General features: G+C 66.6%; 53 protein-coding genes and 1 pseudogene (1 of these 54 running past the window's edge). 17 read left to right on the forward strand and 37 right to left on the reverse strand.

All coding sequences use genetic code 11. The features are described from left to right. Nucleotides 1-297: 297 nt before the first annotated feature. Together tyrS and AC3A6P_RS27015 are read right to left on the reverse strand one after the other, a co-directional pair. Complete coding sequence (tyrS, locus tag AC3A6P_RS27010; RefSeq protein ID WP_487695194.1) at nt 298-1,572, reverse strand: tyrosine--tRNA ligase; 1,275 nt, start codon at nt 1,570-1,572, stop codon at nt 298-300. Between the two features lie 29 nt (nt 1,573-1,601). Next, nucleotides 1,602-2,213, reverse strand: coding sequence for a DNA-3-methyladenine glycosylase (locus AC3A6P_RS27015; protein WP_487695196.1), 612 nt, complete (start codon nt 2,211-2,213; stop codon nt 1,602-1,604). Between the two features lie 57 nt (nt 2,214-2,270). Between AC3A6P_RS27015 and AC3A6P_RS27020 the strand changes: the two genes are divergently transcribed. The 3 genes from AC3A6P_RS27020 to AC3A6P_RS27030 are packed head-to-tail and all read left to right on the forward strand — an operon-like array spanning nt 2,271 to nt 4,403. After that, nucleotides 2,271-3,026, forward strand: a complete 756-nt coding sequence (locus AC3A6P_RS27020) for an ABC transporter ATP-binding protein (protein ID WP_487695197.1) — start codon at nt 2,271-2,273, stop codon at nt 3,024-3,026. Continuing rightward, a complete protein-coding gene (locus AC3A6P_RS27025; RefSeq protein ID WP_487695199.1) occupies nt 2,969-3,784 on the forward strand; it encodes an ABC transporter permease in 816 nt (271 codons plus the stop codon). The genes AC3A6P_RS27020 and AC3A6P_RS27025 overlap by 58 nt, the downstream gene beginning before the upstream one ends. 1 nt (nt 3,785) lies before the next feature. Then, the gene (locus AC3A6P_RS27030) at nt 3,786-4,403 is read left to right on the forward strand and encodes a TetR/AcrR family transcriptional regulator (protein ID WP_487695382.1); all 618 of its coding nucleotides are present in this window, start codon (nt 3,786-3,788) and stop codon (nt 4,401-4,403) included. On the opposite strand, the gene AC3A6P_RS27035 is transcribed toward AC3A6P_RS27030, so the two are convergent. The 3 genes from AC3A6P_RS27035 to AC3A6P_RS27045 all read right to left on the reverse strand — a co-directional run bounded on the left by AC3A6P_RS27035 (nt 4,397) and on the right by AC3A6P_RS27045 (nt 8,147). Then, on the reverse strand, nt 4,397-4,588 hold the full coding sequence (locus AC3A6P_RS27035) for a Trm112 family protein (protein WP_487695201.1): 192 nt from the start codon (nt 4,586-4,588) through the stop codon (nt 4,397-4,399). The two genes, AC3A6P_RS27030 and AC3A6P_RS27035, sit on opposite strands and share 7 nt — an antisense overlap. Next, on the reverse strand, nt 4,589-5,056 hold the full coding sequence (locus tag AC3A6P_RS27040) for a hypothetical protein (protein ID WP_487695203.1): 468 nt from the start codon (nt 5,054-5,056) through the stop codon (nt 4,589-4,591). It lies immediately after the preceding gene. A 121-nt stretch (nt 5,057-5,177) separates the two neighbouring features. After that, nucleotides 5,178-8,147, reverse strand: coding sequence for an acyl-CoA synthetase (locus AC3A6P_RS27045; protein ID WP_487695204.1), 2,970 nt, complete (start codon nt 8,145-8,147; stop codon nt 5,178-5,180). Nucleotides 8,148-8,291: 144 nt separating this feature from the next. Between AC3A6P_RS27045 and AC3A6P_RS27050 the strand changes: the two genes are divergently transcribed. Next, nucleotides 8,292-10,058, forward strand: coding sequence for an ABC-F family ATP-binding cassette domain-containing protein (locus AC3A6P_RS27050; RefSeq protein ID WP_487695206.1), 1,767 nt, complete (start codon nt 8,292-8,294; stop codon nt 10,056-10,058). Between the two features lie 19 nt (nt 10,059-10,077). Further along, nucleotides 10,078-11,388 (forward strand): hypothetical protein, encoded by a 1,311-nt coding sequence (locus AC3A6P_RS27055; RefSeq protein ID WP_487695207.1) that lies wholly within the window; start codon nt 10,078-10,080, stop codon nt 11,386-11,388. Here the strand turns inward: AC3A6P_RS27055 and AC3A6P_RS27060 are convergent. The 18 genes from AC3A6P_RS27060 to AC3A6P_RS27145 all read right to left on the reverse strand — a co-directional run bounded on the left by AC3A6P_RS27060 (nt 11,345) and on the right by AC3A6P_RS27145 (nt 29,748). Then, on the reverse strand, nt 11,345-11,839 hold the full coding sequence (locus tag AC3A6P_RS27060; RefSeq protein ID WP_487695209.1) for a hypothetical protein: 495 nt from the start codon (nt 11,837-11,839) through the stop codon (nt 11,345-11,347). The genes AC3A6P_RS27055 and AC3A6P_RS27060 overlap by 44 nt on opposite strands. After that, nucleotides 11,836-12,393, reverse strand: coding sequence for a hypothetical protein (locus AC3A6P_RS27065; RefSeq protein ID WP_487695211.1), 558 nt, complete (start codon nt 12,391-12,393; stop codon nt 11,836-11,838). Before AC3A6P_RS27065 ends, AC3A6P_RS27060 begins: the two co-directional genes overlap by 4 nt. An 11-nt stretch (nt 12,394-12,404) precedes the next feature. Further along, the gene (locus tag AC3A6P_RS27070; protein ID WP_487695212.1) at nt 12,405-13,007 is read right to left on the reverse strand and encodes a hypothetical protein; all 603 of its coding nucleotides are present in this window, start codon (nt 13,005-13,007) and stop codon (nt 12,405-12,407) included. A gap of 9 nt (nt 13,008-13,016) precedes the next feature. Then, nucleotides 13,017-13,703, reverse strand: coding sequence for an SDR family oxidoreductase (locus tag AC3A6P_RS27075; protein ID WP_487695214.1), 687 nt, complete (start codon nt 13,701-13,703; stop codon nt 13,017-13,019). Nucleotides 13,704-13,719: 16 nt separating this feature from the next. Further along, complete coding sequence (gene argH / locus AC3A6P_RS27080) at nt 13,720-15,132, reverse strand: argininosuccinate lyase (protein ID WP_487695215.1); 1,413 nt, start codon at nt 15,130-15,132, stop codon at nt 13,720-13,722. 87 nt (nt 15,133-15,219) lie between these two features. Beyond that, nucleotides 15,220-16,419 (reverse strand): argininosuccinate synthase, encoded by a 1,200-nt coding sequence (locus AC3A6P_RS27085; RefSeq protein ID WP_487695217.1) that lies wholly within the window; start codon nt 16,417-16,419, stop codon nt 15,220-15,222. A gap of 24 nt (nt 16,420-16,443) precedes the next feature. Beyond that, entirely contained in the window at nt 16,444-16,923 is a 480-nt protein-coding gene (locus AC3A6P_RS27090) for an arginine repressor (protein ID WP_487695218.1), read from the reverse strand. Then, complete coding sequence (argF, locus tag AC3A6P_RS27095) at nt 16,920-17,858, reverse strand: ornithine carbamoyltransferase (RefSeq protein ID WP_487695219.1); 939 nt, start codon at nt 17,856-17,858, stop codon at nt 16,920-16,922. The genes AC3A6P_RS27090 and argF overlap by 4 nt, the downstream gene beginning before the upstream one ends. Continuing rightward, a complete protein-coding gene (locus tag AC3A6P_RS27100; RefSeq protein WP_487695221.1) occupies nt 17,858-19,039 on the reverse strand; it encodes an acetylornithine transaminase in 1,182 nt (393 codons plus the stop codon). The genes argF and AC3A6P_RS27100 overlap by 1 nt, the downstream gene beginning before the upstream one ends. Next, entirely contained in the window at nt 19,036-19,977 is a 942-nt protein-coding gene (gene argB, locus AC3A6P_RS27105) for an acetylglutamate kinase (RefSeq protein ID WP_487695222.1), read from the reverse strand. The genes AC3A6P_RS27100 and argB overlap by 4 nt, the downstream gene beginning before the upstream one ends. Further along, nucleotides 19,974-21,206 (reverse strand): bifunctional glutamate N-acetyltransferase/amino-acid acetyltransferase ArgJ, encoded by a 1,233-nt coding sequence (argJ, locus tag AC3A6P_RS27110; RefSeq protein ID WP_487695224.1) that lies wholly within the window; start codon nt 21,204-21,206, stop codon nt 19,974-19,976. The genes argB and argJ overlap by 4 nt, the downstream gene beginning before the upstream one ends. Further along, on the reverse strand, nt 21,203-22,240 hold the full coding sequence (gene argC / locus AC3A6P_RS27115; RefSeq protein ID WP_487695226.1) for an N-acetyl-gamma-glutamyl-phosphate reductase: 1,038 nt from the start codon (nt 22,238-22,240) through the stop codon (nt 21,203-21,205). Before argC ends, argJ begins: the two co-directional genes overlap by 4 nt. Nucleotides 22,241-22,296: 56 nt before the next feature. Continuing rightward, entirely contained in the window at nt 22,297-24,786 is a 2,490-nt protein-coding gene (gene pheT, locus AC3A6P_RS27120) for a phenylalanine--tRNA ligase subunit beta (RefSeq protein WP_487695227.1), read from the reverse strand. Next, a complete protein-coding gene (gene pheS, locus AC3A6P_RS27125; protein ID WP_487695384.1) occupies nt 24,786-25,826 on the reverse strand; it encodes a phenylalanine--tRNA ligase subunit alpha in 1,041 nt (346 codons plus the stop codon). The genes pheT and pheS overlap by 1 nt, the downstream gene beginning before the upstream one ends. 187 nt (nt 25,827-26,013) lie before the next feature. Next, nucleotides 26,014-26,157 (reverse strand): hypothetical protein, encoded by a 144-nt coding sequence (locus tag AC3A6P_RS27130; RefSeq protein ID WP_487695229.1) that lies wholly within the window; start codon nt 26,155-26,157, stop codon nt 26,014-26,016. A 206-nt stretch (nt 26,158-26,363) separates the two neighbouring features. After that, on the reverse strand, nt 26,364-27,212 hold the full coding sequence (locus tag AC3A6P_RS27135; protein WP_487695231.1) for an adenylate/guanylate cyclase domain-containing protein: 849 nt from the start codon (nt 27,210-27,212) through the stop codon (nt 26,364-26,366). 68 nt (nt 27,213-27,280) lie between these two features. After that, nucleotides 27,281-28,657, reverse strand: coding sequence for an MFS transporter (locus AC3A6P_RS27140; RefSeq protein ID WP_487695232.1), 1,377 nt, complete (start codon nt 28,655-28,657; stop codon nt 27,281-27,283). Then, entirely contained in the window at nt 28,654-29,748 is a 1,095-nt protein-coding gene (locus AC3A6P_RS27145) for an FAD-dependent monooxygenase (RefSeq protein WP_487695234.1), read from the reverse strand. Before AC3A6P_RS27145 ends, AC3A6P_RS27140 begins: the two co-directional genes overlap by 4 nt. A 131-nt stretch (nt 29,749-29,879) precedes the next feature. Here AC3A6P_RS27145 and AC3A6P_RS27150 point away from each other — a divergent pair, with 131 nt between their 5' ends. Next, nucleotides 29,880-30,476 carry a TetR/AcrR family transcriptional regulator gene (locus AC3A6P_RS27150; protein WP_487695235.1) on the forward strand — a complete coding sequence of 199 codons (597 nt, stop codon included), beginning with the start codon at nt 29,880-29,882 and terminating at the stop codon, nt 30,474-30,476. Nucleotides 30,477-30,486: 10 nt separating this feature from the next. Here the strand turns inward: AC3A6P_RS27150 and AC3A6P_RS27155 are convergent, their stop codons facing one another. Continuing rightward, the gene (locus AC3A6P_RS27155) at nt 30,487-31,587 is read right to left on the reverse strand and encodes an MFS transporter (RefSeq protein WP_487695236.1); all 1,101 of its coding nucleotides are present in this window, start codon (nt 31,585-31,587) and stop codon (nt 30,487-30,489) included. A gap of 246 nt (nt 31,588-31,833) precedes the next feature. Here AC3A6P_RS27155 and AC3A6P_RS27160 point away from each other — a divergent pair, with 246 nt between their 5' ends. Together AC3A6P_RS27160 and AC3A6P_RS27165 are read left to right on the forward strand one after the other, a co-directional pair. Next, on the forward strand, nt 31,834-32,211 hold the full coding sequence (locus tag AC3A6P_RS27160; protein WP_487695237.1) for a TetR/AcrR family transcriptional regulator: 378 nt from the start codon (nt 31,834-31,836) through the stop codon (nt 32,209-32,211). After that, complete coding sequence (locus AC3A6P_RS27165) at nt 32,208-32,507, forward strand: hypothetical protein (protein ID WP_487695238.1); 300 nt, start codon at nt 32,208-32,210, stop codon at nt 32,505-32,507. Before AC3A6P_RS27160 ends, AC3A6P_RS27165 begins: the two co-directional genes overlap by 4 nt. Before the next feature lie 176 nt (nt 32,508-32,683). On the opposite strand, the gene AC3A6P_RS27170 is transcribed toward AC3A6P_RS27165, so the two are convergent. Continuing rightward, complete coding sequence (locus AC3A6P_RS27170) at nt 32,684-32,872, reverse strand: hypothetical protein (RefSeq protein ID WP_487695239.1); 189 nt, start codon at nt 32,870-32,872, stop codon at nt 32,684-32,686. Nucleotides 32,873-33,003: 131 nt separating this feature from the next. Between AC3A6P_RS27170 and AC3A6P_RS27175 the strand changes: the two are divergent. Beyond that, nucleotides 33,004-33,756 (forward strand): annotated as a pseudogene (locus AC3A6P_RS27175) (amidohydrolase family protein); the annotation flags it as partial. A gap of 26 nt (nt 33,757-33,782) precedes the next feature. On the opposite strand, the gene AC3A6P_RS27180 reads toward AC3A6P_RS27175, so the two are convergent. The 3 genes from AC3A6P_RS27180 to AC3A6P_RS27190 form a co-directional block, all read right to left on the reverse strand. After that, nucleotides 33,783-34,325 carry an ATP-binding protein gene (locus AC3A6P_RS27180; RefSeq protein WP_487695240.1) on the reverse strand — a complete coding sequence of 181 codons (543 nt, stop codon included), beginning with the start codon at nt 34,323-34,325 and terminating at the stop codon, nt 33,783-33,785. 186 nt (nt 34,326-34,511) lie between these two features. Next, the gene (locus AC3A6P_RS27185; protein ID WP_487695242.1) at nt 34,512-34,886 is read right to left on the reverse strand and encodes an STAS domain-containing protein; all 375 of its coding nucleotides are present in this window, start codon (nt 34,884-34,886) and stop codon (nt 34,512-34,514) included. A gap of 405 nt (nt 34,887-35,291) precedes the next feature. Then, nucleotides 35,292-35,906: a dihydrofolate reductase family protein gene (locus AC3A6P_RS27190; protein WP_487695243.1), complete on the reverse strand. Its 615-nt coding sequence runs from the start codon at nt 35,904-35,906 to the stop codon at nt 35,292-35,294. A gap of 196 nt (nt 35,907-36,102) precedes the next feature. On the opposite strand from AC3A6P_RS27190, the gene AC3A6P_RS27195 reads away from it, so the two are divergent. After that, a complete protein-coding gene (locus AC3A6P_RS27195) occupies nt 36,103-36,669 on the forward strand; it encodes a dihydrofolate reductase family protein (RefSeq protein WP_487695244.1) in 567 nt (188 codons plus the stop codon). A gap of 74 nt (nt 36,670-36,743) precedes the next feature. On the opposite strand, the gene AC3A6P_RS27200 is transcribed toward AC3A6P_RS27195, so the two are convergent. The 3 genes from AC3A6P_RS27200 to AC3A6P_RS27210 all read right to left on the reverse strand — a co-directional run bounded on the left by AC3A6P_RS27200 (nt 36,744) and on the right by AC3A6P_RS27210 (nt 39,747). Then, the gene (locus tag AC3A6P_RS27200; protein ID WP_487695245.1) at nt 36,744-37,553 is read right to left on the reverse strand and encodes a helix-turn-helix transcriptional regulator; all 810 of its coding nucleotides are present in this window, start codon (nt 37,551-37,553) and stop codon (nt 36,744-36,746) included. Nucleotides 37,554-37,825: 272 nt separating this feature from the next. Further along, nucleotides 37,826-38,239 carry an ANTAR domain-containing protein gene (locus tag AC3A6P_RS27205; RefSeq protein WP_487695247.1) on the reverse strand — a complete coding sequence of 138 codons (414 nt, stop codon included), beginning with the start codon at nt 38,237-38,239 and terminating at the stop codon, nt 37,826-37,828. A gap of 485 nt (nt 38,240-38,724) precedes the next feature. Beyond that, nucleotides 38,725-39,747 (reverse strand): helix-turn-helix transcriptional regulator, encoded by a 1,023-nt coding sequence (locus AC3A6P_RS27210; protein WP_487695248.1) that lies wholly within the window; start codon nt 39,745-39,747, stop codon nt 38,725-38,727. Nucleotides 39,748-40,490: 743 nt separating this feature from the next. On the opposite strand from AC3A6P_RS27210, the gene AC3A6P_RS27215 reads away from it, so the two are divergent. From AC3A6P_RS27215 to AC3A6P_RS27245, 7 genes are all read left to right on the forward strand, one after another. Continuing rightward, nucleotides 40,491-42,524 (forward strand): toprim domain-containing protein, encoded by a 2,034-nt coding sequence (locus AC3A6P_RS27215; protein ID WP_487695249.1) that lies wholly within the window; start codon nt 40,491-40,493, stop codon nt 42,522-42,524. 11 nt (nt 42,525-42,535) lie between these two features. After that, nucleotides 42,536-44,674, forward strand: a complete 2,139-nt coding sequence (locus AC3A6P_RS27220; protein ID WP_487695251.1) for a DNA gyrase subunit A — start codon at nt 42,536-42,538, stop codon at nt 44,672-44,674. A 97-nt stretch (nt 44,675-44,771) separates the two neighbouring features. Next, nucleotides 44,772-45,875, forward strand: a complete 1,104-nt coding sequence (locus AC3A6P_RS27225) for an epoxide hydrolase family protein (protein WP_487695253.1) — start codon at nt 44,772-44,774, stop codon at nt 45,873-45,875. Nucleotides 45,876-46,048: 173 nt separating this feature from the next. Continuing rightward, entirely contained in the window at nt 46,049-47,053 is a 1,005-nt protein-coding gene (locus AC3A6P_RS27230) for a 1-phosphofructokinase family hexose kinase (protein WP_487695254.1), read from the forward strand. A 46-nt stretch (nt 47,054-47,099) separates the two neighbouring features. Next, nucleotides 47,100-47,888 carry a 5'/3'-nucleotidase SurE gene (gene surE / locus AC3A6P_RS27235; RefSeq protein ID WP_487695256.1) on the forward strand — a complete coding sequence of 263 codons (789 nt, stop codon included), beginning with the start codon at nt 47,100-47,102 and terminating at the stop codon, nt 47,886-47,888. A gap of 563 nt (nt 47,889-48,451) precedes the next feature. Continuing rightward, nucleotides 48,452-49,840, forward strand: coding sequence for an SLC13 family permease (locus AC3A6P_RS27240; protein ID WP_487695257.1), 1,389 nt, complete (start codon nt 48,452-48,454; stop codon nt 49,838-49,840). Between the two features lie 152 nt (nt 49,841-49,992). After that, nucleotides 49,993-51,129 carry a PrpF domain-containing protein gene (locus AC3A6P_RS27245; RefSeq protein WP_487695258.1) on the forward strand — a complete coding sequence of 379 codons (1,137 nt, stop codon included), beginning with the start codon at nt 49,993-49,995 and terminating at the stop codon, nt 51,127-51,129. On the opposite strand, the gene AC3A6P_RS27250 is transcribed toward AC3A6P_RS27245, so the two are convergent. The 6 genes from AC3A6P_RS27250 to AC3A6P_RS27275 all read right to left on the reverse strand — a co-directional run. Further along, nucleotides 51,130-52,047, reverse strand: coding sequence for a LysR family transcriptional regulator (locus AC3A6P_RS27250; protein ID WP_487695260.1), 918 nt, complete (start codon nt 52,045-52,047; stop codon nt 51,130-51,132). 63 nt (nt 52,048-52,110) lie between these two features. Next, entirely contained in the window at nt 52,111-53,277 is a 1,167-nt protein-coding gene (locus AC3A6P_RS27255) for a hypothetical protein (RefSeq protein WP_487695262.1), read from the reverse strand. 4 nt (nt 53,278-53,281) lie between these two features. Next, complete coding sequence (locus tag AC3A6P_RS27260; RefSeq protein ID WP_487695263.1) at nt 53,282-54,697, reverse strand: glutamine synthetase family protein; 1,416 nt, start codon at nt 54,695-54,697, stop codon at nt 53,282-53,284. A 110-nt stretch (nt 54,698-54,807) separates the two neighbouring features. Then, entirely contained in the window at nt 54,808-56,286 is a 1,479-nt protein-coding gene (locus AC3A6P_RS27265; RefSeq protein WP_487695264.1) for a flavin-containing monooxygenase, read from the reverse strand. Between the two features lie 20 nt (nt 56,287-56,306). Next, nucleotides 56,307-57,047 (reverse strand): SDR family NAD(P)-dependent oxidoreductase, encoded by a 741-nt coding sequence (locus tag AC3A6P_RS27270; protein ID WP_487695266.1) that lies wholly within the window; start codon nt 57,045-57,047, stop codon nt 56,307-56,309. Beyond that, nucleotides 57,047-57,671 carry the 3' portion of an alpha/beta hydrolase gene (locus AC3A6P_RS27275; protein ID WP_487695268.1) on the reverse strand. The gene runs 317 nt beyond the window's last position, so 625 of the gene's 942 nt are visible here — the last part of the coding sequence; its start codon lies beyond the right edge, outside the window — the gene reads right to left on this strand; its stop codon occupies nt 57,047-57,049. The genes AC3A6P_RS27270 and AC3A6P_RS27275 overlap by 1 nt, the downstream gene beginning before the upstream one ends.

A 57,671-nucleotide genomic window follows, 5' to 3' on the forward strand; every position in this document is an offset into this window, starting at 1 on the left:
GTCCCCCACAGGATGTGGCAAAAACAAACAAAAACCACCAAACACACTATTGAGTTCTCAAACAACAGACCTGCAGTTGTCTCCGTCAGACCGCGCAACAAATACTCGGCCTAATTGGCCGCCATTCTCGAGCGGGCTGTTCGGAAGCGCCTTGTTACCAGGGCGATTCCCGGAGGTCTTCGCGCTTTCCGGTCTGGCCGGGTCGCTCTGACCTGGAATAAGTTACGGCTCTGGAAACTCAGAGTCAAATCGCCTGGTAGATGGCCTGTTTGAGGGCGAAACCCCAGCACCGGCCGTTCACGAAACCCGGCGCACCCCGGCCACGTTCCGCTTCCCGCGCCGAACGACGAGCCAGCGGCCGAAAAGAAAGTCGGTTTCCTGGGGGATCCATTCCTCATTCGTGATCCGGACGTTGTTCACCGACACCCCACCCTCGGCGATCGTGCGCTTGGCCGCGCCTCTACTGGCAGACAGTCCGGTGGCCACCAGGAGGTCGGTGATCGCATCGGGTCCGCCGGGGACGAGGTCGGCCACGGAGGTCTCTTCCAGTGCCGCCGTCAGCGTCACCTCGTCGAGAACGGTCAGCTCGCCACGACCGAACAGCGCTTGGCTCGCGTGTTCCACCGCCGCGGTCGCGGCTTCGCCGTGCACCAGTGTGGTCAGCTCTCGAGCCAGCCGGCGCTGCGCCGAACGCTCGTGCGGACGCGCGGTCGTCGCCTCTTCCAGCTCGGCGATCTCGTCCGCGGTCAGGAATGTGAACCACCGCAGGTACGGGATCACATCCGCGTCGGCGGTGTTGACGAAGTACTGGTACCAGGCATAGGGGCTGGTCATCTCGGGATCGAGCCACAAGCTGCCACCGCCCGTCGACTTCCCGAACTTGGCTCCGGTGGAATCGGTCACCAGCGGCGTGGTCAGCGCGTGCACGCCGGCGCCGAGCTTCTGGCGGACCAGCCGGACCCCGGCGATGATGTTGCCCCACTGGTCGGAGCCACCGATCTGCAATGCGCAGCCATACCGGCTGTGTAACTCCACATAGTCGTTGGCCTGCAACAACATGTAGCTGAACTCGGTGTACGAGATGCCGTCGCCCTCGAGTCGGCGCCGCACGGTATCGCGGTCCAGCATCACATTCACCGAGAAGTACTTGCCCACATCACGCAGGAACTCGATGGTCGACAGCTCGCCTGTCCAGTTCAGATTGTTCTCCACGATCGCACCGGTCGGTGTGTCATCGAACTCCACAAAACGTTCCAGTTGGCCGCGGATGCGAGTGGCCCAGTCGGCAACCACGTCCGCGGTGTGAAGCGTGCGCTCGCCGGCGTCTCGGGGATCGCCGATCATGCCCGTCGCTCCCCCGGCCAGCACGATCGGCCGGTGACCCGCCTGCTGGATACGCCGCAACGTGAGCAAGGGCACCAGATGTCCCGCGTGCAGGCTCGGCGCGGTGGGATCGAAACCGGAATAGACGGTGACAGGGCCTGACGCCAGCTGTTCGGCCAATGTATCGAGATCGGTGGACTGCGCAATCAGCCCACGCCAGGTCAGCTCGTCGAGGATCGTCGTGCCCATGCATGAATCTTCCCGCACCCGCGTCGGGGTCAGTCAGACAGCCCCGGCGCCGGCGCCCGGGGACTGCGCCGAAAGGCCGAGACCTCGGGGTGATCCGCGAGCCAGAACCGCCACGGCCGGTCAGCCGCCTTGCTCACGCCGACGCGGGGCCCCGCGGTGGATGCGTGCGCGTCGCCGAGTTCGAGGGTGACCGGGGAATCTGCGGCAAACAGGTCGGTTCCGTTGTCCGACATCAGGATTCCCATCGCCGAACACAAGTTGCCCGGCCCTCGCGCGAGAGCACGGTCGGCGACGGCCACACCACGGCGCTCGCGCGCGATCTCGACACCATCGATCACCACCGCGGCACGGAGTAACACTGCCGCGGCGGCATCGGCCGGGCCACACACGACGTTGGCGCAGACGTGGATGCCATGGCTGCGATAGGTGTAGAGCAGACCGGCTCGGCCGAACATCACCGCGTTGCGCATTCCGGGACCTCGGTAGGAGTGCGCCGCCGCATCCGGCCAAGGACCGTCGGGCGGCCCGCCATAGGCCTCGACCTCCACCACCTTGGCCTCGACACCGCGCGACCACAAGGTGGCGCCCAGGAGTCGACGGGCCGCAGTCACGGGATCGGTGTCCAAAGCGGAAGCCGTCATGGGCCCGATTCTGCCCAGACCCTTGACTGCCGCGAGATCCGGGCGCATATTCATCGTATGATGAGTTCATCGGTCGGTGAATTTGTGAGCAGTGACTATGCCGTCGTCGTGCGAAATCTCCGGGTCATCCGGGGTAAAGCCACGGTGTTGCACGATCTCGACCTGACCATTGCCCACGGCACCGTCACCGGGCTGCTGGGCCCGTCCGGGTGCGGCAAGACAACGTTGATGCGCTGCATCGTCGGCACTCAGAAACTCACCGGCGGATCCGGGTCCGTCGACGTGCTGGGCCACCCGGCCGGCTCCCCCGCCTTGCGCCATCGGGTTGGTTACGTCACCCAGAACCCGACGGTCTACGGCGATCTGAGGGTCATCGACAACGCGCGTTACTTCGCCGCCCTGTACGGAGCCCCGGCCGCCAGTGCGCGGGAGGCCGTTACCGCGGTCGGACTCGACGCCCAGCGCGACACCCTCTGCGCCGACCTGTCCGGCGGGCAACTCAGCCGAGTGTCCCTGGCCTGTGCACTCGTCGGCGCACCCGAACTGCTGGTACTCGACGAACCGACCGTGGGCCTCGACCCGGTGCTCCGGGTGGACCTCTGGGATCGGTTCAACGAGCTCGCGCGGCGCGGCACCACCTTGTTGATCTCCAGTCACGTCATGGACGAAGCCGACCGTTGCGCCGAGCTGTTGCTGATGCGCGACGGACGGCTGCTCGCCCACACCACCCCGGCCCGACTCCGAGAGGACACCCGATGCAACTCGCTGGAGGACGCATTCCTGTCCATCATCGAACACAGCACCGCAGCCTGACGACGTCCCGCCCGGTGCCGCTGCGACCGTATCTGGCGACAACCGCCCGGATTCTGCGGCAGTTGGCCGCCGACCACCGCAGCGTGGCGATGATCCTGGTGGTGCCCAGTTTCGTGATCGTGCTGATGTACTTCATGTTCCAGAACGCGCCCACCTCAGCGTCGTTCAACCAGGCCTGCCTGATCCTGCTGGGACTGCTGCCACTGGTGGTGATGTTCCTCATCACGTCGATCTCCATGCAGCGTGAACGCGTGTCCGGCACGCTCGAACGGATTCTGACCACGCCTTTGCGCAGGTTCGACCTGCTTGCCGCTTATGGCACCGCCTTCTCACTCGCCGCTGCGGCCCAGGCGAGCATCGCCTGCGTGGTCGCGTTCTGGGTACTGGGGTTCGACACTGCATCCAGCCCTGCCTGGGTGTTCGTCATCGCGATCATCAATGCGGTTCTCGGCGTGGGTCTGGGATTGTTGTGCAGCGCGTTCGCCCGTACGGAGTTCCAGGCGGTTCAGTTCATGCCGGTGGTGGTGGTTCCGCAGCTGTTGTTGTGCGGGATCATCGTGCCGCGGGCGCTGATGCCCGAATGGCTGCAGTGGATCAGCAACGCCCTGCCCGCCAGTTATGCGCTCGAGGCGCTCCGCGAAGTCGGCGCCCACCCCGAGCTGACCGGCGTGGCCATCCGTGACATCGTGGTGGTCGTGGTATTCGCGGTCACAGCATTGGGGTTGGCAGCGGCGACATTGCGGCGACGGACACCCTGAGCTGGTGACCACCGAAAGCCGACGGCGTCCGGGGCGGCCGGCCGGCGCCTCCGACACCCGCGAGAAGATCCTCGCCAGCGCACGGGAACTGTTCGCGCGCAACGGGATCGGCAACACCTCGATTCGCGCCATCGCCTCCGGGGCCGGCGTCGACGCGGCCCTGGTACATCACTACTTCGGCACCAAGGAGAAGCTGTTCACCGCGGCCATCAACGTCGCGTTCGACCCTGCCGAGATCCTGACGCCACTACGCACCGCGCCGGTCGAGGAGTTGGGCCGCATCCTGCCCTCCCTGATCCTGCCGCTGTGGGACTCCGAGGTCGGCGCAGGCATGGTGGCCACCCTGCGCTCGGCGCTCAGCGGCGACGAGATCACCATTTTCCGGTCGTTCCTGCGCGATGTTGTCGTCGCAGAGTTGAGCGTCCGGTTGGACGATCCGCCGGGCACCGGGATCCTGCGCGCCGAATTCGCGGCCACTCAGATCCTCGGTGTGGTGATGGCACGCCACATCCTCGAATTGGACCCGATGGCCTCGTTACCCGTCGAGCAGATCGTCGACACCATCGCGCCGAATCTGCAGCGCTACTTCACCGGCGAATTGCCAGTGGCGGATCACTGACCGGTCAGGCGAGCGTGTTCGGCCTCGTCGACGTCGCGTGCCTCGTCCACGAGCAACACCGGAATTCCGTCGTCGATCCGGTACGCACGCCGCAAGCGCGGGTTGTACAGCAGATCTTCGGTGTACATCAACGGGCCCCGGTCAGCGGGGCAGACGATGATGCTCAGCAGCTTTTCGTCGATCACTTACCGGCCGGGCATCGGAAAGATCGGGTTGTCGTCCCGAATCATGGGGTTGCCGTTCATGTTCGGCTGCCAGGGACCCTGGTTGATGGAGAAGCCGATGCCGCCGGGGCCTGACGGTGCGCCCATCTGCGCCAGCACCTTCTGCTGGTTGGCGACGACCTGCTGCAGCGCGCCGACCAACGGAGCCTGGTTGGGCCCGCGGTTGGCGGCGGCGGCCTGCACCACCTGCAGATCGGCCGGCTTGGGGCGGACACCCTGGGCGCGCATCATCAGCGCGTCGTTGAGCAGATTGGCCACCTGACCGCCGCCACTGCCGGTGCCGTACTGCGCCTCGAGTTCGTCGAGGATGTCGGCATTGGCGGTTGCCGAGAAACCAACCAGCATCGACGCGGCAAGACCGGCACTGGCCAGGCCGGTCACCATCGCACGCCGCCAGCGGGAGGTCGTCGGGTCGGACTGTGATGTCATTGCGAATCCTCCAGCGGCGCGATGCTTGTGAGCATTGAGTCAGAGGCGCCCCGCGATAGAACCACGCCTCGAGCTGTCTCGGGGAGCCTAACAGCGCTATCGGTCGGCAGCACCATCTCTGTTACTTCGCCCCCGCGAGCTGGGCCCGTACGGCTGTGGTCAGTCGCTTGTACTGGCCGGAGCCGGGATCGAGGAACCAGGTGGTGCGGCTCGGTTTGGGCACCCCGGCGGCGCGCAGAGCGCTGATCGTGGGCCGATACGTCGCCGCCAGCGGGAGCTCGGGCACCACCTGCACGATGTCCGGCGGCAGGCCCACCACCAACGAGGACACCGCCTCGGACAGATCAGCCGCGGTGACGGTGGCTCCAGGGCGCAGGGTGAGGGCCGTGATGGCCAGCTGCCCGTGGGCGGTCTGCACACCGTAGGTGACGGCCAGGTCGACGGCGGGAATCATGCTGATGGCATTGGTGATGGGCTCGGCGTACACCACACCTCGCTGGGTGTGCAGGGCCCCGGGGCGACTGTCCACCAGCCAGTAGTCACCGTCGCTGTCACGGCGGAACAGGTATTCGGTGGAGATCCAGGTGTCGGCGGGTGCGAAGACACCGCGCTTCACCGAGGCCGTCGGGTCGATCGGTCCGCGCGGGCGGGCCAGCATGACCCCTACCTGGTCGGTGTCGGCGATCTGGACGAAACCGCGCTCGTCCTCCAGGATCAGGTCGGATTCGGCGTCGTAGGCGGCCAGTTCCACCTGCCCGCTGCCCGGCAGCGGCCGGCCCTTGCTGCCGATCTTGGCGCCGGAGACATTGGCCAGTACCGCCTGCCCGTCCGTCGTCGCGAAGAACTCGACCACCTGAGCCGGCGCGAATGCGTCCGTGACCCGCTGCCACAGACCGGTCGGCATGCCGGAGCCGATGAACAAGCGGACCGGGTGGTTGCCGTGCAGCGCGAAGCCGGGATCGTCGATGACGTCCCGCAACATCGCCCAGGTGTAGGACACGACCGTGACCCCGTAACGGCGCACCTCTTGAACAAAGGTGTCGGGCTTGAGCCCGCGGGACAACGCGATGCGGGCGCCGCCGACGACGGCGCCGCCGAGTGCCACCAGCAGCCCGGATTGGTGGTGCAACGGTGTCAGGCAGTAGACGGTGTCGGTGCGATCCAGCGCCGCGGTCGAGGCGGTGCCGAACGCCGACAACGCCCACCGGTAGTTGGAGATCTGCTTGGCCACCAGTTCGCCGCCGACCGTGCTGAACGCGACAAACGCACGGTCGCGTGCCAGCCCCGGGTTGGGTCGGTACCAACCGGGTAGCTCGACGGCATCGGGGTCGATCTGTTCCATGTCGGTGACGTCGGCGCCCTCGGGCAGGTTCAGAGCACGCAGGTCACCGCCGCCGAGCACCAACACCTGCAACGACAGTTGTAAGGCCGCCTCGAGATTGGGCGGATCGGTCAGGATCTCGGCGACACCCCCCACCCGGGCGGCGGCGGCCAGGTCGCCGTCCGGCGGCATCAACACCGCGACGGCCCCGAGCCGGGACAGCGCAGCAATGGCGACCAGGGCACTGGGCCGGGTCTCCATCAGGACGCCGACGTGATCGCCTTGCCGGACGCCGACCTTGATCAGACCGCGGACGACGTTGTTGATCCGGCGGTCCACGGCTTCATAGGTGTGCACGCGGCCGTCGAACAGCAGGAACTCACCCTCCGGCGCACCCCGGGCCTGCTCGGACAGGATGCGGCCCAGCGAGATCCGGGTGTGATCGTTGATCTGGCCCAGGCGAGTGAGCCGCGGCAGGGTGCGCACCGTCTCCACCGCCAGGGTGCGCACCGATCTGTTGGCGGCGACCACCGCGCCTGCGGCCCCGCGGGCCAGCGACAGCGCCACCTCCGAGGCCTCCCCCACCCCGTGGACCACCCGGGAGGCCAGCGGCACACCGCTGTCGCTGTGTTCGCTCGGCTGGTCGGGCATCGGCTCGACATTGGCGGGTTTGGGGCCCAGACCGGTGAGCCACAGCACCCAGTCGGCCACCGTCGGCCAGGTGATCTCGGCCGCCTTCGATCCCACGACCAATCCGAAATGTCCTGCACGCAAGGTGGTTTCGTAGACATCGGCGGTCGGGGCGGCACGTTTGATACCGCGCACCGAGGCCGGCTGGCCGATGTCGTCGACCTCACCGACGAAAGCCAGCACCGGACAGGTGATATCGGTCAGCGTCACCAGTTGACCGTTGATGGCGAAACCACCGGTCATCATCCGGTTGTGGGAGATGAACTGTTTCAACAGTTCCTGCACCGCTGGGCCCGACCATGCGATCCAGCCTTCGGAATCCAGGAAGCGACGCTGCTGCTCGCGCGGCAACAGCGCCTCACGATCGTGGAGCTGGCGCAGGAAGTCCACGCGGGCCTTGGCCGTCTTCAACGGGTCGAGCATCTGGAAACCCGTGCGGGCCATCCAGCCCGAGATGTCGAGACGGCTGAAGACATGGTCGGCCATGAAATCTGCGGCCAGCACACCGAGATTCGGTGGGATGCCCAGCGGAAGCGCGGCGAGGGTGTCGACCGGTGAGCCGAAGGTGACGATGCTGGCCAGGTCTTTCGAATGCCGCAGTGCCGCGACTTGATAGCAGAACATCCCGCCCTGCGAATAGCCGGCGAGGTGGACGTCGTGGCCGGTGGTCTTCTTGATGGTGTCGATGGCGTTGTCGAGCGCGACGATGTGATCGGCCAGCGTGCGCAGCATGCCGCCTTCGACCTTGTCGGGTTCACCGAAATCGATGACCCAGGGATCCAGACCGGCGAAATGCAGGATGCCGACCGCGCCGTCTTCGCGGGTGACGTCGAACATGTTGGCCGACATCATCATCGGGTGCACCATGAGCACCGGCGGGCCCACTTTGGCCTTACCGGGCCTACTGTCCGGTGGGAAGTACCGCCGGAGTTTGTACATGGGGACGCTCTCGACGATCTGGTACGGCGAGGGCACCGAACCCGTCTCCAGGCCGCCCAGTCGCAGGACCTCCAGCCCGTTCTGCGCCGTGGCCACCAACCGCTCCACCGGCCTGGTGACTGCGGAACGAGTCAGTCCCATGTCGAATCCATCTGAGTGCTCCCCTGCTGAACGCCCTGATCATGTCGCCCCGACAGCCAGCACATCATTCCACACCGCCTCATCGTCTCCGTCATGTTTGGTCACGTGGGCGACCAGACCGGAGAGCACGATAGGGTCGGCCCAGTGGCACACCTGCTCGGCGCCGAATCGTTGCGCCTCGAGTACCCGACCCGAGTGGTCTTCAATTCGGTGACCGTCGGCGTCAGCGACGGTGACCGGATCGGCATCGTCGGACGCAACGGCGACGGCAAGTCCAGCTTGATGGGCATGCTCACCGGTCAGATCACCCCCGACGCCGGCCGGGTGACCCGAGTCGGCGGTCTCCGGGTCGGCGCCCTGGACCAGTCGGACATCCTCGACGAGCACGCCACGGTGGGGTTCAGCCTCGTCGGTGACATGCCCGAACACGAGTGGGCCGGCGACGCCCGCGTCCGCGACGTGGTGGGCGGCCTGGTCACCGACCTCGACTGGGATGCGCGCGTGGGCACCCTGTCCGGTGGCCAGCGGCGCCGGGTCCAGTTGGCGGCCCTGCTGATGGGTGACTGGGACGTGGTCGCGCTGGACGAGCCCACCAACCATCTCGACGTCGAGGGCATCACCTGGCTCGCCGAACACCTGAAGACGCGGTGGGCCCGCAACAGCGGCGGCCTGCTGCTGGTCACCCACGACCGGTGGTTCCTCGACGAGGTCGCGACCACCACCTGGGAGGTGCACGACGGGATCGTCGAGCCGTTCGAAGGCGGGTACGCGGCCTACGTCCTGCAGCGCGTCGAGCGGGACCGCATGGCCGCGGCCTCGGAGGCCAAGCGCCAGAACCTGATGCGCAAGGAACTGGCCTGGCTGCGCCGCGGTGCGCCGGCCCGCACGTCCAAACCGAAGTTCCGGATCGACGCCGCGAACGCGCTGATTTCCGATGTGCCGCCGATCCGCAACAACCTCGAGCTGGCCAAGCTGGCCACCGCGCGGCTGGGCAAAGATGTCATCGATCTGCTCGACGTCTCGGTGGAATTCGGGGAACGACAGATCCTGCACGACATCGAGTGGCGTATCGGGCCGGGCGAGCGCACCGGGATCCTGGGCGCCAACGGCGCAGGGAAGTCGACCCTGCTCGGATTGATCGCCGGAACGGTGACACCGAGCGCCGGCCGGGTCAAGCGCGGCAAGACGGTGCAGCTGGCGATGCTGGATCAGCAGGCCGGGATCCTGGCCGAGGTCGAAGGCGACCTGGTCCGTGAGGTGATCGGCCGGCTGCGCGAAGGATATGAGGTCGACGGCCGCGAGCTCACGCCCACCCAGCTGCTCGAGCGGCTGGGATTCGCCCGCGACCAGCTGTCGACGCGGGTGTCCGAACTGTCCGGTGGGCAGCGGCGCCGGTTGCAGTTGATGCTGACTCTGCTCAGCGAACCCAATGTGCTGGTGCTCGACGAGCCGACCAATGATGTCGACACCGAGATGCTCACCGCCACCGAGGATCTGCTGGACTCGTGGCCAGGCACCCTGATCGTCGTCTCGCATGACCGTTACCTGTTGGAGCGAGTCACCGATCAGCAGTACGCCGTCATCGGCGGCACCCTGCGGCACCTGCCCGGCGGGGTGGACCAGTATCTGCAGTTGGCGCAGCGGGTGGAGACGCCCGCCGCGGCCCCGGCGCCGAGTTCGGCATCGAGCACCGGCGCCGCCCAGTACAACGCGCGCAAGGAACTCGGCGCCATCGAACGCAAGCTGGCCAAACTGTCCGAACAGATCGCCGGCGTGCACACCACGATGGCCGCTCACGACCAGAGTGACTACACGGGTCTGGCCGGGCTGACCGCCCGACTGCGGGCACTCGAATCGGAGAACGACGAACTCGAGGAGCGTTGGCTGGAGTTGTCCGAAGCGTCCGAGTGACCCTTCGTAGACTGTCGCCGTGCGCTACCTACTGCGACCCGTGCTCCTGTGGGTGCAGTACTTCCCGCAGCTGGCTGCCTGCTTCCTGCTGGGGTACCTGGGCCGTCTCGGAGCCATCGAGCTGGCCGCATGGGCCGGCTACGACAACAAGTGGTGGGCGTCGGTGATCATGCCGCTGGCCGGTCTGGCACGGTTGGCGGCCTTCGTCGGGATGTTCCTGGTGCTGAAACCGGCATTTCCCGTACTGGCGAACTTCTCGTCGCGTCGGCTGCGCGAGATCGACGTGTTCTCCACGATCATCCTGCCGTTCTTCGCCATCTACATGGCCTGGCAGATGTTCCGCGAGGACTGGCTGGCATTCGAGGCACGTGCGCTGACCTACCGGGTGGGCGAAGCGATGATGTCGCCGGAACCGACTGATCTGCACCCGGAATCGCTGCCAGTGGGCGCCAGCACGCTGGTGCTGATCATCTCGGCGCTGGCGCTGCGTTATGTGCTGGGCTTCTTCAAGGACCGGATGCCGAAATGGGTGATCGCCATCCGGGTGTATGTGGACACGCTCTGGGTGTTCCTGGCGCTCAGCTTCTCGGTGAACCAGGGCCTGACCCTGCTGGTCAATCCCGCGGGCTGGATCGCCGAACGGCGGATCATCGTGTGGTTCACCGAGACTCGCGAACAGCTCTTCTCTCACTTCGCGCCGTTGAACGCCATCTGGGACGCCTGTGCGTTTGCGCTGCGCACGGTCTTCGGCGGGGCGGCGGTACCGCTGATCTGGCTGGCGGTGGCAGGCATCGTCTACGGCGTGACGTCGACGGTCAACTGGCGCGAGACGGCGCGACGGTTCGGCGGCGCCAGGGCGGACTCGCTGTTCGAGCGGGCCGCACCGGCGCACAAACGCGTCAGCTCCAAGTGGACTGCGATCCCGAAGTCCTTGCGGGACAAGGCGCATGAGCACGCGGTGGGACAGCTGGGCAAGTTCCGGCCGATCGTCGACTCGGCCAACCTGATCCTGCACGGTGGGGTGCTGGCGTTGGCCCTCTACGTGCTGGGCTATCTGGGGCTGGCCTGGCTGGACATGGCGGGCAGCTTCTACCGCGCGCAGATCGGCGACGGCAACCTCTTTCGTGGGGTGGCCTGGCTGCTGGGCCCGCAACCGTGGGTGTTCTGGTCGAATTTCACCGCCACCCTGAGTCTGGCGTTTCATCTGCTGATCGAGCCGCTGCGGCTCTGCTTGATCGCGAGCACGTTCGCCTACTGCGTGGAGCGGGTCGCGCGGCCGGAGCCGGCTACAGCATCACTCGAACCAGGATCCGTCCCGACCAATCCGTGACGTCGACGGCGGTGGGCGTCGCGTCGTCCGGGAGCAGGAAACTGAACTGCACCGGGCCCGGCTCGGAGCAATTGGAGCTGGTGCCCTCCGGCGGAAGCGGGCCGTGGGTACCGACGGACTCGGCGCTCCACCGCCGCTGCCCATCGGTGATGACGCCGGAACACCCGGGCAGGCCGGGACCTGCACTCTCGAGCGTCACCACATGGACCAGCGTTCCCTCGGGCAGCTCGGGCGTCAGCCGGTTGGATGACGTGTTGAGGTAACGGACCGTGTCCAGCCGCCAGATCTGGCCTGCGGCCTCACCGGACTCGCCCTTGGCCACCACGCGTTCGGGGTTCGTCGACTCCCGGTAGGCCGTCCAGTCCGGCCACAGGGTGGTTGCGGTGATGACCGCCAGCGCCGCCACGGACACCGCCGCACCGATCAGGTTTCGTTGCCACAGCCGGATCATGACGCACTCATCGTCGGAGGGGTCAGCCGCACTCGTTCGAGCCGACTGATCTGCGGGCCGTCCATCGGAATCCGGATCACCACGCGCGAATCCAATCTGGCGTCGCCGATCCACAGCCGCAGTCTCACCTCGTCGACCTCGTCGAGCACCTGCGGCGCGACGTCGAACACCCAGTTGGCCCGGTAGTCGATCGCAGGCTGCATGGTGCCGCCGGCGGTCGCCGTCGGCGACAGCCGATCGGTCGGACGGTAGGTGTCCGGGCCGACCTCGAGCTCCGTACGCAACAGGCCGGGTTCCTCGACCGCGGCGACCGTCGCGTTCACCACCACCCACACCCCGGCGGCCTCGAGTCTCGGCGGCCGACCGTTCGCCGGTTGCACCACCGGAGTGATCTGAGTGCCAAGCACACTGGCGGTGATGTTGCGTCCGGTGGCCGGCTGCCCCGCGCCGGCGGTCACGTCGAACGGTGCGTAGATCTTGCTGTTCACCGGCAGGTCGTGCCAGATAACTGCGGCCGCCACGATGGCCACGACCGCCGCAGCTGCCGTAAGCACGCTGCGCCACTTCATGATCGGTTCGCGACGGGCACCGTGACCTGACCGTAGTCGGTCACGCTGTCCAGCCACGCCTCACCGTAGGTGACCATCAGCTCGGAGAGTTTCTTCTTCCAGACACGCAGCGTCACGGAGCCACCGGGCTCCACGGCACCGTCGGGCACTTCCCAGAAGAACGCCATCTCCTGCTGCAGACCAGGGCCCAGGTTCGTGTTGTAAGTGCTGTCGGCCAGTCGGTACGCGCCGACCAGACGCTGCTCGGGGTGGCCGGTCAGGTCGATGGCCCTGAGCAGATTGCCAGGGGTGTGGCCGTCGTTGCGGATTTCCACCACCACCCCCAGATACCGGGATCCCGGCTGGTCGTAGAGGACGCCCTCGATCTCGTCGACCAGCCTGGCCCGATCGACGGTCAGTGTGTACTGACCGTCGCTGAACTCCTCGCCTGGCTCGAACACCGTCACCGTGGTGTTGGCGTCGTCCAGGCCGCCGAAGAGGGCGGTCGCCGCGAGCACCAGCACGATCACCAGTTGCCACATCTGTTTGAAGCCAAGGCCGGCGAACCATCGCCGCACGTGTGCGGCCACCTGCTCAGCGACCCCGGTACCAGCCCCCATGCGGCGACTCTACGGCGCGGTCGGGGGCTCCGACAGCCGGCTCTTGACGTAACGGCTGGTGTCGTCGGCCAGGACTTCGAGGTTGCCGGCTTCCAGTCCGTCGAGTCCGGCGGCGACGACATCGGCGGGGTCGGCTTTGGGCACGTCCAGGCCGGCGGTCATGTCGGTGTCGACGGTGGCGACGTGCAGTCCGGTCACCTGGGTGCCTTGCCCGGCGAGCTCGATCCGGACTCCGTTGGTCAGGGCCCACTCCGCGGCTTTGGCCGCCGAGTAGGACGTGGATCCGTCGAGCGACAGCCACGACAGGACCGACAGCATGTTGAGGATGGCTCCCCCGCCGTTGGCGCCGAGCACCGGGGCGAACGCTCGGATCACGGTGAGGGTGCCGAAGAAGTTGGTGTCCATCTCGCGGTGGATCTCGCCGAGGTCGCCGGTGATCAGGTTCTGGCCGGCGGACACCCCTGCATTGTTGATCAGCAGGGTGACATCACCTGCCGCCGTGGCCGCGGCGGCGACGGATTCGGGGTCGGTGATGTCGAGCGCCAGCGGTGTCACGCCGTCGAGGTCGATCTGTCCGGGGTCACGGGCGGCGGCGTACACCTTGGCGGCACCGCGGGCCAGCAGGGCCTCGGCGTAGACGCGGCCCATCCCGCGGTTGGCTCCGGTGACCAGCGCCACCGATCCGGCGATTTTCATGCAGTCATCCTGACATTCAGCGATGCAACCGCAGCCGTAGGCCGTCGATGGTGTCGCGGACGCCGCCGAGCTGCCGGGCGACCTGCACGGGCGAGGTCCCGCCGCGCGCATCACGAGCCGCCACCGAACCGTCGACGGTGAGTACCTCCCGCACCTGCGGGGTGAGGTCGGGGCTGATGGCCGTCAGTTCGTCGTCGGTGAGCTCCTCGAGGCCCACGCCGCGACTCTCGGCGGTTTTGACGGCCGCCCCGGCGGCTTCGTGGGCGACCCGGAACGGCACCCCTTGGCGCACCAGCCATTCGGCGATATCGGTGGCCAGGGTGTAACCGGCGGGCGCCAGTTCGGCCATCCGGTCGGTGTCGAACGTCAGTGTGCCGACAAGACCGGCCATCGCGGGCAGCAGCAGTTCCAGCTGGGCCACCGAATCGAAAACCGGCTCCTTGTCTTCCTGCAGATCCCGGTTGTAGGCCAGCGGCTGGGCTTTGAGGGTGGCCAGCAGCCCGGCGAGATTGCCGATCAGGCGCCCCGACTTACCGCGGGCCAGTTCGGCGATGTCCGGGTTTTTCTTCTGCGGCATGATCGAACTTCCCGTCGACCAGGAGTCGTGCAGGGTGACGTAGCCGAATTCCGTTGAGCTCCACAGGATGATGTCCTCGGCGAGGCGGGACAGATCGACGGCGATCATCGCCAGGATGAAGGCGGCCTCGGCCGCGAAGTCACGGGCCGCGGTGGCGTCGATGGAGTTGTCGGCGGCTCTGGCGAAACCGAGGTCGGCAGCGATCGCGTCCGGATCCAGGCCCAACGACGATCCGGCCAGTGCGCCCGAACCGTAGGGCGACACCGCAGTCCGGTCGTCGAAGTCGGCAATACGGTCCACATCACGCAACAACGGGTGGGCGTGCGCCAGCAGGTGATGCGCCAGCAGTACGGGTTGCGCGGACTGCAGGTGCGTCTTGCCCGGCATGATCGCTGTCGGATGCGCCGCGGCCTGGGTGGACAGCGCTTGCACCACCTCGATGGCCCCGTCGGCGATGCGGCGCAACGCGTCACGCAGCCACATCCGAAACAGCGTGGCCACCTGATCGTTTCGTGACCGCCCGGCGCGCAGCCGGCCGCCGAGGTCGGGGCCCACCCGGTCGATCAGGCCGCGCTCCAGCGCGCCGTGCACGTCCTCGTCGGTGACGATCGGACCGAAACTCCCGTCGGCGACGTCCTCGCCGAGCGAGTCCAGCCCGGCAAGTAGTCCGTCGCGTTGTTCCTCGGTGAGCAGGCCGGCGTTGTAGAGCACCCGGGTGTGGGCTTTCGACGCGGTGACGTCATAGGGCGCGAGCACCCAGTCGAAGTGGGTCGATTTGCTCAGTGCGGCCAGGGCGGCCGACGGCCCGTCGGCGAAACGACCGCCCCACAGCGCGCCTTCATTGGTGCTCATTCGCATGCCCCTTTCAGCGCGAGCGCGCGTGTTCGTACGTCAAAAGCGGCGTGTCGCTGTACGAACACGCGCGCTCGGCCAGTTTGTTTACAGGCCGAGGTCGCGCTTGGCCGAGATCTTGGACGACAGGCCGTGCACATGGACGAAGCCTTTGGCGCTGGACTGGTCGAAGCTGTCGCCCTCGTCGTAGGTGGCCAGGTTGAAGTCGTACAGGCTGGTGGGGCTGCGACGGCCGTTGACCGCGATGTGCCCGCCGTGCAGTACCAGCCGGATCTCGCCGGTGACGTGCTCCTGGGTGTGCGCGACGAACGACTCCAGCGCCCGCTTCAGCGGCGAGTACCACAGGCCGTCGTACACCAGCTCGCCCCACTTCTGGTCGGTACCACGCTTGTAGCGTCCGAGCTCGCGTTCGAGGGTGACATGCTCGAGTTCGGTGTGCGCGGTGATGAGCACCATCGCGCCGGGGGCCTCGTAGATCTCGCGGCTCTTGATACCGACCAGCCGGTCCTCCACCACATCGAGACGACCCACACCCTGGGCGCCGGCGCGGCGGTTCAGCTCGACGATGGCTTCCAGCACGCTGACCGGACGACCGTCGATGGAGACCGGGACACCCTTGTCGAAGCCGACGATCACCTCATCGGGGCTGCTCCAGTTGACCGTGGGGTCTTCGGTGTAGTCGTAGACGTCCTTGGTCGGCGCGTTCCACAGGTGTTCGAGGAAGCCGGTTTCCACTGCGCGGCCCCACACGTTCTGGTCGATCGAGAACGGTGAACGTTTGGTGACGTTGATCGGGATGGCGTTCTCCTCGGCGAAGGCGATGGCCTTCTCCCGGGTCCAGGCGTAGTCGCGGACCGGCGCGAGCACCTCGAGATCGGGTGCCAGCGAGGCGAATCCGACCTCGAAGCGCACCTGGTCGTTGCCCTTGCCGGTGCAGCCGTGGGCGACGATGCCGCCGTTGTGCTCGCGAGCGGCGGCCACCAGGTGCTTGACGATCAGCGGTCGGCTGATCGCCGACACCAGCGGATAGCGGTCCATGTAGAGCGCGTTGGACTGGATGGTGGGCAGGCAGTACTCGTCGGCGAACTCGTCGCGGGCATCGACCACGACGGCCTCGACGGCGCCGCAATCCAGTGCGCGCTGCCGCACGACCTCCATGTCCTCACCGCCCTGGCCCAGGTCGATGGCCACGGCGACGACCTCACGGCCGGTCTCCTTGCCGATCCAGCTGATGGCCACCGAAGTGTCCAGACCGCCGGAGTACGCCAAGATGACGCGATCGGACATGTGTTGTTCCTTCTCTCTCTTCTCTTACTGCAGGTTTTCGAAGGTGGCGGCCAGTTCGGCGCCGGTCATGGGTTCCCGGGCCATCACGAAGATGGTGTCATCACCGGCGATGGTGCCGACGACATACGGTAGCGACGCGCGGTCGATGGCACTGGCCAGGTAGTGGGCGGCGCCGGGTGGGGTACGCAGCACCGCGAGATTCCCGCTGGCGTCGGTGGACACCAGCAGGTCACTGAGCAACCGGGTGACGCGTTCGGTGCCGCCGCTGACGCCGCGCACGGGGCTGCCGTCTTCGGGGACGACGTACGCACCGACGCCGCCATCGGCGCCGCGCAGCTTCACCGCGCCCAGCTCCTCCAGGTCACGCGACAGCGTGGCCTGGGTGACCTCGATGCCCTCGGCGGCCAGCAGCCCGGCCAGCTCGCTCTGACTGCGCACCGACCGTGACGACAGCAACGTCACGATCCGCGCCTGCCTGCCGGCCCGGGTGGTCGCAGACGTCATCGCGCAGTCCCGCGGTACTCCAGCAGCCAGACCAGCAGCGCCTTCTGCGCGTGCAGTCGGTTCTCCGCCTCGTCCCACACCGCACTCTGCGGACCGTCGAGCACGTCGTCGGTGACCTCGTGCCCGCGATGCGCCGGAAGGCAGTGCAGCACAACGGCTTCGGGGTCGGCGTGGCCCAGCAGTTCGGAGTTCACCTGGAACGGCCGGAATGGACGTACCCGGTCCAGGCCGTCGTTCTCCTGCCCCATCGATGTCCAGGTGTCGGTGACCAGCACGTCGGCGCCGGTGGCGGCGGCCACCGGGTCAGACGTGAGGGTGACCGCGGCGCCGGTCTGCTCGGACCGCTGGCGTGCCGCGGCGACGAACGCGGCGTGCGGCTCGAAGCCCCGCGGCGCGGCGATCGTCACGTCGATGCCCGCCGTGACACCGCCCAGCATCAGCGAGTGCGCCATGTTGTTGGCCCCGTCACCGAAGTACGTCATCCGCAGGCCCTTCAGGGAGCCCTTCCGTTCCACCAGGGTCTGCAGATCGGCCAGCACCTGGCAGGGGTGGAACTCATCGGAGAGCGCGTTGATGATCGGCACCGTCGACCCGGCCGCCATCGACGTCAGCCGTTCCTGGGCGAAGGTGCGCCACACGATGGCGTCGACGTAGCGCGAGAGCACCTGTCCGGTGTCCTCGAGGGTCTCCTCGCGACCCAGCTGCGTGCTGCGGCCATCGACGACGACGGCGTGCCCGCCGAGTTGGGCGATGCCCATCTCGAAGGAGAACCGGGTGCGGGTGGAGTTCTTCTCGAAGATCACCGCCACCCCCCGCGGCCCTTCCAGCGGGCGGCGGCTCATCGGCGAGTGTTTGAGATCGGCGGCCAGCGCCAGGACTTCCGCCTGCTCCTGCGGCGTCAGGTCGTCGTCCCGCAGGAAGTGCCGGATGGTCATCAAGAGTCCTTTGCGGTGTCGAGCACGGTGGGCAGCGCGGTGAGGAAGTGGTCGGCCTGCGCATCGGTGAGGATCAGCGGCGGCGCCAACCGGACCACGTTCGGGGCCGCGGCGTTGACCAGGAACCCGGCCTCACGCGCGGCCGTCTCGGCGGCTTTGGCCTTCTCCTCGGTCAGCACGATACCGATCAACAGACCTCTACCCCGAACATGGTCCACCAGTGGGTGATTCAGTGCTTCCACACCGTGGCTCAGCGTCTTGCCCAGCGCACCGGCCCGGGCGATCAGGTCGTCATCGGCCAGGGCGCGCAGCACCGCCAGCGCCGCCGCCGTGCACACCGGGTTGCCGCCGAACGTGCTGCCGTGCAGGCCCGGGGTCAGCAGATCGGCGGTGGGTCCGATGGCCAGGCAGGCACCGATCGGCAGTCCGCCGCCCAGCCCCTTGGCCAGGGTCACCACATCGGGGGTGACGCCGTCGTGGTGATGCGCGAAGAACGCCCCGGTGCGGCCGACCCCGGTCTGCACCTCGTCGAGGACCAGCAGAGCTCCTGCGGCGGTGGTGATCTCGCGTGCCGCGGACAGATAGCCGGGGGGTGGCACGACGACGCCGCCCTCCCCCATGATGGGTTCCAGGAACACCGCGGCGGTGTCGGTGTCGACGGCGTTGCGCAGCGCCTCGACGTCGCCGTAGGGCACGTGGGTGACATCGCCGGGTAGCGGTTCGAACGGCGCCCGCTTGGCCGGCTGGCCGGTCAGCGCCAACGATCCCATGGTGCGTCCGTGGAAAGCCCCTTCGGCGGCAACCACTTTCGTGCGTCCGGTGAGCCGGGTGATCTTGAACGCCACCTCGTTGGCCTCGGCGCCGGAATTGCAGAAGAACGCGCGCGCCGGCGCACCGAGGTGCGCTACCAGTTGTTCTGCCAGCGCGATACCGGGTTCGGTGGCATACAGATTGGAGACGTGCCCCAGCGTGTTGAGCTGGGTGGTGACGGCTTCGATCACCGCGGGGTGCCGGTGGCCCAGGAGGTTCACCGCGATTCCGCCGAGCAGGTCGAGGTAGGTCCTGCCGTCGGGGTCTGTGACGACGGCGCCGTCACCACTGGCCAGTGCCAGCGGCGGGGTGCCGTAGTTGTTCATCATCACGCTCTGCCAACGGTCCTGCAGCGCTTGTGTTTCACTCATGCGGGCACCACGCCTTCCTCGTCCGACTCCTCACCGGAGCTCGTCCCTCGCTCCGGCTTCGGCGTCGGCACCACCTTGGTTCCGGTTCCTTCATCGGTGAACAGCTCCGCGATGACACAGTGCTCCACCCGACCGTCGATCACATGCGCGCTCGGCACGCCGCCGTTGACGGCGCGCAGGCACGCCTCGATCTTGGGCACCATGCCGGATTCCAGGCTCGGTAGCAGGGTTGTGAGCGTGTCGGTGTCGATCTCGGTGACCAGCGACGTGCGGTCCGGCCAGTCGGTGTAGAGACCTTCGACGTCGGTGAGCATCAACAGCTTCTCGGCCCCCAACGCTTCGGCCAGGGCCGCGGCGGCGGTGTCGGCGTTGATGTTGTGCACGATGCCGACGACGTCGGGGGCGATGGTGGACACCACCGGAATCCGGCCCGCGCCGATGAGGTCGACTACCGCGGCGGTGTCGACCGTCTGCACGTCGCCCACCAGCCCGATGTCGGTGGCGACGCCGTCGACGTTGACGCTGCGGCGAACGGCGGTGAAGAGCTGTGCGTCTTCACCGGTGATTCCGACGGCATAGGGGCCGTGGGAGTTGATCAGCCCTACCAGTTCACGGCCCACCTGACCGAACAGCACCATGCGGGCGACGTCGAGCACCTCGGGCGTGGTGACCCGGAAGCCGCCCTTGAAATCTCCGGCAATGCCAAGGCGTTTCAGCATCGCCGAGATCTGCGGACCGCCACCGTGTACCACCACGGGGTGGATTCCGCAGTTGCGCAAAAACACCATGTCGTCGGCGAACGCCCGTTTGAGGTTGTCATCGGTCATGGCGTTGCCGCCGTATTTCACGACGACGATCTTGCCGTGCAGCTGCTTGAGCCACGGCAGCGCGCCGGCGAGGACCTGCGCCTTGGCCCGGGTGGGGACTACCTCGGTCATGAACTGTAGGCCGAGTTCTCTTCGACGTAAGCGTGCGACAGGTCGGTGGTCCGGATCGAAGCCTCGGCATCGCCGGCACCGAGGTCCACCCGCACGGTGATCTCGTCGCCGGACAGGTCGACCTCGCGCGCGCCTGGCGCGCCCGCACCGTCGACGCACACGTCGGAGCCGTTGAAGGACACCGAGATCCGGTTGGGGTCCAGCGTCACCGGTGCCATGCCCACGGCGGCAAGCACTCGGCCCCAGTTCGGATCGGAGCCGAACAGCGCAGTCTTGACCAGGCTGTCGCGGGCGATCACCCGGGCGGCCACCAGCGCGTCGTCTTCGCTGGCGGCACCGGACACGGTGATGGTGATCCGCTTGGTGACGCCTTCGGCGTCGGACTGCAACTGTGCGCACAGATCGTCACAGACGGCCAGGACGGCGGCGTCGAGTTGCTCCTGGGACGGGGTGATCTCGCTGGCGCCGGAGGCCAGCAGCAGCACGGTGTCGTTGGTGGAGCAACTGCCGTCGATGTCGAGGCGGTCGAACGTCCTGGCGGCGGCACGCGTGAGCGCGGTGTTCAAGGCCTCGGCGTCGGCCACCGCGTCGGTGGTGATGACGCACAGCATGGTGGCCAGCGACGGCGCCAGCATGCCAGCGCCCTTGGCCATTCCGCCCACGGTCCAGTTGTCGGCATGGTGCAGCGCAACCTGTTTGGGCACGGTGTCGGTGGTCATGATGGCGCGCGCGGCTTCGTCACCGCCGGAGAGCCCACCGGCCATCTCGTGGACGATCTCCTGCACACCGGCCAGCACCTTGTCCATGGGCAGCCGGTCACCGATGAGGCCTGTGGAACACACCGCGACCTCGATGGCGCCGGTCTCGGTACCCCATGCCGACAGTGCGGCCGCGACGGCCTCGGCAGTGGTGTGGGTGTCCTGGAACCCGCCCGGCCCGGTGCAGGCGTTGGCGCCGCCGGAGTTCAGGATGACGGCCCGCAGCCGTCCGGTGGTGAGCACCTGCCGGCTCCACTGCACCGGAGCGGCCTTGACCTGGTTGCGGGTGAACACACCCGCTGCGGCGTGGTCGGGGCCTTCGTTGAACACCAGGGCCAGGTCCAGCTTGCCCGAGGCTTTGATCCCCGCGGCGATTCCGGCGCCGCGGAAGCCCGCGGGCGCGGTGACCCCCTGTGTCCGCACGAGCCGCGTTGTGTCGACAGATCCCCGTCCTTTGAGAATCTCGGTCATGGTGCCACCCCCACAGTTGACAGTCCTTCGGTTTCCGGCCAGCCCAGCGCCAGGTTCATCGACTGCACCGCCGCGCCACCGGTGCCTTTCGTCAGGTTGTCGATGGCGCACACCGCGACCAGTGTCCTCGCATCTTCATCGACGGCGACCGCGATCTGCGCGGCGTTGCTGCCGATCACCGAACCGGTCTTCGGCAGCTGCCCCTCCGGCAGCAGGTGCACGAACGGCTCTGTCCCATAAGCCTTCTCGTAGGCGGCGCGCAGTTCCGACACCGGTGCGGCAGTTCGCGCGGTGCAGGTGGCCAGGATTCCGCGCGAGGTGGGGATGAGCACCGGCGTGAACGACACGGTGACGGGTTTGTCGGTGACGGCTCGCAGCCCCTGCGCGATCTCGGGGGTGTGCCGGTGAACGCCGCCGATGTTGTAGGCGCGCGCCGAGCCGATCACCTCCGAGCCCAGCAGATCCACCTTGGCGGCGCGACCGGCGCCGGAGGTGCCACTGACGGCGACGACGGTGACCGCGGGTTCCACGAGGTCTGCGGCCACGGCGGGCAGCAGTGCCAGCAGCGCGGCGGTCGGGTAGCAGCCGGGCACCGCGATGCGGGATGCGCCGCGCAGCGCATCCCGGGCGCCAGGCAGCTCGGGCAGTCCGTACGGCCAGCTGCCGGCGTGGTCGGAGCCGTAGAACCGCTTCCAGGCCGCCGCGTCGGTGAGCCGGAAGTCGGCACCGCAGTCGATGACCACGGTGTCGGGGCCGAGTTGTTCGGCAATGGCACCGGAGTGGCCGTGCGGAAGGGCCAGGAACACGATGTCGTGTCCGGTCAGCACGTCGAGTTCGGTGGGCTGCAGCACGCGGTCGGCCAGCGGCAACAGGTGCGGGTGGTGCTCACCGAGGGTGGTTCCCGCGGAGGCGGCTGCCGTCAGTGCACCGATGCTCAGCCGGCCGTCGGCGACGGCCGGGTGTCCCAGCAGGAGTCGAAGGATCTCACCACCGGCATATCCGCTGGCACCCGCCAACGCCAATGTCTTGGGCATACACGGATCTTTGCATCTTTATGCACCGATATGCAAATGAATTAACCCAAGTGGATCTAGGCGCGCATGGTGGCGCCGACACTCGCCGCCGCTGCGGCCACGGCGGCGTCGCGGGCAGCACTTGCTTCGTCTTCGGTGAGCGTGCGGTCGGGGGCACGGAATCGCAGCGCCAAGGCCAGCGACTTGCGCTGCTCGCCGACCTGCGGCCCGGTGTAGACGTCGAACAGCTGCACCGCTTCCAGCAGCTCGCCGGCACCGTCGCGGACGGCGTCGATCACCGTCTGGGCGGCGACATCGGCATCGACCACCAAGCTGATGTCCTGGAACACCGCCGGGAACGGCGACACCCGCGGGGCGGGCAGCGCCTCGGCGATCGGGATCGCGCTGAGATTCAACTCGGCCGCGCAGGTGCCCTTCGGCAGGCCGGCCCGTTCGATCACCGCCGGATGCAGCTGCCCGGCATGGCCGACGCTCACGTCGCCGACGAACACCTCGGCGCAGCGGCCCGGATGCCACGGCAGCAGCGCAGCCGGCCGAAGCGTGACCTCGACACCGGCCGCGCGCGCGATCACGCGTACCGCCTCGAAGGCATCGGCCGCCTCGACGGGGCGCCCGGCACCCCAGGGACCGCGAGGTTCCCGCAGCCCCGACAAGACGACCCCCACGTGCTGCGGCTGCAGCGGCAGCGACGCGTCCAGACCGGCGATCTCCTCGTCGGTGGGCCGACGGTCGGTCGGGATCAACTCGACGGCGCGCGTCTGCTCGGTCGGATGCACCACTTGGGCGATCGCGAACAGTGCGGTGTCGACGGCACCACGGGAAACGTTGCGGGACAACGCTTCCAGCAGACCCGGCAACAACGTGGTGGCCAGGTGCGGCCGGTCGGCTTCCAGCGGGTTGAGCACCCGGGTGGTGGAGCGCCGCGGATCATCGGCCGGCAACCCCCAGGTGTCGAACACCCCGGCCGGCAGGAACGGCGTCGGCAGGATCTCCACGTACCCCGACAGGGCCAGCGATTTCCCGACGGCACGGCGACGCTTCTGCCCGGCGGTCAGACCGCGGCCGGCGGGCGCGGTGGGCAGCACCGACGGGATGACGTCCAGTCCTTCGAGCCGCAGCACCTCCTCCACCAGGTCGGCGGGCTGCACCAGGTCGGGCCGCCAGCTCGGCGGTGTCACCGTCAAGACGTTGCGTTCGTCGACGGTCACTTTCGCGCCGATCTGTGTCAGCCGGTGGACGGTGGCACCCTCGGGGTAGTCCACCCCGGCGGTACGGTCCGGCAGGTCGGCGGCCATCCGCACCGGGGTGGGCGACCAGTCCTCCCGCGGCGGATCACCCCGCCAGTCGGTGAGCGTGGGTTCGATTGTGCCGCCTGCAATTTCGGCGAGCAGGCGCGAGCAGCGGTCGATCGCGGCGACGGAGATCGCCGGGTCGACGGCCCGCTCGTAGCGACGGCCCGCCTCGCTGACCAGGTGTAGCCGGCGCTGCGTGCGCGACACGGTGGCCGGATCCCACACCGCTGCTTCCAGCAGGATGTCGGTGGAGTCGTCGTTGATCTCGGTGGTGCCCGCGCCCATGATGCCGCCGATGGCAGCCGTGGCCACGTCGTCGACGATCAACACGTCACCCGGGTCGAGCTTGCGTTCGATGTCGTCGAGGGTGACCACCGTCTCCCCCGGCCGCGCGAAGCGGACTTCGAAGCCGCCGTTGATGCGTTTGCGGTCGTGGGCGTGCATGGGGTGCCCGAGTTCGATCATGACGTAGTTGGTGACGTCGACGGCGGGCGAGATGGGCCGGATACCGGACAGCAGCAGGCGTCGTCGCATCCACCACGGCGACAGCGCGTGCTGGTCGATCCCGGTGACCGGGCGCAGCGCGAAGCGGCTCACGCCGGTGCCGGGCTGGACGGTCAGCGGCCACGCCTCACCTTCGACGGGCAGCGGTTCCACGTCGGCCGGGTCGACGAACTCCAGGTCGAACGCGCAGGCGATTTCGCGGGCAATGCCGCGCACCGACAGTCCGTAGCCGCGGTCCGGGGTGATTGCCAGATCGAACACCACGTCGTCGAGCCCGAGCAGGTCGTAGGCCGACTCCCCCGGCTCGGCGGTACCCGGAGGCAGCACCAGGATGCCGGAATGGTCGGCCCCCATACCCAGTTCGGCTGCGGAGCAGATCATGCCGTCGGAGACACGGCCGTAGGTCTTGCGCTTGGCGATCTGGAAGTCGCCGGGCAGCGTCGTCCCGGGCAGCGCCACCACCACGGTGTCGCCGACCACGAAATTGCGTGCGCCGCATACGATGTCGCGTAACTCGGGTTCACCGACATCGACCTTGCAGGCCCTTATCGGTTTCTTGAATTCGGTGAGTTCCTCGATCTCGGCGACCCGGCCGACGGTCAGCGGACCGGTCACGGGCCCCAGGGTGAGGACGCCCTCGACCTCATGACCGATGCGGATCAGCGCCTGTTCGAGTTCCTCGGCAGAGACGTCCCAGCCAGGTGCCCCGGCAGAGACCACTTCACGCAACCAGCTGTACGGCAGTTTCATCAGGCACCGACCCCGAACGGCAGGGAGAACCGCACGTCACCTTCGACCATGTCTCGCATATCGGGGATGCCGTTGCGGAATTGCAGGGTGCGCTCCAGGCCCATACCGAAGGCGAAGCCGCTGTACACCTCGGGGTTGATCCCGGCGGCGCGCAGAACGTTGGGGTTCACCATGCCGCAGCCGCCCCATTCCACCCAGCCGGGGCCTCCTTTTTTACCCGCAAACCAGACGTCCACTTCCGCGGACGGTTCGGTGAAGGGGAAGAAGTGTGGCCGGATCCGGGTGCGCGCCTCGGGCCCGAACTCGGAGCGGGCAAACGCGTCCAGCGTGCCTTTGAGGTTGGCCATCGTCAGGCCGCGGTCCACGGCCAGCCCCTCGACCTGGTGAAAGACCGGGGTGTGGGTGGAATCGAGCTCGTCGGTCCGGAACGTCCGGCCGATCGAGATGATGTACACCGGCAGCTCACGCTCCAGCAGCGCCCGAACCTGCACCGGCGAGGTGTGGGTGCGCAGCAGCTGGCGGGAGCCCTCCGGCGCGATGTGGAAGGTGTCGGACTCGCTGCGCGCCGGGTGGTCGGGCGGGAAGTTCAGCGCGTCGAAGTTGAATTGTTCGGTCTCCACCTCGGGCCCCTCGGCCAGTTCCCAGCCCATCGCAACGAACGTGTCGGCGATGTGCTCGGCCAGGATCGTGATGGGGTGACGTGCGCCGGTGGGTTGCCGAGTCGACGGCAGCGTCACGTCGATGCGCTCGGCCACCAGGACAGCGGCATCGCGCTCGGCACGCAGGGCAGCCAACCGGTCGTCGTAGAGCTGCTGGGCCGCCGCGCGCGCGACGTTGACCCGCTTGCCGGCGTCGGCGCGGTCGGCCTTGGGCAGCGCACCCAAGGCTTGACGGGCCAGCGCCAACGGCGACTTGTCGCCCAGATGCTCGGTCTTGGCGCGGGCCAGGCCGTCCAGGTCAGTGGCCAGACTGAAGGCGTGGCCAGCCGCGCTGACCGCCTTGGTCAGGGTCTCCTCAGTGAGATCGGGGACCTGGGCCAGGTCTCCGACCTGGGGTTCTTCACCCACGCGACGCGGCTCCTCAGAGTTGGTTTCCAGCACAAACGCAAGTGCCGATCATAGGCGATGCACCCGCGCCACCCTCGCACCGTGCTCGAGGCGTCCCGGGAAGCAGCAGAGCCGGCGACCCCATGGGTCACCGGCTCTTCGTATGGCGACGCTTTCGGCGTCAGCGATCTCCGAATTCGTGCCGTTGGGCGATCGCGAGCAGCTCTTCGCGGACGGTGGAGTCCGGGAGGTCGTTGATCCGCGCGTAGAGACGACGGACTTCCTTGGCGCGCCGGCGCGACGCGCGGTACTGAGTGATGGACATGCGGTTCTTCTCCTCGATCGGTCCCGGATCAGCGGGACCTTGATGACGCTCGGTGTTGGACTACGGGATACCGCTTGTTCCAACGCCACCATCGTCTCTGTTAATTCTGCGTAAAACAACTTTCGCGGTGTGAGTTTGCGTACACCCCAACACATTTGAGCCAGCACACATCTGCGCAGGACTGTGACCGAGCCGACTACTTCCGGCTAGCGCTCGTCCTCGTCGTCGCCGTCGCGTTTGGACCGCAATTGGTACATCGCCAGGTCGGCGGGCACCCCGCTGGGCTTGGCGGCGAACATCTGCCTGCGGGCCCGGCGAGCGGTGACCCCCAGTGCCTCGAACTCGGCCGGGTCTATCAGGTCCAGCGTGGAACCGGAGACCATCACCCCGCCGCGGACGGCGCGTTCCATCACCCGGGCGGCGATGTTGACGTCGACGCCCAGCCAGTCGGCGCCGAGCCGCTGCGGCCTGCCGGTGTGCAGCCCGACCCGGATGCGGGGCGTATAACCGTCCACCTCAACGGTTTTCACGGCGTCACGGGCGGCCAGCACCGCGGTGACCGCAACGACGGGATCACGGAAGACGGCCATCAGCCCGTCGCCCATCCGTTTGACGATGTGCCCACCGCGATCCAGCAGCGGCGGTTCCACCGCGGCCGACACCAGCCGCAGCATCCGCAAGGTCAGATCGTCACCGGCTTGCAGAGACCACTCCGAGAAACCCACGAGATCGGTGAAGACGATGGTCACCTCGGGGTTGGCCGGTTTGCGGGACACCCGCTCGGTCAGCGCCTGCCACACCTGCAAACCGGCCAGGCTGACCTCCCGGGTGGCGGCATCGCGCGCACCGAGCAGCCGGTCGGCGGCCCGGGCGGCGGCGCGCGGACCACCGTCGCCGGCCATGGACAGCGGGTCACCGAAGTCCGGGTCGCCCGGCAGGGCGCGGCGTGCCCGGCGGATGAAGCCCACCACACCTGGGTTGGAGTTGGTGTCCTTGAACCATGCGGCGACGCGCTGGGCCGGCTCCTGCCGGTCCTGACCGCCCTCGGGCTCCATGTGGGAAACAGTATGTGTGACCGCCGGAACCGGGCAACGAGGGTAGCCGCGGCGTTTGCCGCCGGGCATCAAAAGGCCAGTTCACGTCCGCGCTGCAACCGAAGTACGGGAATGGCCGCAAAGACGAACAGTAGCCCGGCCATCAGGACATAGCTGTGAATTCCCGTGGCCGTGCTCACCGCAGTACCGGGAATCTGGGTGGCCTTGAGTATCTCGCCTCCGGCGACGTTGACGATCACGGAACCGAGCGCGAGTACGACGGAAACCAGTCCGGCGATCATGCCCTGCCGTTCTGGCGCTTCCAGGCTGGTCGCCAAGCTGTAGCCGGAGGCGCCGATCGCGCCGGCGGCCACACCCATCAGGGTGCCGCAGGCGATCGCCAACGGCAGCACCGTTGTTCCCACCACCATTGCGAACGTCGCCACCGCCCCAATGGCGATGCCGCCGAGCAGCGGGGCTCGCGGCCCCATCCGGCCCGCGATCCATCCGGCGCAGGTGCCGCCGACGGCGATGCCGAGGTTGGGTGCGGCAAGCAGCAGCGCGACCGCGCCACCGTCGCCCAGCCCGTAGCCGAGCCCCAGGTGGGGCGATACCTGGGCGACAATGCTGGTCAGTTGAAGCATGCTCCTGAACGCGCCCGCGGCCAGCACCAGAGCCAGCAGCGTCAACAGGATCGGTCGAGTCAAGCCCCGTAGGTCGATGATCGGTTGGTCGACGCGAAGCGCAACGAGCACCCAACCGGCCAGCGCGCTCACACCGGCCGCCAGCAGCGCGATCATCCCCGTATCCAGCCAGCCGACATCACTGCCGAGGCTGACGTAAGCGAGCACAGAACCGAGACCGCCACCGAGCAGGACCGCCCCCGCGATGTCGATGCGGCCGTCACCACGGACGGGCGACTCCGGGATGAAGGCGCGCACGCAGATCGCCGCGGCCGCAGCCAGCAGCGCCGCCACCAGGAACACGCTGCGGTAGCCGAATGCATCGATGGCAGGCTTCATCAGGAATGGCTCGAAGATGCCGACCACCGACGAACCCGAGGTCACGATCCCCACCATGGTCATCGCCACCGGCGGCGTGCAGATCTGCAGGACGAGGGCCACCGTGATGAAGATCGCGGCGAATGCGGCACCTTGCAGGAGCCGGCCCATCAGGAATACCCAGATGTTCGGGGCGACGAGACACAGCAGTGCACCTGCGCATGCGAGAACCAGTGTGCTGAGCAGGATCCGGCGCTTTCCGCAGAGGTCGGCCGCTCTTGCGAGCAGCGGTGACCAGAGCGCCCCCGCCAGCATCGCGCTGGCATTGAGCCAGGCGGCCTGATCGGTGTCGAAATGCTCCATCAGTTGCGGCAGGACCATCATCGGCGACCCGATGGCGACGTCGGCCAGCACGTTGGCAAGGGTGAGAACAGCGGCCCACACGATGAGGCGCGAATCCTTCACAGTGCCTGCAGCGCCTTGTTACGCGCGCTGATGGCAGCCCACGTGGTGGGCAGCATGCGGGCACGCCCGCTCTCGACACGACCCTGCGCGTGGGCCACGTACGGGCGCTGCCGAGACTCGTAGCGCGCGGGTTCGTCGCCGAGTTCTCCCGCGGAGAGCTGGCCGAGTTCTTCGGCGAGCAGACGGGCGCCGGTGAGGGCAAGAGAGGTGCCTCGCCCGGACAGGAATGAGGCGCAGTATCCCGCGTCACCGACGAGGACCACACGGCCGCGGTGCCAGGACGGTAGGCGCACCTGACTCGCGCCGGCGAGGTAGAAATTCGGATCCGTGCACGCCGCTTCGAGCAACTCGGGAATGCGCCACGAGCGGTGACCGGCGAAGGCGTCGACGAGAATCTGTCTCTGGGAGTCGATGTCGTGATGATCGTAATCGATTGGTGCCGAAAGAAACTGGAACACAGCGACGGTCTTGCCACCGTATCGGAAGACTCCGGCCATCTTTCCTGGCACGTTGTGGATCCTGTTGACGCCATCGGTGTCCGCCTGGGCGGGAAGATCGGCGAGGGCGAAGTACACCCCGAGATGGCGGAGGCAATGGTGGTCAGGTCCGAATACCAGCCTGCGCACCACCGAGTGTTGCCCGTCGGCCCCGATCACCAGGTGATATCGCCGGGCTCGGCCGGAGGCGAAACGCGCATCACCGTCTTCGGCCAGCGCCACGATCGAGTCGCCGAAGCGGATCTGCACGCTGTCCGGGACCGCGTCGGCCAGGATGCGTACAAGGTCCTCGCGGAGCAACTCGATGTCATCCTCGGAGTCGCTGACTTCGGCGAGCGGCAGCGGCGCCACGGGCTCGCCGCGGCCGTCGACGAAGTAGGTGCGCTCGGACATCCGGACCCGTCGATCCCGGATTTCGGCAAGCAGCCCCATGGTGTCCACCACCGCGATCGCATCGCCTCGGATATCGATGGGCGTACCGGAGAGCCGGAGGTGGTGGGCGCGTTCGACAACGGTGACGTGGTGGCCGCGGGTGCCGAATTCGAGTGCACACGCCAGCCCCGCGATACCCGCGCCCGACACGAGAATTTCCATGGAACCGCCCGAGTTTCTCCCTAAAGCGACTATCTGTCGCTTTAATGGCACGGTACACCATTGGTTTGCACCGCGACGCCGGACGTGACGACAATCGGCACCGGGGCAGAACACAGGAGGCAAGCGGGGCCATGGCCGAGGACCAGTCCGCCACCCGACGTCCAGGTGGTCGCACTGCGCGGGTCCGATCCCAGATCCTGGCTGCGACAGCCGAACTCGTCGCACGCGACGGTATCGCTGGATTCCGTTACGAGGAGGTCGCCGGACGTGCCGGCGTCCACAAGGCCAGCGTCTACCGCAACTGGCCCGACCGCGAAGAATTGGTGGTCGAAGCCCTGCTTACCTACGCCCGTGACCTCGCGTCCGTCGCCGACACCGGCGACATCCAGTCGGATCTGGTCGACTTTCTGGTCGCCCTCGCCGACGGCTTGCAGACACCTTTCGGGCAGACACTCGAACGAGCCCTTCAAGCGGCCGATCAGCCCTCGGCCGTCCAGGCGCTGAGCAAGGTGCTGGACCAGCGGGTGGCCGCCATGCAGCAACGGGTGGATGCGGCCGTCGACCGAGGTGAGCTCCCGCCCGTCGACAGCGCCTTTCTCGGCGAAATGATCTCCGGGCCAGTACATCTGATCGTCAATCGCGGAGTCCGCGCCTTCACCCGTGCCGATGCGGAGCGTATCGTCACCGTGGTGCTCGCCGGGCTTCGGGCCACCGCATCAAAGGGCTGAGCGCGCTGGGTCAGCCGGACGATTCCCGGGCCGGCGCGACGGCCAGTGCCACGGCACCCACCGCAGCAGAAATGACGAAGGCGGCGGCGTCGGAGGTGGCGCCGGCGAAGAACCCGACCGCCGGGGCGCCGAGGGCCTGCCCGACAGCAATCGCAAGGAATGCCATCCCCACCCCGAATGCCGTGCTGTCGGGATAGACACGGACCGCCCACAGCAGTACCAGACCGGTGAGGGCGATGTAGGCCGACCCGAATGTCGCGGCCGCGGCCACCACAGCAATGCCATTGGTGGCGAACGCTGCGTACGCCAGAGTCGCACCGACCATCATGGTGAGGGCGATGCGCCAGGCGACAGTGAGGCCGACCCGCCGGGCGACATCACCGCTGAAGGCACCCGCGATCCCGGCAGCGCCGAGCACCGCCCACGCCAGGACGGACAACGTGGACCCCAGGCCGGCGGTCATCTCACGTCCGAATGTCCAGACGGCCACACTCCCGATACCGACCAGCACCGAAGCTGCGACCAAACCCAGCGCACCGGGTCGCCAACCGGGGCGCGGCGCTGCGCGCTCGGTGCTGTCTGCCGATGGCGGGATCGCCCGAAACACAAGCATCGTCACGGCGGCCGAGATCACAGCCATGACGGCCCAGGCCAAACGCCAGTGGCCGAACAACAACAACGCAATCGGCGCGGAGAGGATGACCCCCACTCCGGTGCCGGCATTGACCACGGTCTGAGTTCGATCCCTGCGGCTCGAGTCGACCCAGCGGTTCACCGCGGCCGCAAGCGGCGGTGACGCAAGGCCCGTGCTGCTCCCGGCGACCACCACACCGACGAAGAGCACAAAGGTGGAGGGCGCCGTCGCGACGACGGAAAGCCCGCACGTGGCAACGACTCCCGCTGTCACCGCGGTATACCTCGCCCCTTTCCGTCTGGTGAGGACGGTGCTCACCACAATGGCGATGCAGTACCCGATGTAACTGCCGGATCCGATCGCCCCGACCAGTGCCGGCGTCAATGCGAACTCGTCGATCAACGTCGGCGTGAACAACCCGTAGGCGAACCGGGCGAATCCGTAGCAGCACGCGATCAGCATCGTTCCCGCTGACACGAGTGTGTTGTACGAGTGCCGCATTTGCCTCCGATGGCATCGATGCCGCGGCGCGCGTCCAGGCCGCCGCCGCGGCGACAGCGAATGGACCTCGAGTATGGCTGCCGCCGACTACGCCGTGCGCGCGGCCCGACGCGGCGTCATGGCCGACCGAGAGTCCGCGCGCTGTTTCCTTCGACAGTTGCCAAGGCACGTGGGTACGCAATAGTTTTTGACCAATCGTTCTTGAATGACTATTCTCAAACCATGGGCCGCCCACGTCAGTTCGATGAGACGAGCGCCCTGAACGCCGCAGCGGCGGCGTTTCGCCAGCGCGGATACGCCGCTACGTCCATCGATCACCTTGTCGAGGCAACTGGTGTGCATCGAGGCAGCCTCTACGGGGCATTCGGGAGTAAACACGGCCTGTTCCTGCGCGTTCTGGAAGCCGTCGCGCCCCCGAGTACGGATCCGGCCGATCGGCTCGACGTCGTCCTGATCGCACTGCTCGAACTCGCCCCCGACGACCCGCGTGTTCGTGAACGGGTGGTGGCGCTCCTCGAGGAAGCCGGCGTCACCGAAGAACAACTGGGCCGCCGATTACTGGTCCGCGCAGGAATACGCAACGATAGGAGATCGGTATGAGCATCAACCGAGTAACCGTCACCGGAGAGCATCTCGTGATCGAGCCGGTGGGACTGAACAAGCTCTGGTCTTTCACGCGCCGCGTGCAGGTCCCGCTCCACAACGTGCGGGGAGCAACCCACGATCCGGGCATGAGGGATGAGCCCAAAGGGTGGCGCGGGCCCGGTCTAGGGCTTCCCGGCAAACTGTCGGGCACCTTCCATGCGGATGGAAAGAGGCAATTCTGGAACATCTCGGGCTACGACCGCGCAATCGTGATCACGCTGAACGCCGCAGAACGCTCGATCGCCTCGTGATCACCGTCGAGGATCCGCATGAGGTGGTCCGAGTGATCAACAACGCCGTCGGCGCAGGCTGATCAGACCCGAGAATCAGAAGGGTGGCCAGTGCCGAAGTGCGCCGTCGGCCACAGCCTGTAATTCCTTACGGCTCACGCCCCCTGCCGCCTGAACGGCGATGCCGTTTCCGACGGTCAGCAGATATCGGGCCAACAACCCGGGATCTGTGCCCTGTGCCAGGTCGCCGTTTTACCCGAACCGGATTGTCCGACGAGCGCCACGGTCTTGCCGGCGGCGACGGACAACGTCGCGTCGAGCACCACCGTGCTGATCTCGCGGGCGCGACGATGTCTGGAGCCGACGCCCAAGGCGTCGGTGCTCAACAAGACTTGTGCCCCATCAGGAGGCTTTACAGAAACCAATCAGCCGACCCTCCTGCGGACGAACTGACTGATCCGGGTGATCGCCAGCACCGAGAAGACGATTGCTGCCGCCGTACAGATCAACAGTCCGGGGGTTCTTCGCCACGGTGCCGATGCCCCACATCGCTGACGCGGTCACCGAAACTGTCCGCGCACTGGACACCTTGAGGGCCGACGGCGTGGTGTTGCTTGCCAACAACAACGGCGTGTATATCGGCCAAGATGGCCAAGACGATCTGTGGGCCGCTCTGGACGCGCGGGCGGCGGTGGTGTTCATCCACCCGGCCGACCTACCCGGACCGGAGGTCCCCGGCGTCTTGCCGTTCGCGGCCGACTTCCTGCTGGACACCACGCGTGCGGCGTACCTGCTGGTGCGCAACGGTATTCGACGTAAGTACCCGAACATCAGCTTCATCCTGAGTCACGCCGGCGGATTCGTGCCCTACGCCAGCCACCGCATGGCCGTGGCGATCCTGGGCGACACCGGACGCAACCCGGCCGACAGCCTCGACGATTTCGCCAGCTTCTATTTCGACACCGCTCTGTCCTCGAGCCCGGCGGCGCTGCCGACGCTGCTGGCCTTCGCCAAACCTGGCCACATCACCTTCGGCTCCGATTGGCCTTTCGCCCTTCTGGCTGCCTCGAAACTCTTCGCCGCCGGCCTCGAGGATTACCGAATGGACGAAACCACCAGAGCAGCAATCGAACACAACACCGCGCTGCGCCTCTTCCCACGGTTGGGGTCAGCGCCGGCATCACCGGAACGCGGTGTGGTGGATGCATTTCGTCATGCGGTGAGCCGCACGGCAATGCGCGGTCTCGCGAAATTGATTGCCTCGCAATGAGACACCCGACCGAACGGGGAGCCCCGCTACCTCGCGTCTGCGGGCGCCAGAGCTGCGGGCGGGTCGAATGTCATCGACACCGATGTTCCTGAAGGCCCGGTATCCAAGTGAAAGCGGGCGCTCATGACGCGCATCAGGTGCAGTCCACGTCCGCGGAACCGGCTTGGAGTTTTCGAGGCCTTCCAACGGCCTGAGTCATCGACATCGATGCGAATGGCGCCGGTGTCCATCTGCGCCGAAACCCGCACCAGACCCTCGCCACGGTTGCTGTAGCCGTGCTCCATGCTGTTGGCGCAGGCCTCTACAACAGCCAAGATGACGTCCGCGGCGAGTTCGGCGGACACACCGGCGCCGTCCAACCAGCGTGCCAGTACGCGGCGCACAGCGCCTAAACGGCGTGGCTCAGCACTGAACTCCAGATGTAACGGTACCGCCGGTCGGCGAGTGCTTGGAGTGGGCGCGATGTCGTGCTGCCCCGAAGCTGACGACGACTGGTCGAATGAGCCCGGGGCGGCATCGAGGCACTGTGCTGCATCCTCGAGGGAAACGAAACGCGCGGCCGTCCTCAACGGGAATTCGCAAGATTGAGTGTGGACACGGCACGCACAACAGGGAAGAGCACATGGTGTCTATAGCCAGTCTCACTTGGAGTATGCAGCCCGGCGGGTCACAGTTCCCCACCATCGCGAGCCCTGGAGCACGCCGTTACCCCACTGTTCGTCACCGACCGGGTCGTTGCGGGACAGCGAGGTGGCTCAGACCTTGATCGCCTCTAACGCCACTGCCAACGTCGGATGTAAGTCCAGCACCTCATCGAGGCCGATCAATGACATGGGCCGCCGGGTCACATGCCCGTCGGCGACGACCGCGAACCGCACCTCGGATGCCGTGGATTGCTGGAACGCGACGAGCACTCCCATCCCATGTGAGGCCAGGAACGTCACCTCGGTCAGATCGATCACCACCGCCAGGGGTCCCCTGGCCAACGCTGAGGTGATCTCGCGTTCCAGGTCCGGCGCCGACAGCATGTCAACTTCACCCATGCAGTGAATTACTACGGTCGTGTCGCGCCAGTGTTGATTGAATACGCCGTTGGGCGCAGTTGGAGCATTGGTAATGGACTGCGTCATGAAGCTTCCTCGCTATGTGAGGTCAGGTGACGCGCGGTGTCTGGCAGGCTGAAGCTGAACCGGGCAAGCAAAGCGCTTTATAGAGTCACTGTACTCGACAATCTCCGATCTGGAGTCATCAGCTGCGGTCACCTCGGGAGTGCAGTTCTCGCGGGTAGGCAGAACCGCGCTGGCGCCGAACGGCGGCACCGGCCTTACTCGAGCCCCGCTGATCCGCGCCGAAATCGTGTGGATCACGGGCCGTTCATCGAAGAAAGCACTCCCCTCACCTGGTTGACCGGCGCCACCGCTGACGTCGACGCGGCGCGAGCCCACAACAGGTCGCCGCACACCACGACGGAGGTGCGAAACCTCCTGCCATGGAGCGCAATTCCGTAAATGGTGGCACACCGCCTCGGCCTGAGATCAGCGGATCACGCGGTATCGCAGGTGAACAACGCCGGGCGCCTCCAGCACCCGAACGAGGTCGAGCTTCGGTACGCCGCGCTCGAGGCCGTCGAACAGGCGCTCACCCGAGCCCAAGATGTCGGAGTTGACCTGTAGGTCGATCTCGTCGACGATCCCTGCCACAAGTGCTTGCCGGGCACACGAAGCTCCACCTGCAATGGAGATGTCGCCGCCGTCTGCAATCGCCGTGGCCTGCCGGTAGGCGGATTCGATTCCGTCGGTGACGAAGAAGAAGGTGGTCCCGCCCTTCAGCTCGATCGGGGCGTGTTCGTAGTGGGTCAGCACAAACACCGGGCAGTGGTACGGCGGCTCATCGCCCCACCATCCTTGCCACCCCGAATCGCCCCACTCACCCCGAATGGGCCCGAACATGTTGCGGCCCATGATCGTTGCTTTCATACCGTCTAGCATTTCGGAGGCGACCTGCCGATTGACAGGGTGGTCCTTGGCGGGTCCGATATGCCATTCGTGCAGTGCTTCTCCGCCGACCCCCAGCGGGTTCTCGCTGCTCTGATGAGGTCCAGCGACGTATCCGTCCGCTGAGACGGACATCGAGAGATTCGTTTTGCTCATATCGCCTCCGTTTCGTCGGGTGCCGATCAGCCCGTCGTCACTCTTACAGACTCGGATGCACCCCCGGATTCATCGCGCACCCGGCGGGAGACCCCTCGGGGCGCCGTCGCGCTGGGTGCACCGTGTTCACAACGATTCGACAAGGCTCGCGTGTGGCGTTGCGATGAGTTCTGACCTCCGGTGCAGTCTGATCTGCATGGGCAAACTCATCTATGGCTTCAACGTGTCGGTGGACGGGTACATCGCCGATGCGCAAGGCAACATCGACTGGTCCGATCCGAGCGAAGAACTACACCAGTACTGGAACGATTTCGAGAGGGAAACCGCCCTGTCGTTCTACGGGCGTCGGCTCTACGAACTGATGTCCGCCTATTGGCCGACTGCTGACAAGGCCCCAGACGCCACCCCGCTGATCGTCGACTTTGCGCACATCTGGCGCGACATGCCCAAGGTCGTGTTCTCGCGCACCCTGGAGTCCGTCGACTGGAACTCCCGCCTGGAACGCGGCGACCCGGTTGAGGTGGTGAGGAAGCTGAAAGCCGAAACCGACGGCACGCTGGAGGTGGCCGGCGCGACGCTGGCCGCGCCGATCGTGCGGGCCGGGCTGGTGGATGAGTACCGGATCGTGGTCGCGCCCACCGCCCTGGGCGGCGGCACCCCGTTCTTCCCGACCCTGCCGTCATGGATCTCGCTGCGACTGCTGGAGAACCGCACCTTCCCGGGTGGCACGGTCCTGCTGCGCTACGCGGCTGAACACGACTGATCGGACGCACAGCCAGATGATGTGCCGATGACTATGACGACTCCGACCTGTGAGTTTTGGGGTTCGTTCAGCGTTCACACGCCGGACCGTAGGGTGACGTGAGGGCTGCGGCCGTGGGTACGGCGGTAGAGGCCGGCGAAGCGGCCGGTGTGCGCGAAACCCCATTTTGCGGCGATCACCGCGACGGTCGTGCGGGTGGGGTCGGAGGCCAGCAGCTCGTGATGGGCGTGGTTCAGGCGTACGCGGCGCAGATACTCCATCGGCGTGCAGTCCAAGTGCCTACGGAACATGTATTGCACAGAACGGGGGCTCATGTACACGGCACCGGCGATGTCGTCGATGGTGATATCCCGGTGCGCGTTCTCGTCGATGAACGCGGTGGCGCGGCGCAGCAGAGTGGGTGTGCTGTCGCGGCGCTTCTCAATGTTGGGCTCCGCCAACAGGGTGTTGGGGAAGGCGCCCAACGCCGAGGCCGCCAACAATGTGGCGGCGTTCGAGGACACGAGGTCTGACGCGCGCGCGATGTCATTGCTCGCCACCTCGACTCTCAGATATTCGATGACATCGTTGAGTTGTTTGCCGGCGCGCCCGGAAATGGGCCGCTGTCCGGTCAACTCGACGGCTGTCTCCCGGTTGCCCGGGCGGTCACTCACGCGGTCGAAGAGGGCAGGATCGAACATGGTGATGTCGTAGCGGGCATTCACCCGGCCGGAATACGCCACTTCTGGCGGCGTAAGCACGGCGATGTCGCCGGGGCCGAGGACATCGAGGCCCGCGCCGCTCGGTGTTATCGAGCCCGAATGCACGCGCACCAGGCAGACGCGCTGCAGCGGGTCGGCGCTGTAGGACATCTCGAAGCCCAGGGCGATGTTGTCGAAGGTCACTGATCCCAGCGACCGCCCAGACAGACGTGCGCGAGAAACCCGTCGATCACTGCGTATCCGCATTCGCGTGTACGAGCACGCCAGAAATTCTTCGGTCTCGGCCAGGTCGGTGCTGTCGAACTCGAAGTCCTGCATCGCTTGTCCCCTTACACCTCAGAGCCAGGGGTACCCTCCAGAGCTCGAGTCAGCACACCGGCCCTGTAGGAGGTAAGGCCGGCGCCCATCAGGCGGCGGCCAAGGGTCCGGCGCCTCCGAGGTGGTAGTCCATACCGCTACCATTGATCGCCGGCGATGATCCGCGCGGCCACATCGCTGATGGTCCGATCGGGGTCTTTCGGGCACATCGCGCGTAGGATTGCGAAGGCGGTGTCCGCGTCGACGCGGTGGCGTTCCATCAGGATTCCGGTGGCCTGGCCGATGGCCTCGCGGCTTGCCAGAGCGTCCCGAAGTCGGCGTTCACGCTGGGATGCACTGACCGCCAGACTGACGCACGCAGCGAAGATGAGGCTGTCTTCGAGAGAGTCATCGTCGAATGCATACGCCGAGTTGGCGTAGAAGTTCAGCACACCGATGGTGGTCGTGTCCTCGAACAGTTGCAACGTCAACACCGTACGCACCGGCGTGCGCGCCAGCACAGCCGCTCGGTACTCCGGCCATCGCATATCCAGCTCGAGATCATCGATCACCACGGGATGGTCTGACGTAGCCAAGAGCCAGGGCCCCTGTCGACTGTTGCGTGCGATGTCGTCGATGGTCCGCACTGACGCATCGGTGACACACAGGGAGATCATCTCGGATCCGCGAAAGACGACGACGCCCGCTGACGTGGCCCCAGGCACTGATTCCGGTGCGCAGGACAGAATGTCAGAGATCCCGCCCCAATCGGTGATCCCACGGTCCTGTACTTCGCCGATTTCGCGTAACGCAGCGTGGAGGGACCTACGCTCAGACCCCCACTCTCGTGGGCCGTCCGCGAGCGGAGAAGATTCTTCGCCGTACATGGGGCCTCGCAACTGCATCTCCTTCACCCGCTGGGCGGAGCATGCCAAGTTGACAGGAAGTCCGCAACAAAACCCGAGCATGTTTGCGCTGAATGGACGACCTGGTGCGGAACCTGGCGCCTACCGCAGGACAGCCCACTGTGCGACTACCGGTTTGCCAGCAGTGAGGGCTACTGGTTCAAGGTGCGGTGCGGTGTCGTGCCGTACGCCTGCCGGTAGTAGCGGGCGAAACGGCTCTGGTGTGCGAACCCCCACCGGGCAGCGATTTCGGCGACAGAATCCAGCGCGGGGTTGGCGCGTTGAAGGTCGCGGTGGGCAAGGTCCAATCTGACTCGCCGTAGGTACTGCATGGGGGTGCAGTCCAGGTGCCGCCGAAACAGGTACTGAACACCGCGAGGGGTCATGTGCACGTAGCCGGCAATATCAGCCAGAGAAAGCGGCAGATGGGCATTGTCGTCGATGAAGGACACGGCGCGTTGCAGGGCGGCGGTAGAGGCATCGTGACGATCGGAATGGGTGGGTTGGCTTTGCGCGGTGTTCGGGAAGGCGGACAGGACCAAGCTGGCCAACATTTGAGCTCCGGTATCGGCGATCAAGGCAGAACCGCCGACTGCCGTGTCGGTCAGTGCGTACCTGTGCAGATAATCGACGAAGGCGCTCAGCCGGGCACCGCCCTCCTTACGTGGACGGTGGTCCAACAGGCTCACCGAGCGTGTCGCGGGCCCGTCCGCGGGCGCGGCGATGCGGTTGAGCTGTGCGATGTCGAACATCACGACGTCGTAGTGGGTGCGGTGCAGTTGACCGGCGTACGACTGATCCGGGGGCGCCAGCAACGCGATGTCGCCGGGCATGAAGACGTCCTCCACCCCGCCGAAACGGTTCACGAGATTGCCGGAGCGAATCCGACACACGCAGATCTGGCCCAACGGCTCAACGTCGAAATCCATGGTGAAGTCGAAATCGAGTACGTCGAGGTTCGTTGTCCCCAACCAGCGACGTGTGATCCGGGTGCGCGGGTTCGGCTCCCGCCCGCCGATTCGGAGTCGCGTGTAAGCATCGACAAGAAACTCCTCAGTTTCGCCCAGATCAGTACTGTCGAAAGTGAAGTCATCCACGCTGAGCACCTCCCAGGCCGCCCCGCCCGCCTTAAAGCTTTCTCCTTCTTGCGAACTCGGCCAACCGCCGGCGAACAAGTCCCAGTAGTTCGACAGCTTAACCGCCGGCTGGCAGAGAAGTTGAATTGAATGTGTTGCGCGGCAGTCACGCCGGTGTGAAACGTTCCACTCGGGAGTCCGAGAGGCGCCGCCCTAGAACACGAGCGCGCGAGGAACGGGAGTGGCGCCGAGCGCTTCCAGATATCGCCAGCACTGACGAACGGGACTCGTGTCACGGGCGCTTGCGGCAATTTCGCGGTTGCGATCACCCAGCGCTGGCCGTTCTCGGTCGGTCGTAGCTGGAAAGGCTCGCGGCGTCCTGATCAGCGCCGTAGGGCATTCAGATTCTCGGCGGTGTCGTGGGCACTGTGGTGCGCAGTTCGGCAGCGGAGGGCAGGTCCACTCGTGTGGCGCGCAACACTGAGCACTTGCGCCTCGAGGCGCACCCCTGTTGACGTGCGCGGTAGTAACGCGGGTAACACACTGCGTCACAAGGCATTTACGTGTACTGGCAGAAACGGACGGCGTATTCGGCTCGGAGCTGGCAAAAAACCACGGTCAGCCGGCCCATCGTGAACAAGATCACTACCATGTGACCCGATCCCGAACCGGCAAGATGAGGCGCTGAGCTGGGCATTTCCCTGCTCAGTCGGCGGTTCGCGGCCTGTCGGCACCGGCCCGACCAACCGCGCGCGGCCTACGCCGATCGAGATCCCCGAGGATGTCGGACCCACGGTCTACCATTCCTGCGGCACACCCGGCATTCAGTGAAAGGACGAGCAGTGAGTTACACCGCCGCCGACATCACCGAGCTCGACGATGTCCAGCACACACGCCTGCGGCCGGCGGTGAACCTCGGTCTGGACGTTCTGAACACCGCGCTGCGCGAGCTGGTGGACAACGCCATCGAAGAGGTCGCCGATCCCAACCACGGCGGAGCATGCGTCACCATCACCTTGCACGCCGATGGATCGGTCAGCGTCGCCGACGACGGCCGCGGCCTGCCCGTGGACTCCGACCCGGTGAACGGGAAGAACGGCATCGTCAAGACCCTGGGGACCGCGCGCGCGGGTGGCAAGTTCTCCGCACACGTCGACGCAACCAGCACCGGCGCCGGCCTGAACGGAATCGGCGCCGCGGCGGCGGTGTTCATCTCCGCCCGCACCGATGTGACCGTACGCCGCGCCGGGAAGACCTACCTGCAGAGTTTCGGCGGCGGCTACCCCGGGGTGTTCGAGGGTAAGGACTTCGACCCGAACGCGCCGTTCACCCGGGCCGACACGCAGAAGCTGCGTGGCTCCGCAAACCGCAAACCGGACGCGCACGGCACCACGGTGCGCATCCTGTTCGACCCGACCGTCGTTCCGGATTCCAGCGTGGACATCAACGAGGTGCTGCTGCGGGCACACGCCGCTGCGCGAATGTCGCCCGGGGTACACCTGGTCGTTGTCGACGAAGGATGGCCGGGTGAGGACGTCCGGCCCGAGTTGGTCGAGCCGTTCAGTGGTCCGTGGGGCACCGACACCCTGTTGGACCTGATGTGCACCGCCGCCGGTACTCCGGTACCCGGCGTGCGAGCCGTGGTGGAGGGCCGCGGCGAGTACACCACCGGCCGCGGCCCCACTCCGTTCCGTTGGTCGTTGACCGCCGGACCCGCCGAACCGGCCACCGTCGCGGCGTTCTGCAACACCGTGCGCACCCCCGGCGGCGGGTCCCACCTGACCGCCGCGGTCAAAGGGCTGTCCGAAGCACTGGCAGATCGCGCGTCGCGCATCCGCGACCTGGGCCTGGCCAAAGGCGAGGACGGCCCGGAGGCCCAGGACTTCGCCGCGGTGACCGCGCTGGCGGTGGACACCCGCGCACCCGATGTTGCATGGGACTCGCAGGCCAAGACCGCGGTGTCGTCGCGATCACTGAACGTGGCGATGGCTCCGGATGTGGCACGCAGCGTCACCATCTGGGCGGCGAACCCCGGCAACGGCGACACGGTGTCGCTGTGGACCAAGCTGGCGCTGGAAGCCGCCCGGGCGCGGCGCAGCGCCGAAGGCGCCAAGGCCCGGTCGCGGGCGGCGTCGAAAGCCAAGGGTCTGGGGACCAACCTGTCGCTGCCGCCGAAACTGTTGCCCAGCCGGGAGACCGGACGCGGCTCGGGAGCCGAATTGTTCCTGTGTGAGGGCGATTCGGCGTTGGGCACCATCAAGGCCGCGCGCGACGCCACGTTCCAGGCGGCCTTCCCGCTGAAAGGCAAGCCGCCCAACGTCTACGGCTTCACCCTGAACAAGGCGCGGGTCAAAGACGAGTTCGATTCGATCGAGCGCATTCTGGGCTGCGGGGTTCGTGATAGCTGCGACCCCGAATTGTGCCGTTACGACCGGATCTTGTTCGCCTCCGACGCCGATCCCGATGGCGGCAACATCAACTCGAGCCTGATCTCGATGTTCCTGGACTTCTACCGGCCATTGGTCGAGGCCGGGATGGTGTACGTGACGTTACCGCCGCTGTTCGTGGTCAAGGACGGCCAGTCGCGGATCTACTGCCAGGACGAGTCCGAACGCGACGCCGCCGTGGCACAGATGAAGGCCACCTCCAAACGCAAGGTCGAGGTTCAACGCAACAAGGGTCTCGGCGAGATGGATGCCGACGACTTCTGGAACACCGTGCTGGATCCTCAGCGGCGCACCGTGATTCGGGTGAACCTCGATGACGGTGATTCGAAGCTGCACCACACGTTGTTCGGCGGGCCGCCGGAGGGCCGGCGCACGTGGATGGCCGATGTCGCCTCCCGCGTCGACACTGCATCTCTCGACCTCGACTAGGAAGAACTATTGTGACCGCCACGCTGGATATTCCTGAGCAGAATCCGGATCTGGTGCTCGACCAGAGCGCCGACGACTACTGGAACCGCTACCAGCTGACCTTTGCGCTCTACAGTGTCAGCGACCGCGCCATCCCGTCGGCGTTCGATGGGCTCAAGCCGGGTCAGCGCCGCCTGCTGTACCAGATGTACGACTCCAGATTGCTGCCGGGAAACAAGCCGCAGAAGTCCTCGAAGGTCTGCTCGGCCGTGACGGGCAACCTGCACCCACACGGCGGCGCTTCCATGTACGGGGCCGCGGCGCTGATGGCCGCGGAGTTCCAGCGCGTGAAAGTGATTGACGGACAAGGTGCTTTTCCCCGTATCCAGGGTGACATTCCCGCCGCCGACCGCTACACCGAGATGCGATTGTCGGCACCCGGTGCGGCCCTGACCGCCGAACTGGCCGACCACGCCGTGCCGATGGTCTCGACGTTCGACGGTGAGTGGATAGAGCCGACGGTGCTGCCGGCCCAGTGGCCGGTGCTGCTCTGTAACGGTGCCGTCGGCATCGCCGAAGGCTGGGCCACCAAGGTACCGGCACACAATCCGCGTGAAGTCATGGCCGCCTGCCGGGCGCTGCTGAAAACCCCGAACATGACCGACGACAGGCTGGTGAAGCTCATTCCCGGCCCCGACTGGGGCTGCGGCGCCACCGTGGTCGGCACCGCCGGGCTGCGGGAATACATCACCACCGGCCGGGGCGCATTCACGGTGCGCGGCACGGTCTCCGTCGACGGAAAGAACTGCATCATCACCGAGTTGCCGCCCGGTGTCGCGAGCAACACTGTGCAAGACAGGATTCGGGCCCTGGTCGAGTCCGGCGAGATGTCCGGGGTGGCGGACATGTCGGACCTGACCGACCGCCGCAACGGGTTGCGCATCGTCGTCACCGCCAAACGCGGGCACAGCGCCGAGCAGATTCGCGAGCAACTGCTGGCCCTGACGCCGCTGGAGTCGACGTTCGCCGCCAGCCTGGTCGCACTCGACGAGAACCGGGTGCCCCGCTGGTGGTCGGTACGCGAACTGATCGCCGCATTCCTGTCGCTGCGCGATTCGGTGGTGCTGCACCGCAGTCAGTACCGGCTGGAGAAGGTGACCGCGCGCCGCCATCTGGTGGCCGGCCTGATGACCATCCACCTCGACATCGATACCGCCGTCGCGATCATCCGCAACTCCGAGACCGTTGACGAGGCACGCCAGGGCTTGCAGGATCACTTCGCCATCGATGCCGAACAGGCCGATTATGTTCTCGGACTCCAGCTTCGACGCCTCACGAAGCTCGACGTTATCGAACTGCAGGCCGAAGCAGAGAAGCTGGACGCCGAGTTCGCCGAGCTCACCGAGCTGGTGGGCAACCCCGACGCGCGCCGGGTGGTAATCGACAAAGAGCTGGTGGAGACCACGAAACTGTTCAAAGGCCCCGAGTTCGACCGTCGCACCGTGCTGGACTTCGACGCCACCCCCGTGACGTCCGGCGCTGACGACGACGGACCTCGTGAGCGGAAGGTCAACGCCGCCTGGCGCTTGGATGACCGCGGCGTGTTCTCCGACAGCCACGGCGACCTGCTCACGTCAGGTCTGGGCTGGGCGGTGTGGACCGATGGTCGGATCAAGTTCACCACCGGCAACGGGCTGCCGTACAAGATCCGCGACATCCCGGTGGCGCCGGATATCACCGGGCTGGTGCGCTCGGGTGTGCTGACGCCCGGCTCACACCTGGCGCTGGTGACCCGGCGCGGGAAGGTGCTCCGCATCGACCCCGCGGCGGTGAACCCGCAGGGCGCAGCCGGCAACGGTGTGGCCGGAGTGAAGCTGGCAGGCGACGGCGACGAGGTCATTGCCGCACTGCCGCTCACATGTGAGAACGGCGAGGCCATCCTGTCGATATCCGAAAAGGGCTGGAAGGTCACCGAAGTCGCCGATATCCCGGTGAAAGGCCGCGGTGGCGCCGGGGTCGGGTTCCACCCGTTCGTCAACGGCGAGGACGCACTGGTGGCGGCAACGGTGTCGGCCACCGGCTTTGTGCGGGGCAAGAAAGCGGTGCGGGCCGAGAATCGCGCGAAGGCGTCGATCAAGGGTTCCGGCGTCGATGTGACACCCGCTCCGTAGAGCGTCCGCCTTCCGTTCAGGTGAAGAGACTCAGCCCGCCGACTCGTCGGCAGGGATACCGTGTGCATCGGTGCAGCGACGGAGGGACGGGAGCACGATGAGCCGAGTGGGGCAAGCGCCGGACGCCGTCGCACAGACCGTCCTCGATGATCTGCGGCACAGATTGTTGTCTTACCGACGTGTGGAATTGCCCGCGGGATTCGGGTGGGAACGCGGAGTGGATGGCGACTACCTCGTGAGTCTGATCGAATACTGGGCCGCCTCGTACGACTGGCGACGACATGAGGATCGGGTCCGGGCTCTGCCCTGGGTACTCACAGCAGACGGAAGCCAGACCCCGATCCGGGCGATCCATCAACGAGCACACCACGACGACAGCGCCGCGGTCCTGCTCCTGCACGGCTGGCCCGACTCGATCCTGCGGTTTCAGAAAGTGCTGCCTCTCCTCGCGGACCTGCATCTCGTCGTACCGGCGCTGCCGGGATTCCCGTTCGCTGCGCCCACCGCTCGTCGCGGACTGTCTGCCGCTGACGCCGCAGATGCAGTCGCAAAAGCCATGGCGGAACTGGGATATGACCGCTACGTCGTGTCGGCAGGGGACGTGGGTTGCGATGTCGCCGAAGTGATCGCAGACCGCTACGGCCGCCATGTCGCCGCCCTCCACCTCACCGACGTCTCGCAATACCGATACCTGGTGGACCCGCCGACGGACACCACCGACTCCGAGCGCGCCTACATGGAACACGGTCACCGCTGGCAGGACGCTGAAGGGGGCTACATGCACCTGCAGCGAACCAAACCACACACCGTGGCCGTCGCACTCGGCGACTCCCCGGCCGGACTCGCCGCCTGGATTCTCGAAAAGCTTCGTTCCTGGACCGATTGCAACGGTGACGTGGAAACCGTGTTCACCCGTGACGAGTTGCTCACCTGGATCACTGCGTACTGGGTCAGCGGAGCGATCGGAACGTCCTTCACGCCCTACGTCGAAGGCGGAGCACATCCCGGGCAGCGCCTCGAGATCCCCACCGCTTTCACCATCTTCCCGAAAGACCTCGTCAACGCGCCGCAGGTATTCGCGGAACGCTTCTTCACCGTACGTTCGTGGGTCGAAGCACCCCGGGGCGGACACTTTGCGGCATGGGAGTGCCCTGCCGACTACGCCGCCGGCGTTCGAACCGCAGTGGAACTGTCCGCGTGATCGATGTGCTCTCAAATGTGGGCTTCAATCACGTTGCCCCACAGTACAAGTGGTTTATCACCCACCTTCAGCGCCGTTGAGCTTGCACCGCCAGAGCGCCGTCGCTGCCACAAATGTGGTGGCGGATACGCCTGACAAGCATGCGGTTGCGGCGAGTGGGTACATACCCACCCATGACCAACACGCAGCCGCCAGCGAACACGGACAACCAGCGAGAATCGGAATCGCCCGCGGCGGGACAGCCGGACACCGTTGTCATCTTCGCTCCCCTGCCGGTCCTGACCGTCACCGTGGAGAACCGTTCCGGCGAGGCCGACATCCATGTCCACGCCGGGGGCCAAGGTGTGTGGCAGTCACGTATGGTGTCCTCCCTCGGCGTGCCGGCCGTGCTGTGCGCCGCGCTCGGAGGGGAGACCGGGTCGGTGCTCGGCCACCTACTGCCCGCGACCGATGTGACCGTCCGAAGCGTCCCGGTCAGCTCCCGCAACGGGGCCTACGTGCACGACCGTCGCACGGGCAGCCGGGAGATCATTGCCGAGAGCCCAGGCAGCCCGCTGGACCGCCACGAACTGGACTCGCTCTACGAACTCACCCTCACCGAAGGCCTCACCCACGGTCGTGTCCTGCTGTCCGGGCCGCAGGACGACCGGGTGGTGCCCGCCGACCTGTACCGGCGCCTGGCCACCGACCTCGGTGCCAACGGGTGCAAAGTCGCCGCTGACCTCGCCGGCGAACGACTCGAGGCGGTGCTCGCGGGCAAGCCGGATCTGATCAAGGTCAGCCACGAGGAACTCCTCGACGACGGCCGGGCGAAATCCGAGGAACCCGAAGACCTCGTTGAGGCCATGCGCTCTCTGCGCGACGAGGGCGCGGGCACCATCGTCGTGTCACGGTCCGGGGCGGCACCCGCGTTGGCCCTGCTCGATGGCCAAGACTCCGACGGTGCCGTCGTGGAGATCGTGATGCCGAAGTTGGAACCCGCCGACCCAGCCGGCGCCGGGGACTCCATGACGGCGGGGATGGTCGCCGCGCTGGCGAGCGGTCGCCCACTACGCCAGGCGTTGCGGATCGGTGCGGCTTGCGGAGCGCTCAACGTCGTACGCCACGGCCTGGGCACCGGCGGCGCCCAAGCCGTGGAGACCCTCGCCGAACGAGTCGAGCTGCGCCCGTGGAAATAGCGGACTCGGGTGTGAAGCCGACGGCCGAGGAGATGGAGGAAAACAGGTGCCACGTGCATTGGTGACCAACGACGACGGGATCGACTCGCCCGGCCTGCACGCTTTGGCCGCCGCCGCACGAGAGGCGGGCCTGGACGTCATCGTTGCCGCACCCGCGGAGCAGGCCAGCGGAGCGAGCGCGGCGCTGAGCGCGGTCCGCCACGAAGGCCGCACGCTGGTCGAGCGTCGAGAGGTGCCCGGCCTGCCCGGCGTCGAGGCGTGGGCGGTGCAAGCGCAGCCCGGACACATCGTCGCCGCGGCGCTCAACGGGTGGTTCGACCCGCGCCCGGACCTCGTCCTGTCCGGGATCAATCACGGCGCGAATGTCGGTCGCGCCGTGTTGCATTCGGGCACCGTCGGCGCAGCGTTGACCGCGAAGATCAGCGACACCCGTGCGCTGGCGGTGTCATTGGATGTAGCGCTGCATCCCACCGGCGAGCGGCATTGGGAGACGGCGGCCGGTCTCGTGGCGCCGGTGTTGGAACTGCTGCTGGATGCACCGGAAACCACCGTCCTATCCCTGAACGTTCCTGACCGCCCGGCAACCGAACTGGGACCGATCCGCCACGCCCGTCTGGCACGGGGCGGGGCGGTGCAGACGCGTGTGGACGAGGTGCGCGAGGGCGACGTGCGGATGGCGGAGGTCGAAATCTCCGATGAACCCGAGCCCGGTACCGACAGCGCGCTGCTGGCTGCCGGGCATCCGACGCTCACGGAGCTCAGGTCCGTCGAGGCGCACGACAGCGGTCTGGTGCACAGCTGGCTCGAGGCGGTAAACGGGCGAGGCATGTCCTGAGGCCGGCGGGGCAAAGTGCTTACAGCCTGAATCCCCCAGTGGCGCAGCAGTATTGCGTTGCGCTGGCGGTAACCCTGTGTTCTTGGTTGTCCCCGGCAAGCGGTATCGCGCAACGGTGATACGTGTCCGAGTTTCGCCGCTGGCTGAGATTCGTCGTCCTTTGCTGTCGATACCCGGCGGCCCACTCAGCGCTGTCGCAGGAGTCCAGGGCGGCGTCAGGGGTTAAGCTCGAATTAACCCCCATGGAGAAATCCGAGATTGTTGTAAAGGCGTGCCGTTCCTAGTGTGATCTGCGTAATGATCAACGAAGGATGTGACATGCCAGAGGACACAGCTGCTCCCCTCAGCCGGGGTCATCGCGATTCATGGTCCGGCGACGTACACCCAGGCCGCCGGCCGTTTTCTGCTGATTCCGGACCAAACTGCGGCACGCGACGACTCAGTTGGCCCACCAGCGCCGCTGCGTTCCCCGGTGATGTCACGTCGATTCCCGGGCAGCACCCCCGGCCAGTGTGGCCGCCGAATCGTCCTTCGCGCCACCTCCCTGGAACTGAGAGAAAGCCATGACCTCTGTCGAAGTACTGCCACTGATCGCGTTGGTGGCCATGTTCGTCATAGCGACGTTCTTCCCCATCAACATCGGCATCCTGGGCTTCATCGGCGCCTTCGGCGTCGGGGCGTTCATGCTCGGCTACGACGACAAGGAAATCCTTGCCGCGTTTCCGAGCTCGATCGTCCTGACGATCATCGGCGTCACCTACTTCTTCGGCATGGCCAAGAAGAACGGAACCATCGACCTGATGGTGAACGCCTGCATCCGGGCCGTCCGGGGCAAGGTCACCATCGTGCCGTGGGTGTTCTTCTTTTCCGCCTCAGTGCTCACCGCGTTGGGAACGTTCAGCCCGGCCGCGGTCGCGCTCATCAGCCCGGCGGCGATGTCCTTCGCCGCCAGGACGAAAATGAGCCCGCTCGTCATGGGCATCATGACCATCAACGGAGCCCACGCCGGGGCGTTTTCCCCCATTTCAGTGTCCGGCGTCCTGGTCCGCGACATCGTTGAATCCAGCGGTCTGACCATCAGCCCGTGGACCCTGTTCTTGTCCAGCTACGGGATCAACCTGCTTCTCTCCGTGCTCACCGTGATCGGTTACGCCGCACTGGCCCGGACCCGCAACCTGGAGTTCAGCGCCACCGGCTCCGCGGCGGCGGCCACCGGCAACCCTGGCGGAACCGGTGCACCCACCGTCCGTCCCGCCGCACCTACCGGCGGCGGCGCGTCCGGGGGGACCGGCACCCAGGTGCTCACCCGCCCTGCACAGACCGATGTCCTCGTCGAGACCCAGGTCCACCCGGTGACATTCGTCCAGAAGCTGACGCTGTTCCTGATCGCCGCGGTCCTCGTCCTGGTCCTGGTGTTCCACCTGCCCATCAGCTTCATCGCCATCGCAGCAGGCGCAATCCTGGCCTTCACCGACTTGTCCAAGCAGAACGAGGCCATCGCAGGAATCAGCTGGTCCACCGTCCTGCTCGTCGCCGGCATGGTCACCTACATCTCGCTCATGCAGGAGATCGGCACCATCGACCACCTGGCGGAAATGGCGATCACCATCGGCGCTCCACTGGTCGTCGCGGTCGTTCTCTGCTACGTGATCGGAGTGACCTCGGCGTTTGCCTCCTCCACCGCGCTGCTGACGGCCGTGATCCCACTGGCACTGCCGCTGCTGCAGACCGGCGCCCTGCCCGTCGTCGGTTTGGTTGCGGCGCTGGCCATCTCAGCCACCGTGGTCGACGTGTCACCCTTCTCGACCAACGGCGCGCTCGTGCTGGCCAACGCCCAGGGCATCGAGCGGCCGCGGTTCTACCGCCAGCTGCTGCTCAACGCGGGCATCGTCGTCGCGGTGGCACCGGCGCTGTGCTGGCTGCTGCTGGTCGTAGCGCCCGGCTTCCTCTGATCGACCCTGGATGAGGGTTTAGCTCAGCTGAACCCTCATCCACACATTCCTGATTGTTCTTCACCCCGATCTGCGCCAGGCTGAATACACGGCCACTTCGCAGCTGCATCGGGTCAACCAGCATGGCCACTTCATCCGAAAGGAAGGAACCGATGTTCACTCTCCGAGGAACATGGATGCGCGGAGGCACCAGCAAATGCTGGCTGTTCAACGCAGTGGACGTCGATCCGCTGCTGACCCAAGCAGGCGGCCTTGACGCGATGCTGACCTCGGCCTTCGGGTCGGGCGACCCCCGCCAGCTCGACGGCGTGGGCGGCGGTAGTTCGACAACCTCCAAGGCGGCCATCGTGCGCCGCTCCGAGACCTCAGGGATCGACATCGACTATCTCTTCGCCCAGGTCGCCATCGGTGAACGCCGGGTGGAGTGGGGCAGCAACTGCGGCAACTGCGCCACCGCCATCGGCCTGTTCGCCCTGCAGTCGGGGCTCGTCGCGGTGGATCCGGTGATGACCACGGTGCGGATGCGCAACCAGAACACCGGCGCTGTACTCATGGCGGAGATCGCCACGCCGAACCGCGCGGTCCCCACCGAGGGTGACGCCACCGTGCCCGGGACCAGCGCCCTCGGTGTTCCGGTGGGCTTGACGTTCACCGGCCTTGCCTGCTCTATCGGCACGCTGCTGCCCACCGGCAACACCGTCGACCGTGTGACGGTGGCGGGGGCCGGCTACACCGCCACTATGGTCACCGCCGGCGCGCCGGCGACGTTGTTCGACGCCTCGGACGTCGGATTGACCGGCGCCGAGGACAATTCGGTCGTCGCCGATCACGTGCCCCTGCTGGTCGAGCTTCGGCGGGCATCGTCGCTGCGGATGGGACTGAGCCAACCGGGTGATCCGATATCGCATGCCATCCCGAAGGTGGGAATCGTCGGTCCGCCGCGGGACTACCGGACCAACACCGGTGAGTTGATCAGCGCGGGCGACTACGACGTGTCGGTCCGCATGTTGTCGATGTTGGCCCCACATCCCGCAATCGGGCTCACGTCTGCCGTCGCCGTGGCAGCGGCTTCGACCGTCAGAGGCGGAACTGTATCCTCGGTCATGACTGTGGGCCAATCAAATTCGATCCGTCTCGGAACACCGGCCGGAGTTCTCCACGTCGATCTGACCGCCTCTGTCGACGGCACATTGGACTCGGTGACCTTGCACCGCGCGGCACGCCGCATCGCCTCGGCCGAGCTGTTCGTGACCGAACCCGCTCGAGACCTGATCGGCGCCGCCCGATGATCATGGCGTTCTGAAGCCATCCTCCAGGCGGTGAGCTGCCGCCGCACTCACCGCGATGGCTTCCTGCGCGGCCGGGCTGAGCCGCCGCTCCGCGAGGTGCGCGATCAAGATCCTGCGTTGAGGGGGCCGCGCCAGAGCGATGGACCGGACATCCGGCCGCGGGTTCAGAACCGCCAGCCGGGGAGCAATCGCAACACCCAACTCGACGGCCACCATGGCCTGCAGCTCACCGTAATCATGCGCGAATACACTGGTGCGCGGTGTGAAACCGCCTTGCTGACAGAGTTTCTCGAGGGTCTGCGCTACCGGGTGATCGTCTGCGCGCACCACCCACGACTCGTCCCGAAGTTCTTGGATCCGAATAGAATCCCGGTCGGCGAGGCGGTGCCGATCCGAAACCAACAGCATGGTGGGATCGTTCATCAAGTGGTGACAGACAAGCGTCGGGTCATCGACGCGATTCCACTCGTAGTCCCAGAGCAGCGACAGTTCCGTCTCACGCCGCCGCAGTGCGTCCACCAGCTGATTGAAGCGGCCACTGAGGACTGTCAGTTCGACACCCGGGTGGCGGGTCTTGAACTCCTTGACCACGAGCGGCAGCAATGACGCCCCCGCTGTCGGGAACGTCCCTATCGCGAGTACGCCGGCACGCAGGCCCCGAATCTCCGCCAATTCGGCGTCTGCGGCTTGGAGCTCGATCAGGATGCGTTCAGTGTGGCGGACTACCGCACGGCCGGCATCGGTCAACACGATCCCGCGGGAATGTCGCTCCAGTAACGGCTGTCCAGCCTCCTTCTCCAGCTTCGCAATCTGCTGTGACACAGCCGACGTCGTGTAACCGAGCGCTTCTGCGGCCGCAGTGATCGACCCGTGCTGAGCCACCTCACGAAGGGTGAACAGCCTGTTCATGTCGAGCATGTCGACCTCCGTGGTATCGGCGAACCAATGCACCTCCGACCGGCGCGGTTCCGGCACCCCAGGTTACGGCCGAGCTCTTGGTGCACCGCACGAGGACCCACTGTGCCTCGCGGCGGGTATCACTCCGTGCGAGCCTTCGCGTAGCTGCGGATGGTGAACTACGTCGGCGGGCCGTACCGCGCAGGAGTCGGCGCGCCCGGTGTGCGTGTTTGGCTCGCGGCGCGCCGGCGCCTCGAACCCGACGCTGGTGTAAGCCTTGTCCGGGACGCGGGCCGGGTCCTTGTAGATGGACCATGTACACACCGGGTCTTGCCCCTGGATCGGCGGATCGATCACCCGAAGTGGGAAGCCGAGTCGCGCAATCGGGGCACGTTGTTGCAGTTGGCAGCAATGCGCGCAGTACAGGCACACACCCGTGCGGTTCCAGGCCCAATCATGCCGTTCGGTGGTCACCGAACGTGCACCGGCCGCGTCCGCCGGGTGCGCCGCAGCAGGGCCGACCGGTTCCGGTGCGTAACTTCTACCACCCGATCCACAGGGGGCGAACGTGATCACCCACCGCGATTCCTCCTCGACGACGGAGAATGCGCCGTCCCGACGTGGACCGGTGAGATGACCGCGTGTCGCCTCGAAGATGTCGAGCACCAATCGTTCCACCGCCTGCGCCCAGGACAGATTGGCGGGGTGGTACACCCGCGCGGAGCGCTCGTACATTCCCGCGAGCAGGATGTCCCACAGCTCGCCGATGAACGCCTCCCCCATGGCGGCCGCCGCGACGTCGAAGAGCCCGCAGATGGTGTCACAGGCGCGGTCGTGATGGTGCTGCCAGGTGCCACGCGCCTCGTCGAGGAGACTACCTGCCATGGGGGCGTCGCCGTTGTGGCATGCGTCGGCGAACGCCTCGATGAGGCTTTGATAGGTTGCCCAACCCGTATCAAGGGCGTGATCGCCGATGGTCGAGACGAGCTGGCTCATCGAACGGCTCAGCAGATTTTGATCAATACCGTTGTCCAACAGCACCTGCGGAATCTGATCAAGCCATAACGCGTACAGTTCATAGGCTTCCGATGCCTCTTGGACCGTGATCGCTCCATAGTCTCTGGCGCGGGAGAAGTCGGCCGAGTCCAGCGCGGCGAAGGCCAGTTCATAGCTCGACTGCCCCTGCTCCAGCCAGGGGTCGCTGCGGACCAGGTGTCCCAGTAGGTTGTTGTAAGTCAGTGCCTGCGACAAGCTCTCACGTCCGCTCGAAGTAGCGGCGCTGCTCCCAATCAGTCACCGACTGGGTGAGGAAGGCGTTCATCTCGCCCTGTCCGACCGTGAGCAGATGGTTGTGCACCTCGGCACCGAAAGCACGCTTGGCAGAATCGCTGTCACCGAACAGTGCCAGCGCCTCGGGCAGCGAGGTGGGCAGCTGCGGCAGGTCACGGCGGGCGTAGCCATCGCCGTCAACCAGGTCGGGGAACGGGCGGTGCGCCTCGATACCGTTGACACCCGCCGCGACAGCTGCCGCGATGGCGACGTAGGGATTGACGTCGGCGCCGGGGATGCGGTTCTCCACCCGACGCATCGGCCCCTCGCCGATGACCCGGAACGACATCGTGCGATTGTCGTTGCCGCACGCGACGGTGGTGGGCGCAAACGAGTTCGGTTGAAAACGCCGGTAAGAGTTGAGGTTCGGCGCATAGAGCAGGCACAGTTCGCGGGCGTCGGCCACCAGCCCGGCGACGAACCCGTCGAACAGCGGACTGTCGCCCAACGCAGTGGCACCGTCGCTGGACCACAGGCTGGTGTGGATGTGGCAGGAGCTACCCACGTCGGCGCCGTCCCATTTGGCCATGAACGTGGCCGACTTGCCCATCCTGGTGGCGATGGTCTTGACGCCGAACTTGTAGATGAAATGGCGGTCGGCCATCTCGAGGGCGTCGGTGTGGGTCAGGTTGATCTCCTGCTGGCCGATGCCGTATTCGCATGACAGCGCCTCGATTTCGACGCCGGCAAGTTCCATCTGGTCCACCACCGCGTTGATGAACGGTTCGTTGTTCACCGCCGCCAGCGGATCATAGGCCGCCTTGAAACGCGAGGCCGGCGTCAGGCTCTTGTAGCCGGACTCCCAACTGTCCTCGTAGCTCTGCCCGAACAGGTAGAACTCCAGTTCCGAGGCGCACTGCACGGTGGCGCCGTGTGCGGCCAGGCGGTCGAGTTGGCGCTTGAGGATCTGCCGGGGAGCGATCTCGAGGACCGTTCCGTCGGCCAGGATGGGATCGCAGATGACAAACGCGGTATCCGGGATCCACGGCAGCACCCGCAGCGTGTCGAGGTCGGGCCGCAGGAAGCAGTCGGGACCGCCGTTGCTCAGGCCACCGACGTGCTCGAGGTCGGGGTTGAGGTCCTGCTCGATGTCGAGCTGCCACACCATGAGCGGGATGCGGAACGACGAGGGATCGTCGACGTGATCGAGGAAGCGCCGGGCCGGGAAGTGCTCACCGAGAGGGCGGCCGATGTTGTCGGCGGCCACCATCAGCACCTTGGTGATCCTGCCGTCGTCCACCGCTTCGCGCAGCGCCGACAGCGACCACACCCCGCGCCGCCGGCGGTGGCCGTTGGTGCTGGTGGCACCGGTGGTCACCGAGGCATCGAATCGAACTGTCATGAGGTTCTCCTGGAATCGTCCTGAGGCGTCTCGGCGGCCGGCTGGGCCGTGATGTGCTTAAGGTCTACTTTATAGTGGTTTTGTGATCTGGGTCAAGGTTCGCTACTGGCTCAGGTGAGCGTCGTCGCGATGCGGCGCAGCAGTCGCATCGCCAGCAGGTACAGGGTGGGACTGCTCGGCCATTGGGAGATGACCTTCCCGGTGCGGTTCGCGCCGGCCCGGAAGTAGCTCTCCGTGGTCGCCCACACCGTTTTCGCCAGCAGGTTCTGCGCCCAGTCGTTGTAGATGTAGAACGCCGACCGGCGCACCTCGATCCGCCGCTTGCCTTCGCGGGCAGCGCGGGCGATCAGGCCGGCCGAGAATCTCGCTTGCGCTTCGTAGAACGCCACCAGCGGAACGACATTGGTGTTCGGGCCGAACATGATGAAGAAGTTCGGGAAGCCGGGCACCATGGTGCCGAGAAAGGCTTCGGCTCCGTCGGCCCACCGCTCGTGCAGGTCGACGCCGTTCTCCCCCGATACCTTGTAGGTGCTCAGGTACTGATGGGCCTGGAATCCGGTGGCGAGCACGATCATGTCGAGCTGATGTTCTTCGCCGTCCGCATCCACCGCGCCGCGGGCCGACAGCCCCTTCACCGCGTGCGGCACCAGCCTGACCTTCGGGCTCTTCAGCGCCCGATAGTAGGTGTCGCTGATGACGGTCCGGCGGCCCTCCATCGGGAAGTCGGGAGTCAGTAGTTCGAGCAGCTCCGGGCGATCGGACATCTCCTGGTGCAGATAGGCCAGTGCAGCAGCCCGGCGTTTCCTGTTGAGCGCTTTGTCGGGCCGGGCATGCCGGGCCTGGTGCTGGCGCACGTCGTAGTCGACGTACAGCTTGACCCTGCGGTAGGCGTACACCGGCCACAGCCGGTTGAGCCTGCGCTCCAGTGGGCTGAAGTCGCGGGCTTCCTTGGGCAGCATCCAGTTGGGCTCGATCTGGAACACGGTGACGGCGGAGGCCACCTTCTCGGCCTCGGTGACGATCTGGACGGCCGAGGAACCCGTTCCGAGCACCCCGACCGATTTGCCCGCCATGTCCAGCCCGTCGCGCCACTCCGAGGTGTGGCACACCGGCCCGGTGAAATCGTGTTCCTCCCGGACGAAGGGCGGTTTGGCGGGTGTGTTGAGGAAACCGACAGCGCTCATGACCGCCGTGAAGCGACCGTGGTCGGCCTGCGAAGCAGTCCTCACGGTGTAGTCCTGGCGTTCGTCAGACCAGCTCACCTGCTCGACCTGCTCGTTGAAGCGCATGTGCGGCAACAGGTCCCACTTCTGCGCGACGTACTGCAGATAGGTCAACAATTCCCGCCAGCCGGCATGGGTGCGAGTCCAGTCGTACCGCTCGAAGGAGAACGAGTAGATGTGTGATTCGAGGTCCACTTCGGCACCCGGGTAGGTGTTGTGCCGCCAGGTCCCGCCCAGTCCCGCTGAGCGTTCGAAGATCACGAAGTCGTCGATTCCCTGTCTCTTGAGGGCGACCGCCGCGGCGATGCCGCTGAATCCGGCACCGATGATGGCCACGCGTGGCCGATAAGCCCCGTCTGTGTTCATTGAGATCACCTTCTGTTCGACTATTTGAGTTGGGCGGACCAGCCACCGTCGACCACGAGTTCGGTGGCGGTGATGAAGGCGGCATCGTCGGAGAGCAGGAATGCCGCGGCGCCGGCCACGTCGGCCGGCATGCCGAGTCGCCCCAGCGGTGTGCGCCGCTCCATGTCGGTGCGGCGCTCGGGCGAGCGCTGATAGATCGGCTCGATCATCGGGGTGAGAATTGCGCCGGGGCACAGCGCGTTACACCGGATGCCCTCCCCTGCCAGCCGCAGCGCCAGGGCGCGCGTCAGCGACACCACTGCGGCCTTGCTGACCTGATAAGCATCCAGCGGAGAGTCCATACCGCGCAGGCCGGCCACACTGGCGACGTTGACGATGCTCTTGCCACTGCCCCGGCGCAGGTGTGGCAGTGCCCCGACGGTGAGCCGCCGCAGCCCGTGCAGGTTGACCCCCAGGGTGTGGTCCCAGACCACCTCGTCCTCGTGATCGACGATGGAGCCGTCCCGGTCGAACATCGCCAGCCCCGCCGCGTTGACCAGGTGGTCCAGCCCGCCGTCGCCCACCTCGGCGAACACCTGCTCGAATCCCTCCCCCGCGTCGAGCAGGTTCAACGGCACATAAGTCACGCCGTCCGGGAGGCTCTGTGCGGGAACTGGATTGACGTCGGTGGCGATGACACGGACACCATCACCGTGGAGACGGCTGGTGATGGCGCCACCGATACCTCCGTTGGCTCCGGTGACCACCGCGGTGCGGGTCATCAGCGGGGCTCCAGAGCATCCGAGAGACGCGCACCCGCGTAGGTCATCGCGTCGGTGGCGGTGGGGAAGATCTCGTCGAGCCCGAAGAAACCGTGGATCATCCCCGGGTATTCGCGGGTGTCGAGGTCGACGCCCGCGGCCTCCAACGCCTGCGCCAGCAGCACCCCTTGCGGTTTGATGGGGTCGCATTCGGCGAGGATGACGGTGGTGGGTGGCAAACCGTGGTGGACGGCGTTCAGAATGGACGCCCGCGGATCGGCGGCGTCGTCTGGGGTCCGGAAGTAGTTGCGCTGGTGCCATTTCAATTCGTCGCGCTCGAGCATCACGCCCTCGTAGTCGTCATCGAAGCCGATCGAAAGGTCGCTGGTGGCGCTCGGGTAGATCAGCAACTGGTGGCGCAGCGGGGGATCGATGGCGCTGTCACGCGCGGCGAGGGCCACCGCGCCGGCCAGATTGCCGCCGGCACTGTCGCCGGCCACCGCCACCCGGGTCAGGTCGATTCCCAGCGCTTGCAGGTCCGCGGTGTCGCTGCGCGCCCAGTGCAGGGCGTCGATCGCGTCGTACACGGCAGTGGGGAAACGATATTCGGGCCCGCGGCGGTAGTCCACCGAGAGCACCGCTGAC

The sequence above is a fragment of the Mycobacterium sp. Soil_C_30 genome (assembly GCF_057656995.1).

Excerpts from the sequence above, each read along its gene's own strand:
- AC3A6P_RS27020 (WP_487695197.1), top strand. The coding sequence starts at position 2,271 with ATGATGAGTTCATCGGTCGGTGAATTTGTGAGCAGTGACTATGCCGTC.
- AC3A6P_RS27135 (WP_487695231.1), bottom strand. The coding sequence starts at position 27,212 with ATGGAGCCCGAGGGCGGTCAGGACCGGCAGGAGCCGGCCCAGCGCGTC.
- AC3A6P_RS27130 (WP_487695229.1), bottom strand. The coding sequence starts at position 26,157 with ATGTCCATCACTCAGTACCGCGCGTCGCGCCGGCGCGCCAAGGAAGTC.
- AC3A6P_RS27260 (WP_487695263.1), bottom strand. The coding sequence starts at position 54,697 with ATGACAGTTCGATTCGATGCCTCGGTGACCACCGGTGCCACCAGCACC.
- pheT (WP_487695227.1), bottom strand. The coding sequence starts at position 24,786 with ATGAAACTGCCGTACAGCTGGTTGCGTGAAGTGGTCTCTGCCGGGGCA.
- tyrS (WP_487695194.1), bottom strand. The coding sequence starts at position 1,572 with ATGGGCACGACGATCCTCGACGAGCTGACCTGGCGTGGGCTGATTGCG.
- argH (WP_487695215.1), bottom strand. The coding sequence starts at position 15,132 with ATGAGCACCAATGAAGGCGCGCTGTGGGGCGGTCGTTTCGCCGACGGG.
- argC (WP_487695226.1), bottom strand. The coding sequence starts at position 22,240 with ATGCCCAAGACATTGGCGTTGGCGGGTGCCAGCGGATATGCCGGTGGT.
- AC3A6P_RS27195 (WP_487695244.1), top strand. The coding sequence starts at position 36,103 with ATGGGCAAACTCATCTATGGCTTCAACGTGTCGGTGGACGGGTACATC.
- AC3A6P_RS27075 (WP_487695214.1), bottom strand. The coding sequence starts at position 13,703 with ATGAAAATCGCCGGATCGGTGGCGCTGGTCACCGGAGCCAACCGCGGG.
- AC3A6P_RS27165 (WP_487695238.1), top strand. The coding sequence starts at position 32,208 with ATGAGCATCAACCGAGTAACCGTCACCGGAGAGCATCTCGTGATCGAG.
- argF (WP_487695219.1), bottom strand. The coding sequence starts at position 17,858 with ATGACCATCCGGCACTTCCTGCGGGACGACGACCTGACGCCGCAGGAG.
- AC3A6P_RS27245 (WP_487695258.1), top strand. The coding sequence starts at position 49,993 with ATGTTCACTCTCCGAGGAACATGGATGCGCGGAGGCACCAGCAAATGC.
- argB (WP_487695222.1), bottom strand. The coding sequence starts at position 19,977 with ATGACCGAGGTAGTCCCCACCCGGGCCAAGGCGCAGGTCCTCGCCGGC.
- AC3A6P_RS27160 (WP_487695237.1), top strand. The coding sequence starts at position 31,834 with ATGGGCCGCCCACGTCAGTTCGATGAGACGAGCGCCCTGAACGCCGCA.
- argJ (WP_487695224.1), bottom strand. The coding sequence starts at position 21,206 with ATGACCGAGATTCTCAAAGGACGGGGATCTGTCGACACAACGCGGCTC.
- AC3A6P_RS27045 (WP_487695204.1), bottom strand. The coding sequence starts at position 8,147 with ATGGGACTGACTCGTTCCGCAGTCACCAGGCCGGTGGAGCGGTTGGTG.
- AC3A6P_RS27150 (WP_487695235.1), top strand. The coding sequence starts at position 29,880 with ATGGCCGAGGACCAGTCCGCCACCCGACGTCCAGGTGGTCGCACTGCG.
- AC3A6P_RS27060 (WP_487695209.1), bottom strand. The coding sequence starts at position 11,839 with ATGATCCGGCTGTGGCAACGAAACCTGATCGGTGCGGCGGTGTCCGTG.
- AC3A6P_RS27015 (WP_487695196.1), bottom strand. The coding sequence starts at position 2,213 with ATGACGGCTTCCGCTTTGGACACCGATCCCGTGACTGCGGCCCGTCGA.
- AC3A6P_RS27040 (WP_487695203.1), bottom strand. The coding sequence starts at position 5,056 with ATGACATCACAGTCCGACCCGACGACCTCCCGCTGGCGGCGTGCGATG.
- AC3A6P_RS27240 (WP_487695257.1), top strand. The coding sequence starts at position 48,452 with ATGACCTCTGTCGAAGTACTGCCACTGATCGCGTTGGTGGCCATGTTC.
- AC3A6P_RS27265 (WP_487695264.1), bottom strand. The coding sequence starts at position 56,286 with ATGAACACAGACGGGGCTTATCGGCCACGCGTGGCCATCATCGGTGCC.
- AC3A6P_RS27270 (WP_487695266.1), bottom strand. The coding sequence starts at position 57,047 with ATGACCCGCACCGCGGTGGTCACCGGAGCCAACGGAGGTATCGGTGGC.
- AC3A6P_RS27230 (WP_487695254.1), top strand. The coding sequence starts at position 46,049 with ATGACCAACACGCAGCCGCCAGCGAACACGGACAACCAGCGAGAATCG.
- AC3A6P_RS27225 (WP_487695253.1), top strand. The coding sequence starts at position 44,772 with ATGAGCCGAGTGGGGCAAGCGCCGGACGCCGTCGCACAGACCGTCCTC.
- AC3A6P_RS27070 (WP_487695212.1), bottom strand. The coding sequence starts at position 13,007 with ATGGGGGCTGGTACCGGGGTCGCTGAGCAGGTGGCCGCACACGTGCGG.
- AC3A6P_RS27250 (WP_487695260.1), bottom strand. The coding sequence starts at position 52,047 with ATGCTCGACATGAACAGGCTGTTCACCCTTCGTGAGGTGGCTCAGCAC.
- AC3A6P_RS27090 (WP_487695218.1), bottom strand. The coding sequence starts at position 16,923 with ATGACGTCTGCGACCACCCGGGCCGGCAGGCAGGCGCGGATCGTGACG.
- AC3A6P_RS27185 (WP_487695242.1), bottom strand. The coding sequence starts at position 34,886 with ATGACGCAGTCCATTACCAATGCTCCAACTGCGCCCAACGGCGTATTC.
- AC3A6P_RS27025 (WP_487695199.1), top strand. The coding sequence starts at position 2,969 with ATGCAACTCGCTGGAGGACGCATTCCTGTCCATCATCGAACACAGCAC.
- AC3A6P_RS27190 (WP_487695243.1), bottom strand. The coding sequence starts at position 35,906 with ATGAGCAAAACGAATCTCTCGATGTCCGTCTCAGCGGACGGATACGTC.
- AC3A6P_RS27100 (WP_487695221.1), bottom strand. The coding sequence starts at position 19,039 with ATGAGTGAAACACAAGCGCTGCAGGACCGTTGGCAGAGCGTGATGATG.
- AC3A6P_RS27085 (WP_487695217.1), bottom strand. The coding sequence starts at position 16,419 with ATGTCCGATCGCGTCATCTTGGCGTACTCCGGCGGTCTGGACACTTCG.
- AC3A6P_RS27145 (WP_487695234.1), bottom strand. The coding sequence starts at position 29,748 with ATGGAAATTCTCGTGTCGGGCGCGGGTATCGCGGGGCTGGCGTGTGCA.